Here is a 56,137-nt window from a genome sequence, read left to right as displayed (position 1 = left end):
GGGCGGGCCCGGGGCCCCCCCCCCGCCGCCCCCCCCCCACTCGTCCCGCCCGGCATGGACCTGCTGAAGGCTGATGTCTTTGAGGAGCTCGGCCCGCTGCTCTCCGCGGAGGCCGCCGCGGAGGCCCCGGGCACCGGAGTGGACGCGGCCGACCTGGAACAAGCCGTCTGGGTCAGGCTGCTGGAGGGAGGCCCCCGCGAACCGGACCCCGACGTCCGGGCGCGCTGGCTGCGCCGGGCGGTGCGCGCGGAGGCCCGGCTCGCCCGGCGCCGCGCCCGCCGCGAGATCCCGTACGGCGCGACCCCCGCGGACGGGGCCGGCGAACCGGAGGGTGCGCTCCTGCACGGCGAGGCGAACCGGGCCCTCCGGTCGGCGGTCGCCCGATTGCCCGGACGCTGCCCGGAGCTGATGAAGGCACTTCTTTCGCCAAGAGACCTCACTTACCGTGAAATCGCAGGGGAGTTGGGTATCTCACAAGGAAGTTTGGGGCCCGTCCGTTCCCGTTGCCTGGGATGTCTGCGCAGAATGCTGACTGCAGAGGTTGCGGCTCCTGGCTTGCGGGGAAAGGAGCGGTAGACCAACGGGCAACCAGGTGAGCGGGAGGCATGCGCACATGGGCATGAGCGTGACCATTTCGGCGGCGGCTGCCGAGGACGCTGAGCAGATCTTCAAGCTGCAGTACCTGGCCTTCCAGCGGGAGGCCGAGCTGTACGGCAACTACCTCATCCAGCCGCTCACCCAGTCCCTGGACTCCCTCAAGGGCGAACTGGCGACGGACACCGTGCTGGTGGCCCGGCTCGGCGACGAGGTCGTCGGCGCCGTGCGCGGCAGCGTCGACGAGGACGGCACCGGGAAGATCGCCAAGCTGTGCGTCCACCCCCGGATGCAGGGACACGGTCTCGGCGCGCGCCTGCTGCGCGCCGTCGAGGTCGCCCTCGCGGGCGACAGCGCCACCATCCGCTTCCGCCTCCACACGGGGCACAAGAGCGAGTCCAACCTGCGGCTCTACCGCAAGGCCGGCTACACCCAGGTCGGCGGCCGCACGGCCTCCGACGGCGTCCGGCTGGTGATCCTGGAGAAGGAAGCCAAGGACACCGACTTCGCGGTCAGCGCCTGACCCGCGCCTGACCCTTCTCGCGCAGCCAGAGCATCCCGGTGATCGGCAGGATCACCGGGATGAACAGGTAGCCCATCCCGAAGTCCGACCACACGGTCGCGTCGGGGAAGGCGTCGGGGCGCACCAGGGTCCAGGTGCCCACCGTCAGGACGCCGGCCAGCTCGGCGGCGCAGCAGACGAGCGCCGCCCTGCGGGCCGTCTCCCCGCCGCGCACCAGCGAGTACGTGATGAACGCGTAGACCAGCGCGGCCACGGCGGACAGCGAGTACGCCAGCGGCGCCCGGTCGAACTCGGTGGAGATCTGGTAGGCCGATCGCGAGACCGCGCCCACCACCATCACCCCGTACAGCCACACCAGGAGCAGCCCCGGCCCGGAGACGAGCCGCCTGCGTCCGGCGGGAGTGGCGGTCGTCGTGTCAGGCACCGGCGGTTCCCCAGATGTCGTAGAGCCGTACTTCGAGGACGGCGAGGACGACCGCGCCCGCGGCGACCGTCACCGAGCCCCACTTGGTCCGCTCGCTCAGCGAGAGCATCCCGGCGGCCGGTACCGCCGCGAAGGCGCCCACCAGGTAGGCCACGAAGATCACCGTGCCCTCGTCCGGCTTCTCGCCGCGGGCCAGCATGACCAGGCCGATCACCAGCTGGGCCAGGACCGGTACGGTCACCACGGCCATGCCGATGAAGTGCCAGTCCTTGGTCGGCTGGTCCCGCCATGCGGCGTGGCCGCACCAGGCGGCGAGGGCGAGTGCGGCCACGCCTATGGCGACCGTCAGGGCGTCGAGCATGCAGCGAGGGTATTACGGTCCGAAAGACCCGATGCGCGCACCCTCCCTCCCCGCTCCCCTCCCTCCCCGCTCCCCTCCCTCCCCGCTCCCCTTCCTCCCCGCTCCCCTTCCTCCGCGGGGCCGCACGCGGTGCGTCGTGGTCTTGACCACAGCACGCACCTCCGCCGGACGGCGTGCGGACCGGTCGCATGGGACCTGCCGGGCGTGTCCGTGCAGGTCGGAGCGGTCGGCCGGACGCTCGGGGCGGACGGCCGGGCCGGCCCCTGACGTCCGGCATGCGGTCGGTTCGCGTCCGCTATCCGGACAGCTTTGATCGATGAAGCGACATGTCTGCTTTACTGGGGCCCATGACCACGACGAGCAGCCGCACCCTTGCGACCGAGGCGACGATGACGCCCGGTGCTCGTTGTATGTGTCGAATGCGCGCCTTCTGAGGGCCCCTTCCCCAGCCTCGCGCCCCGAAGCGAGAACGGCCGAGCCCGTCCATCCGCTGTGGACCGCTCCTGCCCCGCGCCGCGCCGAGACCGCTGATTCATCCGGTTTCGACCCGTATCGCGCCCCCAGACATTTGCCTTTGCCCCGTGCCGGCACCGCTTTGCCGTGCACTCGACAGCGACGGAAATCCTGTGATCACCACATCGGGCCTCACGAAGGTCTACCAGTCCCGTGGCCGCGAGGTCACCGCCCTGGACGGCGTGGACCTCCACGTCCGCGAGGGCGAGGTCTACGGAGTCATCGGCCAGAGCGGCGCCGGCAAGTCCTCCCTGATCCGCTGCGTGAACCTGCTGGAGCGCCCCACCGCCGGCACCGTGAGCGTCGACGGCGTCGACCTCACCGCGCTGGCGGGCCGCGGCCGCCGCGCCGGCAAGGAGCTCCGCGAGGCCCGCAGCCGCATCGGCATGGTCTTCCAGCACTTCAACCTGCTGTCCTCGCGCACCGTGCAGGGCAACATCGAGCTGCCCCTGGAGATCCTCGGCGTCTCCGGCCGCGAGCGCTCCCGCAAGGCCCTGGAACTCCTCGACCTGGTCGGCCTCGCCGACAAGGCCAAGGCCTACCCCACCCAGCTCTCCGGCGGCCAGAAGCAGCGCGTCGGCATCGCCCGCGCCCTGGCCGGCGATCCCAAGGTGCTGCTGTCCGACGAGGCCACCAGCGCGCTGGACCCCGAGACCACCCGCTCCATCCTCCAGTTGCTGCGCGACCTTAACCAGCAGCTCGGCCTCACCGTGCTGCTCATCACGCACGAGATGGACGTGGTCAAGTCGGTCTGCGACTCGGCCGCCCTGATGAAGCGGGGCCGGATCGTCGAGTCCGGCACCGTCGCCGAACTGCTCGCCACCCCCGGCTCCGAGCTCGCCGGCGAACTCTTCCCCGTCACCGGCGCCGCCACCGGCCCCGACCGCACCGTCGTCGACGTCACCTTCCACGGTGACGCCGCCGCCCAGCCGGTCATCTCGCAGCTCTCGCGCACGTACAACATCGACATCTCGATCCTCGGCGCCGCGATGGACACCGTCGCGGGCCGCCAGATCGGCCGCATGCGCATCGAACTGCCCGGCCGCTACGAGGACAACGTCGTACCCGTGGGCTTCCTGCGCGAGCAGGGCCTCCAGGTCGACGTCGTCGACGGGACCGACGGGGTCGGCGCGACGGACGAGATGGACGACGAACTGGCCGCGCTGGTCAAGGATGGTGCGAAGTGACCTGGTCCGAAATGCAGCCCCTGCTCACCCAGGGCACCTACGACACCCTCTACATGGTGCTGTGGTCGACCCTGGTGACCGTCCTGGGCGGACTGCCGATCGGCATCCTGCTGGTCCTCACCGACAAGGGCGGCCTCCTCCAGAACCGGCCGCTCAACAAGGTCCTCGGCGTGATCGTGAACGTCGGCCGCTCACTGCCGTTCATCATCCTGCTGATCTTCCTGATCCCGGTCACCACCGCCGTCGTGGGCACCTTCATCGGCCCGACCGCCATGATCGTCCCGCTCGCCATCGGCGCCGTCCCCTTCTTCGCCCGGCTCGTCGAGACCGCCGTCCGCGAGGTGGACCACGGCCTGATCGAGGCCGTCGAGTCCATGGGCGGCGGCATCCCCACCCTCGTCGGCAAGGTGCTCCTCCCGCAGGCCCTGCCGTCCCTGGTCGCCGCGGTCACGACCACCGTCATCACGCTGGTCGGCTACTCCGCCATGGCCGGCGCGGTCGGCGGCGAAGGCCTCGGATCCAAGGCCATCACCTACGGCTTCCAGCGCTTCGAGACCGGCTTCATGGTCGCCACCGTCGTCGTCCTGGTCGCCATCGTCACGGTGATCCAGCTCCTCGGCGACGGCGTGGTGCGCCTCCTGGCCCGCCGCGGCCGGACCGCCTGAACAGCCCTCGGGCCGACCAGACCTCCCCCCTCAAGAAAGCCCGCACTTGTCGTGCTTGGGCCACCACCGTTACATGCAAGAAAGGCACTCTTCGTGCGTAAGAACGTCAAGCTCACCGCCCTCGCCGCCACCGCCACCGCGCTCGCCCTCGGCCTCACCGCCTGCGGCAGCTCCTCGGACCCGTCCTCCGCCAAGGCCGACGGCGGCAAGAGCGACGAGAGCAAGCCCCTGGTCATCGCGGCCTCCCCGAGCCCGCACGCCGACATCCTCAACTTCGTCAAGGACGAGCTCGCCGCCAAGGAAGGCCTCAAGCTGGAGGTCAAGGAGTTCACGGACTACGTCCTGCCGAACACCGCCACCCAGCAGGGCCAGGTCGACGGCAACTACTTCCAGCACAAGCCGTACCTCGACGACTTCAACAAGAAGAACAAGACGACCATCGTGCCCGTCGTCAACGTGCACCTGGAGCCCCTCGGCCTCTACTCCAAGAAGGCCAAGGCCATAGGCGACATCAAGGCCGGCCAGACCGTCGCCGTCCCCAACGACACGACCAACGAGGGCCGCGCGCTCCAGCTGCTCGCCGCGAACAACCTGATCACCCTCAAGGAGGGCGTCGGCACCAGCGCCAAGCTGTCCGACATCACCGACAAGAAGGGCCTGGAGTTCAAGGAGCTGGAGGCCGCCACGGTCCCGCGCGCCCTGAACGACGTGGACGCCGCCGTCATCAACGGCAACTACGCGATCGAGGCCGGCCTCTCGCCCGCCAAGGACGCGCTGATCGCGGAGAAGGCCGAGGGCAACCCGTACGCCAACTTCCTCGCGGTCAAGGACGGCAACCAGAACGACCCGCGGATCCAGAAGCTCGCCAAGCTCCTGAACTCCGACGAGGTCAAGAAGTTCATCGAGGAGAAGTACCAGGGCTCGGTCGTCCCGGCCTTCACCCCCCCGGCCTCCTGAGCCTCCGACCGGATCCGGCCACACCTTTCGGCCACCCCTTCCGGTCAGGCATTTCGGCCCCGCACGCCCCTGTCGGCGCGCGGGGCCGAGCGCTGCCCGCCCGCGGGCAACCCGGCCCTGCACATCCCCCGGTCGATGCTGCATGCTGTGGCCTACGACCCGCACAAACGGTCCCGCACCACGGTCTCAGGCATGGAGCTGCGCATGACTACCACCTTCCCGGACGTCACCATCAGCACGGACCGGCTGGTGCTGCGCCCCTTCGAGGAGGAGGACGTCACCGCGCTCACCGAGATGATGAACGACGAGAACGTCACGGCCTGGACGACCGTCCCGCACCCCTACACCCAGGCCGACGCGCACGGCTGGGCCACCCGGCAGTCCCACGCCGAACGCACCGAGGGCCGCGGCCTCGTCCTCGCCGTCACCGAGTTCCTCACCCACCGCCTCGTCGGCATCGTCCACCTCCAGAACACCAACTGGCGCACCCGCTCCACCGAGGTCGGCTACGTCACCGCCCCCTGGGCCCGGGGCGAGGGCTACGCCAGCGAGTCCGTGCTCGCCGTCGCCCAGTGGCTCTTCCGCGAGCAGGGCTTCGAACGCCTCGAACTGCGTACCCCCGCCGACAACACCGCCTCCCAGCAAGTGGCCCAGAAGATCGGCTGCATCAGCGAGGGCGTCCTGCGCAACGCGTGGATAGTGCGCACGCAGACGGCCGACGGCGGCTGGAGCGACACCCGCACCGACCTCATCGTCTGGAGCCTGGTCCCCGAGGACCTCGACGACGCGGAGGCGTACGGCGACTACGCGGACTACGGCGGCTACCGCGAGGGGTACGACGCCTACACGGCGGACACCGCCCGCGGGCAGCGGGCCGACGTCGCCGGCCACCCCGTCGGCGCCGACTGGAAGTGAACCGATGACCAGGTAGTCTCACCGTGCCCGAACCCGACAAACTGCGCCTCCCCCCACTCCAGGAGACTGACGACGATGGCCGACCGGGTCACGGTGATCGGCTGGGACGGCTCGCCCCTGACCGCGGCGGCCCGGTCCGCGCTCTCCGCCGCCACCCTCGTGGCCGGCGCGGCCCACCACCTCGCCCTCCCCGAGGTCCCGCCCACGGCCGAACGCATCCGCCTCGGCAGCCTCGGACTCGCCGCCCGCCGCATCGCCGGCCACCGCGGCACCGCCGTCGTCTTCGCCGACGGCGACCCCGGCTTCTTCGGCGTCGTACGCACCCTGCGCGCTCCCGAGCACGGCCTGGAGGTCGAGGTCGTCCCGGCCGTCTCCTCCGTCGCCGCCGCCTTCGCCCGCGCCGGCATGCCCTGGGACGACGCCCAGGTGGTCGTCGCCCACCCCCGCACCCTGCGCCGCGCCGTCAACGTCATCCGCGCCCACGGCAAGGTCGCCGTCCTCACCTCGCCCGGCGCCGGCCCCGCCGAACTCGCGCTGCTCCTCGACGGAGTCCACCGCACCTTCGTGATCTGCGAGGAACTCGGCACGGACAAGGAGCAGGTGAGCGTCCTCACCTCCGACCGGGCCGCCGACCACACCTGGCGCGACCCGAACGTCGTCATCGTCATCGGCGGCGGACAGGCCCTGGCCGCCGAACAGGCCTGGCTGCTCGGCCAGAGCCCCGCCCAGTCCCAGTCCGCCGGACGCGGCTGGGCCAGGCCCCAGGCCGACACGGGAGAAGGGGAGTCGGCCCAGCTGCGCGCCGCCCAGCTCGCCCGGCTCGGCCCCCGCACCGGCGACCTCGTCTGGGACATCGGCGCCGGTTCCGGGGGCGTCGCCGTGGACGCCGCCGTGCTCGGCGCCGCCGTCATCGCCGTGGACGCCGACCCGGACGCCTGTGAACGCATAACGGCCGCGGCCCGCAAGCGGGGCGTACAGCTCCAGGTCGTCGCCGGGCGCGCACCCCACGTCCTGGAGAACCTGCCCGAACCCGACGTCGTACGCGTCGGCGGCGGGGGAGCCCGGGTCGTCGCGGCCGTCGCCGACCGCCGCCCCGAACGGATCGTCAGCCACGCCTCGACGCGCGACGAAGCGGAGGCCATCGGCCGCACGCTCACCGAACACGGGTACGCGGTGGAGTGCGCGCTGCTGCAGTCCGTGGGCCTGGACACCCGCACCTGGGCCGAACAGGAGCGTTCGGTCGTCTTCCTCCTGGCAGCCGAACGCCCCGTGACCCGCTGAGGCGAGGGCCGGGGTAGGCTGGCCGATCGTCGTACCGCCCAGGACGATCCGGGCATCACGGCACCGGTCGACGCGCGACGTGGCGCAGTCCACAGTGGACCGTGGCGGTTATGGCCGCCACGGTGGCTAACGGGCGCGACAATGCTTAGTGGTTGTCGCGCAGGCGCACGTGAGGCGCTGGCGCCGCACGGCAACTCCGCACGGCGGGCTCGTGGCCGACCGGGCGATCGAAGAGGCAACACGATGGGCGAGGGGTACGCATGACTGACACCGGCCAGGTCCCGGGCGAGGGTCACCCGGACAACGCGGGCATGGTGGATCAGCAGGGCATCCCCGCTCAGGTCCAGCTGCCGCCGGTTCCCGCGGGCTACGCCTTCCAGGACCTCGTGGACGACCCGGCCGGGCCCGAGGACGAGGAACTGCTGCTGATGCCGAGCGGCCAGGGCGCGTGGAGCGACCCGCAGGTCGTCCCGTCGGCCCCCGCCTTCCCGGTCGAGAACGCGCCGGGCGAGGCGCAGGCGTACGGCGACGTGCCGTACGGCGCCGACCCTTCGTACCCCGGGGCTCCGGTGGCGTACGCGGAGCCCGCCGCGTACCCCGAGTACCCGTCCTACGGTGCCGACGCCCACGAGGCGGGCGGCCGCGATTCCGGCGCGCTCGACCTCGGCGGACTCGTCGCGCCTCCCCAGGACTCCGTCCGGGGGTACCCCCAGCCCGCTGCCCCCGCCCCTGCCGCCGCCCAGGCGGCTCCGGTCCGGCGGCCGCTGCACATGGGCCCGCCGATGCCCGAGGCCAACGGCGGAGTCGTACGGTCCCTCGCGGACCGCGGTCCGGCCGCCACGCCCGCTGCTCCGGCCGCCGCGGCTCCGGTCCCCCAGGCGGGGCCGCCGGCCACGGGCCTCGAATACCTGGACGTCCCGCGCGCCGAGGCCGCCGTCCCCGCGCCGCACTTCGGCGAGATCCCCCCGCAGGCCGGCGAGCCGTGGACCCCGGAGCCCGCGCCGGCGCCGGTGTCCGCCCCCGAGCCGGCGGCGGAGACCGTCCCCGAGCCTGCGGCGGAGACCGTCCCGGCGCCCGTGGCTCCCGAGCCCGGGCCCGTGCCCGCCCCGGAGCCGGCCGCCGAGGCTGCTCCTGAGCCGCAGCCCGAGCCGGTCGCCGTCGAGGCCGCCCCGGAGTCGGCGCCCGAGCCCGTACCGGCCCCCGTCGAGGTCGAGGCCGTCGCTCCTGAGCCGCAGCCGCAGTCTGAGCCGCAGCCGGAGGCCGTACCCGCCCCCGCCGAAGTGGTGACCCAGGCGCCGGAGCCCGAGCCCGCCGTGGAGCCCGAGCCGCAGCCCGTGCCCGAGCAGGCCGCTCCCGCAGCGGTCGAGCCGGTCGTCGAGCCCGTGCCCGAGCCCGTCACGGCCGGGCCCGTCACGGCCGGGCCCGAGCAGGCCGCCACGGAGCCGATCGCCACGGAGCCCGTACCGGCCGAGCCCCAGCCGGTCGCCACGGAGCCGGTCGCGCCCCAGCCGGTCGAGCCCCAGCCGGTCGCCGCCGAGCCCGTACCGGCCGAGCCCGTACCGGCCGAGCCCGTACCGGCCGAACCCCAGCCGGTCGCCGTCGAGCCCGCTCAGGCGGAGCCGGAGCCCGTCCCCGCCGAGGCGGAGCCGGTGGCGGCCGAGCCCGAGCCGGTGGCCGCCGAGGCGGAGCCGCAGGCCGAGCCCGCCGCCGCCGTCCCCGCAGAGCCCGCCGCGGGCGAGGCGGCTCCCGCCTACGACGACGCCGAGCGCGAGGCCGTCCTGCGCGTCATGCGCGAACGCCGTGACATCCGCAAGGGCTTCCGCACCGACCCGATCCCGCACGAGGTCCTCCTGCGCGTGCTGGAGGCGGCCCACACCGCGCCCAGCGTCGGACACTCCCAGCCCTGGGACTTCGTCGTCATCCGCTCCGCCGAGACCCGCCGGACGATGCACGAGCTGGCCCAGCGCCAGCGCGAGGCCTACGCGAACTCCCTGCCCAAGGCCCGCGCGAAGCAGTTCAAGGAACTCAAGATCGAGGCCATCCTCGACACCCCGGTGAACATCGTCGTCACCGCCGACCCCACCCGCGGCGGCCGCCACACCCTCGGCCGGCACACCCAGCCGCAGATGGCCCCGTATTCCTCGGCCCTCGCGGTGGAGAACCTCTGGCTCGCCGCGCGCGCCGAAGGCCTCGGCGTCGGCTGGGTCAGCTTCTTCGACGAGCGCGAGATGGTCCGCGAGCTCGGTCTCCCGGAGCACCTGGAGGTCGTCGCGTACCTGTGCGTCGGCTACGTCGACGAGTTCCCGGAGGAGCCCGAGCTGGCGCAGGCCGGCTGGTCCCGGCGCCGGCCGCTCTCGTGGGTCGTCCACGAGGAGACCTACGGGCGCCGCGCGCTGCCCGGCGAGGAGCCGCACGACCTGCTCTCGGAGACGGTGGCCAGCATCCGCCCGCTCGACGCGAAGGCGCTCGGCGAGGCCTGGGAGCGGCAGAAGCGCATGACCAAGCCCGCCGGGGCCCTGGGCATGCTCGAAATCATCTCGGCCCAGCTCAGCGGCCTCTCCCGGGTCTGCCCGCCGCCGATCCCGGAGCCCGCCGCCGTCGCGATCTTCGCCGGTGACCACGGCGTGCACGCCCAGGGCGTCACCCCGTGGCCCCAGGAGGTCACCACCCAGATGGTGGCCAATTTCCTGGGCGGCGGAGCGGTCTGCAACGCCTTCGCCAACCAGGTCGGCGCCGAGGTGTGCGTGATCGACGTCGGCGTCGCCGGCGACCTGCCCGCCACCCCCGGTCTCCTGCCCCGCAAGGTCCGCCCCGGCACGGCCGACCTGTCCGTCGGCCCCGCGATGACCCGCGAGGAAGCGGTCGCGGCGATCGAGGTGGGCATCGAGACCGCCCGCGACCTGGTCGCGGCGGGCAACAAGGCGCTGCTCACCGGTGAGATGGGCATCGCGAACACCACGGTGTCCGCCGCACTGATCTCGGTCTTCACCGGGGTGGACCCGGCGGAGGTCACCGGCCGCGGCACGGGCATCAACGACGAGACCCACGCCCGCAAGGTCGAGGTCGTCCGCCGCGCCCTGGAACTCCACCAGCCGGACCCGGCGGACCCGGTCGGCGTCCTCGCCGCCATCGGCGGCCTGGAGCACGCGGCGATCGTCGGCCTCCTCCTCGGCGGAGCCTCCCTGCGGACGCCGGTCATCCTGGACGGCGTCAGCGCCGGCGCGGCCGCCCTGGTCGCCCGGGCCATCGCCCCCGAATCCCTGTCGGCCTGCATCGCGGGCCACCGCAGTGCGGAGCCGGGGCACGTGGCGGCCCTGAACAAGCTCGGCCTGCGCCCCCTGGTCGACCTGGACCTCCGCCTCGGCGAGGGTACGGGCGCCCTGCTGGCCCTGCCCCTGGTGCAGAGCGCGGCCCGCGCGATGCACGAGGTCGCCACGTTCGACTCCGCCGGAGTCACCGAGAAGTAGCCCGCGCGGCGCCGCTGCCGGAGGCTCCGACCCCGCCCCCGGCCCCGCGCCTCGGGCTCTCCCGGCTGCCTCCGGGAGGCGCCCCGGGCGGGGCTGAAACGGCGCCGCGCTTCATCCGGCCGCGCCTGGCGCACGGGCGTGAGCCGAATCCGGCCCCGCCCGGAGCACCTGCCGAGGGGGTCCCCCGGACGGAGTCCGGGGGAGGCAGCCGGGGAGTTCGAGGCGCGGGGTGCGGGGCGGACCCCCGGAAGGCCCCGCGCAGCGGGCCCGGACCGGCCCGCGCCACCGCCCGGCCCGCGCCGTATGGTGGACCCGCACAAGAAACCGCACGTCAGTAGCCCGCCGCTCCAGCGCCGCAGCGGCACGCAAACGCATCGCCGCCCTCAGGAGCCGCACTGCCATGGCCGAACACCCCGCCTACCCCGTAGGACTCCGTCTGGCCGGCCGCCGCGTCGTCGTCATCGGCGGCGGACAGGTCGCCCAGCGCCGCCTCCCCGCGCTGATCGCGGCCGGCGCCGACGTCCTGCTCGTCTCGCCCTCCGCCACCCCCTCCGTGGACGCCATGGCCGAGACCGGTGAGATCCGCTGGGAGCGCCGCCGCTACCAGGACGGCGACCTCGCCGGCGCCTGGTACGCCCTCATCGCCACCCAGAACCGCGAGGCCAACGAGCGCGCCTCCGCCGAGGCCGAGCGCGAGCGGGTCTGGTGCGTGCGCGCCGACGACGCCTCCGCCGCCACCGCCTGGACCCCGGCCACCGGCCGCATCGAGGGCGTCACCGTCGCCGTGCTGACGGGCAACGACCCGCGCCGCTCCGCCGCGGTCCGCGACGCCGTCGTCGAGGGCCTGCGCGACGGCACCCTCGCCGCCCCCGGCCACCGGCACAAGTCCACCCCCGGCGTCTCCCTCGTCGGCGGCGGCCCCGGCGACCCCGACCTCATCACCGTGCGCGGCCGCCGCCTCCTCGCCGAGGCCGATGTCGTCATCGCCGACCGGCTCGGTCCCCGCGACCTGCTCGACGAGCTCCCCCCGCACGTCGAGGTCATCGACGCCGCGAAGATCCCGTACGGCCGGTACATGGCCCAGGAGGCCATCAACAACGCCCTGATCGAGCACGCCAAGGCCGGGAAGGCCGTGGTCCGGCTCAAGGGCGGCGACCCGTACGTCTTCGGCCGCGGCATGGAGGAGCTCCAGGCACTCGCCGAGGCCGGCATCCCCTGCACCGTCGTCCCCGGCATCTCCAGCTCCATCTCGGTTCCCGGCGCCGTCGGCATCCCGGTCACCCACCGGGGCGTGGCACACGAGTTCACCGTGGTCAGCGGCCACGTCGGCCCCGACGACCCGCGTTCGCTCGTGGACTGGGCCTCCCTCGCCCGGCTCACCGGAACCCTGGTCATCCTCATGGGCGTCGACAAGATCGGCCTGATCGCCGAGGCGCTCGTGCGCCACGGCCGCTCCGCCGACACCCCCGTGGCGGTGATCCAGGAGGGCACCACCGCCACCCAGCGCCGGGTGGACGCGACCCTCGCCACGGTCGGCGAGACCGTCCGCGCACAGGAGGTCCGCCCGCCCGCGGTCATCGTCATCGGCGAGGTCGTCCGCGTCGGCACCCCGAGCGCCCCCACCACCAGCGCCTGACAGGCCGTTGGCACCGCACCCAGGACAAGGCAGTATCACCCTGTGGCTGATCTCATCACCGTCGAGGACCCCGACGACCCGCGCCTGCGCGACTACACGGGCCTGACCGACGTCGAACTGCGGCGCAGGCGCGAGCCCGCCGAAGGGCTCTTCATCGCCGAGGGCGAGAAGGTCATCAGACGCGCCAAGGACGCCGGGTACGAGATGCGCTCGATGCTGCTCTCCGCCAAGTGGGTCGATGTCATGCGCGACGTGATCGACGAGCTCCCCGCCCCGGTCTACGCCGTCACCCCGGAGCTCGCCGAACGCGTCACCGGCTACCACGTGCACCGCGGCGCCCTCGCCTCGATGCAGCGCAAGCCGCTGCCCACGGCCCAGGACCTGCTCGCCACCACCCGTCGTGTGGTCGTCATGGAAGCGGTCAACGACCACACGAACATCGGGGCCATCTTCCGCAGCGCCGCCGCCCTCGGCATGGACGCGGTGCTGCTGTCGCCCGACTGCGCGGACCCGCTCTACCGCCGCTCGGTCAAGGTCTCCATGGGCGCGGTCTTCTCCGTCCCCTACGCCCGTCTGGACGCCTGGCCCAAGAGCCTGGACTCGGTCCGCGAGGCAGGCTTCAAGCTGCTCGCCCTGACCCCCCACCAGAAGGCCTCGCCGATCGACGTGGCAGCGCCGCAGTCCCTGGAGCGGGTGGCCCTGATGCTGGGTGCCGAAGGGGACGGCCTGTCCACCCAGGCGCTGGTGGCCGCCGACGAATGGGTGCGCATCCCCATGGCGCACGGCGTGGACTCACTGAACGTGGGCGCCGCCGCCGCGGTCGCCTTCTACGCCGTGGCCCAGGGCCGCGCATCCAGCTAGTGCGGTGACAGGCAAGGTCCACCGGCCACAGCACTAGTGCGGTGACCGGCAGGGTGCACCGGCCACAGCACCGGGCCGCGTCGTCGAAGCAGCGGGCCGGGCGCCGCCTCGACGACAGGACCGGGCCGGTCAGAGCTTCTGGGCGGCGGCGATGCCCAGGGCCACGATCAGCGTCACCACGACGAACACGATCAGCCGCTGCCGCATCAGCTTCGGGTCCGGCCGCGAAGGCCGCCGCCCCGCCCCCGTCGTACGGGGGGCCGGGCGGCGGCCCGTACGCCCCGCGGTCGGCCGGGAGGCCGGGCCCGCCGCAGCACGCGGGTTGCGCGAGGACGACGGCCGGGAGTGCGGTCCGCTCGGCGGCTCGCCCTGGGCCCGGGGCACGGTGCTGCCGCCCGTGCGGCGCTCCGTGCGCTCCGCGTACTCCTCGGGAAGCCGACCGGTGGGCTGCTCCATACGGGCGCGCTGCGCGGGCGGGCGCCCGTCGGACAGGCCCTGCGCCTCGCGCGACGCGATCTCCTTGAGCCGCATCGAAAGCTGGAGCGTGCTGGGCCGCTCCTCGGGATCCTTGGCCAGGCAGGCCCGTACGAGGGGCGCGAGCGCGTCCGGAACCCCGACGAGGTGGGGCTCCTCGTGCACCACGCGGTACAGCATGACCTCGGAACTGCCGTGCCCGAAGGGCGAGTCGGCCGACGCCGCGTAGGCGAGGGTGGCGCCGAGGGCGAACACGTCGGTGGCCGGGGTGACGGCGGCGCCGCGCACCTGCTCGGGCGCGAGGAACCCGGGGGAGCCGACGGCCGTCCCCACGTGGGTGAGGGTGCTCGCCCCCGTGGCCCAGGCGATCCCGAAGTCGATGATCCGGGGGCCCTTGGGGGAGAGCAGGATGTTCGAGGGCTTGAGGTCCCGGTGGACGACCCCCGCCTCGTGCACGGCGACCAGGCCCTCGGAGAGCGCGGCGCCGATGGCGGCGATCTGCGCGGCCGTCAGGGGGCCTTCCTCGGCCACCTTGTCGTGCAGGGAGGGTCCGGGGACGTACTGGGTGGCGAACCACGGCCGTTCGGCCTCCAGGTCCGCGGCCACCAGGCGGGCGGTGCACCCGCCGCGGATCCGCCGGGCGGCGGACACCTCGCGGGCGAAACGGGAGCGGAACTCCTGGTCCTCGGCCAGATCCGGCCGGATGACCTTGAGCGCGACGCGCTGCCCGCGCCGGTCGGACCCCAGGTAGACCACGCCCATACCGCCGGCTCCGAGCCGTCGGTGCAGCCTGAACGAGCCGACGACACGCGGGTCCTCGCGCCGGAGCCGCATCATCGCCATGTCCACCCCGCTGCCCGGTCGTCCTGTTGACGTGGCACAGCTTACGGACCATCCGCCATGCGCGCTCAGAGGCCGCGCCCTCGCCGGAGGATTCGATCGTCAGTGCGTCACAGCACACTTGAGGGAGCCTCAGAGAAACGGCCCGACCGGGGCGAGGAGCGAGTGCTGCGGTCCAAACGCCCTTTCGGGCAAGGGGATTGGGAGACCGGAGCCCGCTGCGCCCCGGCCGGCCGCGGTGGCCCGCGGGCCGCCCGTGAGTCGATCTTCGCCGCTCCTCGTCGGCGGACATGCACGAACAGGGAGTGACGGAAGTGAGCGAAGTCACTACGCTCCGGTGACCCCCTCCGGGAAGACCCCGACGCAGGGGAACCGGTCTCCACCCAGGGGAGTACGCAGGGGTGACCCCGTCATCCTCCTGGAGGCCCGGCAATGGGTACGAGGGCATGAGGCCAGGAGCCCTGCGCGCGCCTAGTGTTGAAGACAAGCGGCGGGTGCGCACTCGTCCCCCGAGGTCACGAGCCCGCCGCTGCCAAACGACAGGGAGAGGACCATGGCGGACGCCGCACGGCAGGGACGCAAGGCATTCGCGTTCAACGGCCATGAGTCCGGTACGCGCCACCCGCTGGTGGCCGCGGCGATGGTGCTCCCCCTGGCCGCCCTCCTGCTCTTCCTCTTCGGAGGCTTCGAACAGGTGGCGGCACAGGCGTCGTCCGTGGGCGCGATGCTGGGGCGCTGAGCGGCGCCCCAGGTCCGGGAGAGCGGCCCGGGCCGGGACATCCGCCTTGCCGCACCCCGTGGGGACGGGGGCGAGGCGACGGACGGCAGGTGAAGGGTGCTGCCGGTACGACTGGGGAGTCGTACCGGCAGCACCCTTTTTGCGTGCGTGCGTGCGTGCCTGGTCCGGAGACGGCCCGGAGGGGCCGGAGGAACGCGGAAGCCCCGGCCGTCGAGACGGCCGGGGCTTCCGGGTGGTGCGCGATACTGGGATTGAACCAGTGACCTCTTCCGTGTCAGGGAAGCGCTCTCCCGCTGAGCTAATCGCGCGGGCTCCGTGGCTCGAAAGCCGCAGGTCAAGCAGGTGATACAGAGTACTGCGTGCGCGATACTGGGATTGAACCAGTGACCTCTTCCGTGTCAGGGAAGCGCTCTCCCGCTGAGCTAATCGCGCGGGGATCCTTGCGGATCAGTGGACGATACTGGGATTGAACCAGTGACCTCTTCCGTGTCAGGGAAGCGCTCTCCCGCTGAGCTAATCGTCCTTGGAGGTGGAGACGGGATTTGAACCCGTGTAGACGGCTTTGCAGGCCGTTGCCTCGCCTCTCGGCCACTCCACCATGGAGCTGCAGGGGTTCTCGGGAAGAAATCCCCCACTTCGAGCGGACGACGAGACTCGAACTCGCGACATCCACCTTGGCAAGGTGGTGCTCTACCAACTGAGCTACGTCCGCAGGTCACCGTGCTCGCTCCGGGGCTTTCCCCTTCGCTCCCTGGCGACGTGTTGAACTCTAGCGGATTCCCGGGCCAGCTCAAAAACGCGTTTCCGCAGCGTGCTGCCGCTCGATCACCACCGGTCACCTGCCGCTCACCCCACCGGCGCCGCCGCGTCACCGGTCATAGACTCGCAGCCGTGCACGACCTGCCTCCTCTGGCCCGCTTCGGCGGCCTTCTCGCGACCGACCTCCGGGATGTCACCGGCGACCCCGCAGCCCTGGACTCCACCGGCTTCTGGGCGGTGGCCGCCGACTTCGAAGGGCGGCTCGTCTGCGCGCGCTTCGGGGACATACGCCCCGACCCCGTTCCCGCGCCCGCACCGGGCGCCTGGCGGGGTCCCGCCGCCGACGAGTGGTCCTCCTCGCTCGACCGGGCCGCGTACGTGGCCGGCGTCCGCCGCATCCGCGAGCACATCGCCGCCGGCGAGGTCTACCAGGCCAACCTCTGCCGGGTGATGTCCGCGCCGCTGCCCCACCCGGCCGGTGCCGACGTCGACGCGCTCACCGCGCTCCTCGCGCGCGGCAACCCCGCGCCCTATGCAGGAACGATTCGGCTCCCCGCGCACGGCGTCGAGATCGCCACCGCCTCCCCGGAGCTGTTCCTGCGCCGCACCGGCCGCCGCGTGGACTCCGGCCCCATCAAGGGGACCGGCCGCACCGTCGCCGACCTGCTCCCCAAGGACCACGCCGAGAACGTGATGATCGTGGACCTCGTACGCAACGACCTCGGCCGGGTCTGCGCCACGGGCTCCGTCACCGTCCCGGAACTGTGCGCCGTCGAGGAGCACCCGGGCCTGGTCCACCTCGTCTCCACGGTGAGCGGCGAACTCGCCGACGGCGTCGGCTGGCCCGAGCTGCTCGCCGCCACCTTCCCGCCCGGCTCCGTCACCGGGGCGCCCAAATCCTCCGCCCTGCGGATCATCGAGGCCCTGGAGACCGCCCCCCGCGGCCCCTACTGCGGCGGCATCGGCTGGGTCGACGCCGACCAGGGCACCGGCGAGCTCGCCGTCGGCATCCGCACCTTCTGGGTCGACCGCGAAGCCCCCGGCGGTCCCCGCCTGCTCTTCGGCACCGGCGCGGGCATCACCTGGGGCTCCGACCCCGACCGCGAGTGGGCCGAGACCGAACTGAAGGCCGCCCGCCTGCTGCGGGTAGCGTCGGGAACCCACGAGATCGGGACCACGAAAGGGGTCGTACGGTGAGAATCTGGCTCGACGGAGCGCTGCGGGACGTCGACGAGGCGAAGGTGTCCGTCTTCGACCACGGGCTGACCGTGGGTGACGGCGTCTTCGAGACCCTCAAGGCGGAGCGCGGCAAGGCCTTCGCGCTCACCCGCCACCTGGACCGGCTGACCCGCTCGGCCCGCGGACTGGGCCTGCCAGACCCCGACCACGACGAGGTGCGCCGGGCCTGCGCGGCGGTACTGGAAGCCAACCCGGTGCCGTTCGGGCGGCTGCGCGTCACGTACACCGGCGGCGTCTCCCCGCTCGGCTCCGACCGGGGAGACGCCGCGCCCACGCTGATCGCCGCCGTCGTGGAGTCCCCCCGCCGCCCGGACACCACGTCCGTCGTCACGGTGGACTGGGTCCGCAACGAGCGCTCCGCCGTGGCCGGCCTCAAGACCACCTCGTACGCCGAGAACGTCGTCGCGCTCGCGACCGCCGCCCGGGCCGGGGCCTCCGAGGCACTGCTCGCCAACACCGTCGGACGGCTCTGCGAGGGCACCGGCTCGAACGTCTTCGTCGTACTCGACGGGGAGCTGCACACCCCGCCCCTGGCCTCGGGTTGCCTGGCCGGCATCACCCGCGCCCTCGTCGTCGACTGGGCCGGGGCCAAGGAGACCGACCTGCCCTTCGAGGCGCTGCAGCAGGCCGAGGAGGTCTTCCTGACCTCCTCGCTGCGCGACGTCCAGGCGGTCGTGCGGATCGACGGCCGCGAGCTGGCCGCCGGCCCGGGACCGGTCACGGCCGAGGCCATGGGGATCTTCGACGCGAAGGCGGGCACGGAACTCGACCCGTAGGGCGCGCTGCGAAGGCGGTGCCGGGCGCCCGAGGAGTGCGCCCCACGGACGCCCGGCGCCGTGCATCGCGAGGCGGAGGGTTCCCCGGTCACCGGCCGTACTCGGGCGATCCGCCGGGCGATCCGACCACGCGGCGAGGTCCGGTGGCCGGACGCCGCCGACCGGGGGCGGGACTCTCGAAACGCGCCCCGGGCCCCGTCGGGCGCCTTTCGGACCGATAAAGACTGTCGCGGCTGCCGCGGGGCGGGTAGAACTCCACCAATGACCACCACCCTGCGGCCGTCCGGGCCGCTCCAGCAGACCACGGCGGGGGCGCGGACGCGCCCGTACGAGATCAGGGTCAACAGCAGGCGCGTCGGCGCCCTGTTGATCGCCTCCGACACCCCCTTCGGGCCGACCGTCGGCGAGATCCGCGACCTGAGCGTCGACGAGGGCGACCGGCGGCGGGGGAGGGCCACCGTGGCCGCCCTGGCCGCCGAGGAAGTGCTGCGGGGCTGGGGCTGTCACCGGGTCCGCGTATCGGTCCCGGCCGACTCGGCGGGCGGCCTGCGCATGGCCGGGGCCCTCGGGTACACCGAGTACAGCCGCAACATGCTCAAGGACCTGCCGGCCGAGCCGCCCGCCCTGCCCGGGGGAGTGCTCGGCCGCCTGATGACGGACGCCGAGTACGAGGCCTGGAACGCCGGCGCCATCGAGTCCTACGCCGCCGACTGGACCAGCCGCGGCATGTCCGCGCAGGCCGCACACGCGAAGTCGGTGGCCGACCACGAGACCCTGCTGCCCCAGGGGCCGGCCACCCCCGGAACCACCTTCGTCGTGCTGGAGGCGGACGGCGTGCCCGTCGGCCATGTCTGGCTCGCGCCCGGCGACGAGGGCTCGTACGTCTACGACGTCGAGGTCGGCGCCGAGTACCGGGGCCGGGGGTACGGCCGCAGCCTGATGCTGCTCGCCGAGCGCACGGCCCTCGCCGAGGGTCACCGCCTGCTGGGGCTCCACGTCTTCGCAGCCAACACCCCGGCCCTGCGCCTGTACGAGTCCCTCGGCTACCGCCCCACCAACTTCAACTACGCCAAGGACCTGATCTAGGGGGAGGCCAGCTGGCGGTCCGCGATCTCCTCGATCCGGGCGCGCAGGCCGTCCTGGCTCTTGCCACCGTCCAGGCGTTCGCCGCCGATCACGTACGTCGGGGTGCCGGTCACGCCGATCGCCTTGCCCTCCGCCTGGTCGGCGTCGACGATCAGGATGTGCCGCCCGTCGATCAGGGCGGTGTCGAACTCCTCGACGTCCAGACCCAGTTCACGTGCGACGTCCAGCAGCACCGGCTCGCCGCGCTCACCCAGCTCCGCGGTGCGCGCCAGCACGGCCTCCGCGTACGGCCAGCCCTGCCCCTGCTCCACGGCCTCCTCGGCGGCCTGCGCCGCGGCGAAGGCGTGCTTGTGCTTCTCCAGGGGGAAGTGGCGCAGCCGGATGTCCAGCCGGTCGCCGTAGCGGGCCCGCAGGGCGCGTACGTCGTCCAGCGCGCTGTGGCAGTCCGGGCACTGCAGTTCGCACCAGACTTCGAGGATCACGGAATCGGTCATACGGACAGTCTCCCAGGCCCGCACCCCCCCACCCACCGGTACCCGGGGAGGAGGCGCGACCCCGAGATGTCCCGGAGATCCGCGCGGCGGCACCCGTGGACCTGGCCCGGACGGTGGCCGCGGGGCAGGATGGATAGGGACAGACCGCCCACACCTGGAGGACCGCATGCTCGCCGAGACCATATGTGCCGCGGTATCCGCGGCGGGCCTGGGCATCGCCGCGCTGACCGCCTACCGCAGGCGCTTCCTGGCCGCGACGCGGATCGCCGCGTACGCGCTGGTGCCGGTCGCCCTCGTGATGACGGGCCTGGTGGAGTGGGTGGCCGGAATCGCCTTCAACCCGACCGTCTGGGCCGGCTTCGGGCTGCTGGGGCTCGCCTGGGTGCTCCTCGCCACCACCCGCGCCGTCGAGCGCCGCAGGCTCGCCGCCGCCGGGAATGCGGCCGGGGCGGCCAAGGGGAGCCCGGCCCGGGAGGCCGTCGCCCCGGCCGCTTCCGCGCCGTCCCTCGGCACCGGCAGCCGCCCCCAGCCCGCCGCGCGGCAGAACCCGCCGGCCGCCGCCCCCGCGGACGACTTCTCGGACATCGAGGCGATCCTCAAGAAGCACGGGATCTGACCCGCCGGGGCCGGGGGCGCCCGGGTCCACGAGATCGGGCGAAGTGCCGCGCGGATCTTGGCGTGTTGACGGACGGATGGCCCTGCGCTGCGCCATCATCGGCCCGACATGCTCGAGACATCGCAGAGTGAGCCCTCGGTGCCCGCGCCGGCACCCGCCCCCGTTGCCGAGGAGCCGAGAGGCTGCCTCTTCGCCCTTTCCCAGCCGCCCCTGATGATCTTCCTAGCCGTGATCGGCGTCCTGCTGCTGCTCGCCGCCGTGCACGATCTGTTCCTGCTCTGAGGGTTCCCGCTCCGCGGGGCCCGCGTCGGCCTCTTTGCGCCGGGCCCGGTACGCCGCCACGTGCAGCCGGTTCCCGCAGGTCCGGCTGTCGCAGTAGCGCCGCGAGCGGTTCCGGGACAGGTCCACGAAGGCGCGCCGGCAGTCCGGGGCCTCGCAGCGCCGCAGCCGTTCCTGCTCGCCGGAGACCACGATGAAGGCCAGCGCCATGCCGCCGTCGGCGGCCAGGTGGTCGCCCACCGAGGCGCCCGGCGCGAAATAGTGCACGTGCCAGTCGTAGCCGTCGTGGTCGGTCAGCTGCGGGGTGGTGCCGGCCGTCGCGACCAGCTCGTTGATCAGAACGGAGGCCGCGCGCGAGTTGGGCGCGGCGAAGACCTGGGCGAACTTGCCGCGCACCGTGCGGACCCCGGCCAGGTCGCGGGCGCCCAGCTCGCCGACGTCGCTGATCGCGTACTCCTGGACGAACTCGCGCAGGGCGCTGACGTCCGAGAGCCCGTCGGGCTGGTCCGCCTCGGCCGCGGTGTTCACCAGCGCGACGACGACGTCGAGCGCGCGACGGGTGTCGTGGGGGATCTGCACGGGGTCTCCCTCAAGGGCCGGGCCTGCGGCGACGGGCTGCTGCCGCCGCTGGGGGCCGACTCTAGCGGGTCGCTGCGGAAGGGGGTCTCCACGCACACCGGCGCCGTCCGCGCGGGTGGCTCCCACGTGAACAGCGCCGGCACTGCCGTATGTGGTTGTCCGACGCACACCGTCGCCCCGAGTCGGACGGTGTCGGTCGGCTGTAGGCCTGGCTCAGCTTTCGGCCAGGATGTGGGAGAGCTCCTTGTCGAGGTCGAAGTGCCGGTGCTCGGTCCCGGGTGGAACCGCGGCGTCCGTCCGCTTGAGGAACGATTCGAGTGCTCGGGCGGGTGCTTCGAGCAGCGCTTCTCCCTCCGGTGAGCTCAGGGCGATGCAGACGACGCCCTGACCGTGGCTGCGGGACGGCCAGACGCGGACGTCGCCGGTACCGGTGGGCCGGTGGAGGCCCTCCGCGAGGAGGTCGCGGGCGAACACCCATTCGACCGTTTCCTCGGCGCCGGTGTGGAAGGTGGCGTGCACGGCGTAGGGGTCGGCCGTGTCATACCGCAGGCCCGCGGGAACAGGCAGTGAGGACTCGCTCGACACAACGAGGCGCAGGTGCAGCTCGCAGCTGACCGTGGTGTTCATAAGCGCCAGGGCCTTTCGCTCAGTGTGCGCTCGGGGATTCGCACGTCGGCGAAATCGACATGCCACCTACGGTGCCGTTGTAAACCCCTCTGACCGTTTTGTGGACCTCTGGGTCCCTCGTACGGCGGATCCAAAGCATCATTCACGTGTGCTTCCGGCTCGGGTAGATTCGTCCCCATGAATACGGGGAGTGACCGCGAGACCAATGGGCCCGCAGCCGACGCGACGGCGGCCGGCGAGGCAGGCTCCGACGCGTCCGGCAAGGAGGCCGCGCCGGAGGCGCCGCACGTGTCGAAGGCGCCCGCCTTCATCAAGGCCCGCAGGACCCTGCACCTGAGCTGGCAGGTCGGCGTCTTCGTCGTCGGCCTCGCCATCATCGCCGCGGGCGTCGCCATGCTCGTCCTGCCCGGACCGGGCTGGGTGGCGATCTTCGCGGGCCTGGCGATCTGGGCCACCGAGTTCGCCTGGGCCCACCTCGTGCTGCACTGGACCAAGCGCAAGGTCACCGAAGCGGCGCAGAAGGCGCTCGACCCGAAGGTCCGCCGCCGCAACATCATCCTGACCAGCACGGGCCTCGTGATCGCGGGCGCGCTGATCGGCTTCTACCTGTGGAAGTACGGGCTCGTCCTGCCCTGGAACCTCAAGGACCAGTGACGGACCGGTGCTGGTCATGGAGCACCGCTGACATGCGGTAATGTTTGCGGTGCGTCCGGGCGATTAGCTCAGTGGGAGAGCACTTCGTTCACACCGAAGGGGTCACTGGTTCGAACCCAGTATCGCCCACCCGGACCAGAGGCCCGGAGACTTTCACCGTCTCCGGGCCTCTGGCGTTTCCCGGCTCCCGGGCCGTCCGAGCGGGTCAGCCGAGCCGGCCGATGACGTCCCGCAGCCTGCGGGCGTCGCGCAGCCGCTTCTCGTACGTGGCCCCGACCGCCAGCAGCAGCAGGCCCGCCAGCGCCGGCGGGACCCAGCGCGGGAGCGCCCCCGCGACCTGCACCACGTACGGGGCCAGCTCGTGCAGCGCCACCGCCGCGAGTACCGCGCCGCCCAGCAGGAGCGGGGCCTGGAGCCGGCGGTGGGCGCCCACCAGGGTCACCGCCAGCGCGGCCAGGCCCAGCAGCAGCGGCCGCAGCCAGTTCCCGGCTCCGGCCGGGGAGGCCCCCAGGGCGGCCAGCAGGCTCGGCAGCAGGGTCGCGGCCAGCCCCGGGCCGTACGCCGTCCAGGAGGACGCCTGCGGGTCCTCACGGCGCCGCAGGAAGCCCACCACGAGGGCGGGCGCCGTCACCGGCAGCGTGTACGCCTCCGGCACCGCGATCCCCGAGTCGGCCAGCCGGACCCAGGTCGCCGCCACGAACAGCGCCCCCGCCGCCCATCCGGCCGGCCCGCGCCGGTCCGCCCGTACCGCGGCCCCCGCACAGATCACCCCGGCCAGCGCCAGGACCAGGGCCAGCGTGCCGGCCCGGCCGGCCGACAGGGCCACCGCCACGGCGCACGCCGCGGCCGCCGCGCACTCCGCCGGCACCCGCACGGAGCCCAGCCGCGGCCCGAGCGCGGCCACCACCGCGGGCACCGCGAGCACCGGGAGCGCCCACCAGACCACCGCCAGGTCCGCCGCCGCGGCCGCCGCCCCCAGCACCCCCGCGGCGTAGACGACCGCGCACACCGCCGCCCCCGAGCGGACCGGGCGCGCAGCGGGCCCGTACGCCGCCCCGGCCGCGCAGCCCGCGCCCAGCAGCCCCCACACCGCGAAGGTGGCCACCCGGCCGTCCAGCGCGCCCAGGGACACGCTCGCGGCGCCGCCCAGCGCGCACGCGGCGGCCGCGAGGCCCACCCCGCGCGCCCGGGAGCGCAGGGCGAGGACGCCCGCCGCACCCGTCACCGCCGTCTGCCCGGCGAACACCGCCGCCACCGGGAGGCCGAGCAGCTCCGGGGCCGTGAACAGCCCCGCCCAGGCCAGGACCACGGCCGCCCCCGCCGGCTCCGGCCGGGACAGCGCCCGGGACAGCCGCCAGGCCGCCCCCGCCGTGATCAGCAGCGTCACCGGGACCGCCGCCCCCGGCACGTACGGATCCCGGGCCGGGCCCGTCACCGCCCACACCTCGTCCAGCACCCCGACCCGGGCCAGCAGGGTGGGCGCCACCGCGGACCAGCCCGCCAGCGCGGCCAGGGCGGCCACCAGCGCACCGGCCCCGACCAGCCCGCGCCGCACCGCCGCCGGGAGTGCGCGGACCCGTACCGCCGCGAGCAGCGGCAGCGCGACCAGCAGGTGCGCCACCACCTCCCACGCCGGCTCCAGCGTCGGCCGCGCCGCACCGCCCAGCGCCACCACGGCCGCGAGGGCGCCGACGAGCGCCGCGGCCAGGGCGCGCGGCTCGCGCCACGCCGCAGCCGTACCCAGGGCCGCGCCCGCCAGCAGCAGCCCCGCCGGGGCCACGGCGTCGGCCGCCGTCGCCGCCGTCCAGGACTGCGCCGCTCCGGTCAGCAGCGCACCCGCCCACAGCAGCGCCCCCGGGACGGCCGCCGCCCGGGCCCGCAGGGCCAGGGCCGCGTCCAGCGCGGCCGTCGCCAGCAGCGCCCAGCCGATCTCCAGCGGTCCCCCCTGCGCCGCCAGCGCGGCCAGCGGCAGCGGGAACTGCGCCGCCAGCACCGCCGCGGGCAGCGCGATCCGCAGCTTCGGCAGCGCCAGGCCGTATCCGGCCCACACCCCCGCCAGCACCGCCGCCGCCCCGGCCGTGTACGCGGTGCCGTCCGCGCCCGGCATGCCGACCGCGTACAGCGCGTACGCGTCGAGCACGGTCAGCAGCAGCCCCACCGCCGCCACCGACTCCGCCGTCGAGCCCAGACCGCGGCGCAGCAGGGGCACGGGAGCGGCCAGCGCCGCCGCCGTCACCGCGGCCAGCACCGCCGAACGCCCGGCGATCCCGAGGGACCCCCAGCTCAGCAGCGTGAAGGCCAGCGCCGCCACGGCAAGCAGCACCGAACCCAGGGCGAGCAGCACGTTCTGCGCGCTCGGGGCCGAAGCCTCCGCGGCGGGTGCGGGTGCGGGTGCGGGCCAGTGCCCGGGAGCCCCCGGGACGGCAGCGCCCGTCGACGGCTGGTGCAGCAGGCGCAGCAGCCAGTCCCGGCGGCCCAGCAAGTACAGCCGCCGGGCGTCCAGTCGGGCCAGTTCGCGGTCGATGAGCGCCAGCTCTTCGGCCGGCGGCAGAGGCGTGTTCATGGTCCGGAGTGTGGCGCCGGTCACGCGGTCGGGACATGGGTCCGCGTACTCAGATGTTCCCTGAGTACCTGCGAAGTACCTGCGGAGTACCTGCGGAGTACCTGCGAAGCGGGAGTACGCGCACCCCCGGCGGGCCAGACTGGATCCATGGACCACAGCCGCTGGGACCGATGGAGCCGCTACCGCTTCCGCAGTGTGTGGGACCTCGACGCCCCGCCCGCACGCGTCTACGCCGTACTGGAGGAGCCGGGGGAGTACCCGCACTGGTGGCCCCAGATCCGCCGCGTCGAACCCGTCGACGACCGCACCGGCACCGCGACCGTCCGCTCGGTCCTGCCGTACGCGCTGCGCGTCACCGCCTCCGAACTGCTGCGCGATCCCGCCCGCGGGGTCCTGGAGGTGTCACTGGCCGGCGACCTCGACGGCTGGGCGCGGTGGACCGTGCGACCGCGCGGCGGCGCCGGCGGCGCGGCGACCCGCGCACTGTACGAGCAGGAGGTCGAGGTACGGCGGCCCCTGATGCGGCGCCTCGCGCTGCCCGGGCGGCCGGTGTTCCGGCTCAACCACGCCCTCATGATGCGGGCCGGCCGGCGCGGTCTCGCGGCCCGGCTGGCCGCCCCGCCGCAAGCGGTTTGAACCAGCCCCAAGGCTTCTGTATTGTTCAGTGCGTTCCCGGGCGATTAGCTCAGCGGGAGAGCACTTCGTTCACACCGAAGGGGTCACTGGTTCGATCCCAGTATCGCCCACCGGGACAGGCCGGTCCGTCTCATGACGGACCGGCCTTCCGCATGCAAGGGCCGTGATTCACGCCGCCGTCGACAGGTCCGGCCGCAGCGGCCAGTGCGGATCCACCGCCTCGGGCGTCCCCTGGCGCGCGAACCACGCCTGCAGTCCCCGTGCCTGTGCCGCGTGCCACACCTGCTGCAGCGTGTGCAGTTCGGCCGGGGTCAGCCGCTCCAGCCGGGCCGCGAACCTGCGCCCCACCGCCCGTACGAGCTCCAGCGACGCCTGTGCGTCCGCCGCCGCGTCGTGCGCGCCCTCCAGCTCTATCCCGTAGTGCGCGCACAGGTCCGTCAGGGTCCGGCGGCCCTTGCGGTACCGGTCCAGATGCTTGTCCAGCACCCGCGGATCCAGCACGGTCAGCGGCCGGTTGTCCAGGTACCGCGCCAGCGACGACGCCCGGTGCCGGCGCAACTCCCGGTCCAGCAGCGTCAGATCGAACGGCGCGTTCATCACCACCACCGGCCGGCCGGCCAGCTGCTGCTCACCGAGCGCGCGGGCTATCTCCTCCACCACCGGCGCCGGCCAGCGCCCGTGGAGCTGGAGGTGCTCGTCGGTCAGGCCGTGCACTTCCGTGGCGCCCGCGGGCACCGGGATGCCGGGATTGACCAGCCAGCGCGTGGTGCGGACCCGCCCGCCCGCACACTCCTGCACGATGAGCGCGGCGGACACGATCCGGTCCTGCTCGACGTCCACCCCGGTGGTCTCCGTGTCGAATGCGGCCAGCGGGCCCTCATACCAGCGTGTCATGGCGAACTCCTCGTTCCCGGTCGGCAGATGGGGCGCACTCGGGCACCGCTGCCTCGAGAGCCCGCCACCTTCGCCCGCATCGGTGATACCCGTGCTGTTTGCCGCGTACGCCGTTTGCGGGGACCCCTGTGCGGAGACAACACCCAAGGGGGGCCGTACACATGACCGGTCGTCACCCCACCCACCACCCTCGGCAGAGCCCGGAAGGCATGGGGAGCCGGCCATGGCGCTCGCGCAGCCCGAACCGGGCGGGGTGCTGGCGGGGCAGATCGGTCCGCGCACCGGCACGCCGGGCGGGGCGCGGACCGGACCGCTGCGCGGCACACTCGCCACCACCGCCTGCATGGAGACCCTTCAGGTGGGCTACCTGCACGCCGTCGCCGCCGCGGCCGGCTGCTCGCTCTCCCAGCCCTTTCCGGACAACGGCATCGACTGGCACGTCAGCCACGGAGCCGCCGAGCACGTCGTCGACGACGAGGTCACCATCAAGGTGCAGTTGAAGGCGACCTATCAGACACCGCCGCGGCCGGCCGGGCCCACCTTCGCCTTCACCCTCGACAACGAGCACCTGGTGAAGCTGGCCCGCACCCCGGTCGCCGTTCACAAGATCCTCGTCGTGATGCTCGTCCCGCGGGAGCGCGACCAGTGGCTCGCCGCCGGGCACGACCGGCTCGACCTGCGGCACTGCTGCTACTGGACCAATCTCGCCGGACACCCCGTGACCGGCCGGCGCCGGACGACCGTACGGATCCCGACCTCGCGGATCTTCGACGACCGGGCGCTGTGCGAGATCATGACCCGGGTCGGGTCGGGAGGGACACCCTGATGGACCGGCACCCGCCGCACCTCGAACCGCCGTCGTCCCCGCAGTTCGCCCCGGGAACGCCCGACCCCGCTCACGTGGACCCGGCGGTGCTCGGCGCGCTGCTGCACCGGCACGGCTGGCTGCGGCGCGGCGGGGCCGCCGGCCGGTACGGGCGCTGGACCCCGCCCGCGAACCACCCGGCGGCCGGCGGCGGGACGAGCCTGCTCGTCCCCGAGAGCCGCGCCTTCCCCGACTGCTCCGACCTGCTGGAGGAGGCACTGACCGCGCTCGCGCGCAGCGCCGTGCCGTCGGCGCGGGAGGTGCTGTACGGGCTCGGCGTGCCGAGCGACGAGGTCCGCTGGGAGCGGGAGTTCCCCGAAGGGGCGTACGGGATCCAGGGCGAGGCCGACTGGACGGTGCAGGAACGGCTGCGCTCGGCCGCCCGGCAGTTCCTGCTGGCCGGGGCGCTGGCCGCGCGCGCGAGGGCGGGGTACTACGGGGCCCGGCACCGGGCGCAGGCCGAACGGGCGCTGGACGGGATCCTGGTGGGGCCCGCCCCCGGCGGGCGCCGGCTGACCGCGTACGTCCCCGTGGACGGGGGCCGGGGCACCGTGACGCAGCTGCACCACGCGCTGCACGCCGCCCGCGAGGCGGTGGACTACCGGCGGGCCACGGGCGGCATGGAGGCGTTCGACACCGCGGTGCAGGCCGGGGTCAGCCGGGAGCTGGCCGACGCGCTGATCGCGCTGGTGCGGGGTTCGGAGGGGGCGCGGATCGCCCTGGCCTGGGCGCCGGCGGCGGGAGTCCCTGCGGGGTGCGCGGCCCGGCCGGAGCCGGTGGAGTTCTCGCCCGGTGACCTGCCCGTCCTGCGCGAGGCGGCGGCGCGGTACACCCGGGACGAGCCGGCGGTGCCGGTGCGGATCGCGGGGGCGGTCGTGCGGATGCGGCGTTCCGCGGCGGGGGGCGGGGGCACGGTACGGGTACGGGTCCTCGCCGGGGCGGAGATCCCGTACGTCCGGGTCGCGCTCGACGAGGAGGCGTACCGGGTGGCGGGCCACGCCCACCTGGTGGGCCTGCCGGTGCGGATCAGCGGGCGGCTGCAGCGGCGCGGCGGCTTCCGGCGGCTCACCGACGTCACGGACGTGACGCCGGTGCCGCTGGACGAGGTCGACCGGGACCGTCTGATGAAGTCGCTCGACGACCCCTTCGACCCGCAGGACGTACTGCCGTCGGACGACTGAGGGCCCTCCCGTGATCCCCGGGGGCCGGCGCACGGGGCAGGGGCGCACGGCAAGGGGTGCGGTGCGTCACACGGCGGAGGGGCGCCTCCGTACCGGGCGTATGCGGGCGTTCCGGCGACGCGGCGAGGTGCCGCGACCGCCGTCGTGCGCCCGCCGGGGATCACGGGACGGCCCTCGGGCCCTGTGCGGGCGGGGCCCGGGCGCCAACCGTTTAGCGGCGCGGCCACTCGGCTCGGTACGATTCAGGCGCGCAGTGTTCGCTCGCGCACCCCCTGAGTCAGGAGAGACCGGTGTCAGACGTCCGTGTGATCATCCAACGCGATTCCGAGCGGGACGAGCGCGTGGTGGCCACGGGCACTACGGCGGCCGAGCTCTTCGCCGGCGAGCGCACCATCGTCGCCGCGCGCGTCGCGGGCGAGCTCAAGGACCTCTCGTACGAGGTCAAGGACGGCGAGAGCGTCGAGCCGGTGGAGATCTCCTCCGAGGACGGCCTGAACATCCTGCGCCACTCGACCGCGCACGTCATGGCGCAGGCCGTGCAGGAGCTCTTCCCCGAGGCCAAGCTGGGCATCGGTCCGCCGGTCCAGAACGGCTTCTACTACGACTTCGACGTCGCCAGGCCCTTCACCCCCGATGACCTCAAGGCCATCGAGAAGAAGATGCAGGAGATCCAGAAGCGCGGGCAGAGGTTCGCCCGCCGCGTGGTCACCGACGAGGCGGCCCGCGAGGAGCTCGCCGACGAGCCCTACAAGCTGGAGCTCATCGGCATCAAGGGCGCCGCGTCGACCGACGACGGGGCGAACGTCGAGGTGGGCGGCGGCGAGCTGACCATCTACGACAACCTGGACGCCAAGACCGGCGAGCTGTGCTGGAAGGACCTCTGCCGAGGTCCCCACCTGCCCACCACCCGCAACATCCCGGCGTTCAAGCTCATGCGCAACGCCGCCGCCTACTGGCGCGGCAGCGAGAAGAACCCGATGCTCCAGCGCATCTACGGCACCGCGTGGCCGTCGAAGGAGGAGCTGAAGGCCCACCTCGACTTCCTCGCCGAGGCCGAGAAGCGCGACCACCGCAAGCTCGGCAACGAGCTCGACCTCTTCTCCATCCCGGACGAGATCGGCTCCGGCCTCGCCGTCTTCCACCCGCGCGGCGGCATCATCCGCCGCACCATGGAGGACTACTCGCGCCGCCGGCACGAGGAGGAGGGCTACGAGTTCGTCTACTCCCCGCACGCCACCAAGGGCGCCCTCTTCGAGAAGAGCGGCCACCTGGACTGGTACGCGGAGGGCATGTACCCCCCCATGCAGCTCGACGGTGGTACCGACTACTACCTCAAGCCCATGAACTGCCCGATGCACAACCTGATCTTCGACGCGCGCGGGCGTTCGTACCGCGAACTGCCGCTGCGCCTGTTCGAGTTCGGCACCGTGTACCGGTACGAGAAGTCGGGCGTCGTGCACGGCCTGACCCGCGCCCGGGGCTTCACCCAGGACGACGCGCACATCTACTGCACCCGTGAGCAGATGGCGGAGGAGCTCGACCGCACGCTCACCTTCGTGCTGAACCTGCTGCGCGACTACGGTCTGACCGACTTCTACCTGGAGCTGTCCACCAAGGACCCGGAGAAGTTCGTCGGCTCGGACGAGGTCTGGGAGGAGGCCACCGCGGTCCTCCAGCGGGTCGCCGAGAAGCAGGGCCTCCCGCTGACCCCCGACCCGGGCGGCGCGGCCTTCTACGGCCCGAAGATCTCCGTGCAGGCACGGGACGCCATCGGCCGTACCTGGCAGATGTCGACCGTCCAGCTCGACTTCAACCTGCCGGAGCGGTTCAACCTGGAGTACACCGCCCCGGACGGCTCGCGCCAGCGCCCGGTCATGATCCACCGCGCGCTGTTCGGCTCCATCGAGCGGTTCTTCGCCGTGCTGCTGGAGCACTACGCGGGCGCCATGCCGCCGTGGCTGGCCCCGGTCCAGGCGGTCGGCATCCCGATCGGCGACGGGCACGTCGAGTACCTGCAGGAGTTCGCCGCCGAGGCGAAGAAGAAGGGCCTGCGGGTCGAGGTGGACGCCTCTTCCGACCGCATGCAGAAGAAGATCCGCAACCACCAGAAGCTCAAGGTCCCGTTCATGATCATCGTCGGTGACGAGGACATGGCCGCGGGCACGGTCTCCTTCCGCTACCGCGACGGTTCGCAGGAGAACGGCATCCCGAAGGACGAGGCACTGGCCAAGCTGGCCAAGGTGGTCGCGGACCGCGTCCAGGTCTGATCCGCTCCGATCGGCTCCGGTCCGTCGCCGGAAGGCCCCTGGGAAGTGATCACTTTCCGGGGGCCTTCCTCGTACCCGAAGACGAGGTCATATGCTTGCCGCCATGACGACTGAGCCGGAGCAGCAGATCGGTGTGGGCACGCAGGACGCGTTCCAGCGTCTGTGGACGCCCCACCGGATGGCCTACATCCAGGGGGAGAACAAGCCGACCGGCCCCGACGCCGGGGACGGCTGCCCCTTCTGCGGGATTCCGGAGATGTCCGACCAGGACGGGCTGATCGTGGCCCGCGGCAAGCACGTCTACGCCGTGCTGAACCTCTACCCGTACAACGGCGGCCACCTGATGGTCGTCCCGTACCGGCACGTCGCCGACTACACGGAGCTCGACGGTCCCGAGACGGCCGAGCTCGCCGATCTCACCAAGCGGGCGATGGCGGCGCTGCGCAAGGCGTCCGGTGCGCACGGTTTCAACATCGGCATGAACCAGGGCGCGGCCGCCGGGGCCGGCATCGCCGCGCACCTGCACCAGCACATCGTGCCCCGCTGGGGCGGGGACACGAACTTCATGCCGGTCGTCGGGCACACCAAGGTGCTGCCCCAACTCCTCGCGGACACCCGCCAGATGCTCGCGGACGCCTGGCCCGTCGGCTGATCAGGACGGGCGGCTCTCCCGCCACGTCCGCAGCACGTCCTCGACGTCGAACTCGGTGAGGCCCAGGGGCGGGCCCGGCGGCGGCATGCGCAGGGCCGCGCGGATCTTCTCGTTGATCTCCGTGAGGACGGCCCGCACCTGACGCTCGGAGCGGGCCGCGCGGGCGGCCTCCAGAGCGTCCTCGGCCTCCTTGCGCAGCGCGAGCGACGGCGGCAGGGCGGAGAAGCCCTCGCGGTGCATCTTCTGCTTGATCCACCACATCTCGTCGTACGGAGCGTCGAGCGAGGCCAGCGGTCTGCCCCAGCCCGGCAGGTTCTCGAAGTCGCCGCGGTCGGCGGCCTCTCTGATCTGCCGGTCCACCCAGGACTCGATGTCCACGCCGGGCGGTTTGCGCTCGGTCATCATCTCTCCTTGGCCCTCGCGGGTCACCTCGGTACCTCGAGCCTACCTACGCGTCGTACACGTCCGCCTTGCGCGGCGCCGGCTCCTGGATCAGGCCGCTCATGATCGAGGAGCGGTTGGTGAAGCGGTCGGTGTCGACGCCGTTCTCCTCCAGCACGCGGAAGGTGGCGGCGTGCACCGCGCGCAGGACCGGTGTCACGGTGCGCAGCGCGTCGTCCGCCATGAAGCGGTGGCGCCACATCGAGCCGGCCCACACGTGCCGCAGGCCGAAGGGCTCGGGCAGGACCAGCTTGCCGCCGAAGAAGTCGAGGACCGGCGGGAACCAGCTCAGTGGGGCCCGTACGGCGAGGCGTACGACCTCCTGGGCGTCCACCAGCGGCAGCGGGCGCTCCACGGTCTCCCAGAAGCGGACGCTCTTGGGCACCTCCACCACCGGGGCCGCGGACTTCGTCGTGAACAGGCCGTGCACGGGGCCCAGGGCGTGCGCGGTGACGTCCACGCGCAGCGTCTTGTAGAGCACGGTGACGGTGACCAGCATGTTGATGACGAGCTGGCCGTCCCAAAGCGGGTACTGGATGCCCAGGTAGTGCCGGTTGCCGGCGCTGAACTGCTGCTCGTTGCAGATCCGGGTGATCTCGTGCGGCTTGATCAGGAAGTTGTCGGTGTTCTCGCCGGTGGGGCGGGCCACCTCGGCGGCGCCCTCGCCGATCGGGGTGACGATCCAGTGCTGGATGGCGGCCGCCGGGAAGCCGCCGGTGTGCAGGGGGCCGCGCTCCAGTTTGCGCAGCTGGGCGTCGATCGCGCGTACCACGTCCCAGCTGCGGAACGGGTGGATCTCGGCGCCCTCGGTCTTGGGGACGAGCTCTTCGGCCATCTGCCAGCTGCCCCACCGGGTGCCCATGCCGAGTATGCCCTTGGGGCCCGCGTAGAAGACGTGGTTGCTGCGGTCCTCCGCGGTCAGCTTGGCGAGCTGGTGGCGCAGGTCCTCGCGGGCCTTCTCGTCCGGATTGCCGGGTACCGCCTCCGGGATCTTGGCGCCGATCCCGTCGCCGGCCAGCAGCCCGTCCCAGCGGGCGCGCAGGTCGGCGGCGGTGGACTCGCAGATCCGGCGGGCGAGCAGCCAGCCCAGGGCCGGGGCGATGATCATGCCGCGCAGGTAGAGGCCGAGGAAACCGGTGAACGGCAGCCTGAACATCAGGACGGCGACGACGAGGGCGATGCCGACCAGCATCGCCGTGCCGAGCCAGGACGCCTGCTTCTTCTCCGCGGCGGCCAGGCTCTTGCGGAGCTGGAACAGGCCCAGCCACAGCAGCAGGCCGGGGAGGAACACCACACCGCAGACGAGCATGATCAGGCGGAGCTTGCCGTCACGCTCCTTGCGGATGCGGGAGGCGGCCAGGCAGTGCTCCACGACGGTCTGCGGGTCGGCGCCGAAGGACTGGATGAGCGGCTTGCGGCCGGAGCCGAGGGTGCGGGCCTCGACGGCGCGGCAGAAGGCCTCGCCGAGGCTGGGTTCGAAGAGGGAGATCTTCGGGGGCTTGACCGTGGCGGGGTGGTTCTCGCTGTTGGCGTCGAGGATCTTCGCCAGTTTGGTGTCTTTCCCGCCGTCGCGGTACGCGGCCGAGGCGAGGGCGTTGGTCGCCGCCGTCTGCCCCCCGCCGCCCTGGAGCGGGATCTGTGCTCCGGGCCTGAAATCGAATCCGTCGTCCGCCACCGCTGCCCCCATCGCTGCGCGTTCGTGCCCTTTGGTGCGCCGACGAGCCTATCGACGCATCTCGCCCCATGGTCATGGGACAGGGAAATGCCGCCCACCGCAAGCTGCTTGGGTGGGCGGCGTCTCCCGACACCTTGCCAGTTACGTTCCCTGCCCGGCCTGTTCGCGCACCTTGTCCGCCACTTGAGGTGGCATGGGTTCGTGGCGGGCGTAGGCCCGGGCATAGCGGCCCGTGCCGTGCGAGACGGAGCGCAGCTCGACGGCGTAGCGGCCGATCTCGATCTCGGGGATCTCGGCGCGGATCCGGGTGCGTCCGGCGCCCGCCTGCTCGGTGCCGACGACGCGGCCGCGGCGGCCGGCGAGGTCGCTCATGACCGGGCCGACGTACTCGTCGGGGACGACGACGGCGACCTCCGCGACGGGTTCGAGGAGCTCGATGCGGGCCTCGGCGGCGGCCTCGCGCAGGGCCAGCGCTCCGGCGGTCTGGAAGGCGGCGTCGGAGGAGTCCACCGAGTGCGCCTTGCCGTCGAGGAGGGTGACGCGCACGTCGACCAGGGGATAGCCGGCCGAGACCCCGCGCGCGGCCTGGGTGCGCACGCCCTTCTCCACGGACGGGATGAACTGGCGGGGCACGGCGCCGCCGACGACCTTGTCGACGAACTCGATGCCGCTGCCGGGCGGGAGCGGCTCGACCTCGATCTCGCAGATCGCGAACTGGCCGTGGCCGCCGGACTGTTTGACGTGCCGACCGCGCCCAGCCGCCTTGGCGCCGAAGGTCTCGCGCAGGCTCACCTTGTGGGGCACGGGATCGACCTGGACGCCGTAGCGGTTGCGCAGCCGCTCCAGCGCGACGTCCTGGTGGGCCTCCCCGAGGCACCACAGGACGACCTGGTGGGTGTGCGGGTTCTGCTCCAGCCTCATCGTGGGGTCCTCGGCGACGAGGCGGGCCAAGCCCTGCGAGAGCTTGTCCTCGTCGGCCTTGCTGTGGGCCTCGATGGCGATGGGGAGGAGGGGGTCGGGCATGGCCCAGGGCTCCATGAGGAGCGGATCGTCCTTGGCGGAGAGGGTGTCGCCGGTCTCGGCGCGGGTGAGTTTGGCCACGCAGGCGAGGTCGCCCGCGATGCCCCGGTCCAGGACGCGCTGCTGTTTGCCGAAGGGGGAGGTCAGGCTGCCGATCTTTTCGTCCACGTCGTGGTCCTCGTGGCCCCGGTCGGTCAGGCCGTGCCCGCTGACGTGGACGGTCTGCTCGGGGCGCAGGGTGCCGGAGAAGACGCGGACGAGGGAGACGCGCCCCACGTAGGGGTCGGAGGAGGTCTTGACGACCTCGGCGAGGAGGGGGCCGTCGGGATCGCAGGTGACGGCGGGGCGGCCGGCGCCGTCGGGGGCGGTGACGGTGACGGGGCCGCGTTCCAGTGGGGTGGGGAAGCCGCCGGTGATCAGTTCGAGGAGTTCCACGGTGCCGAGGCCCTGCCTGGCGCCGTCGGCGGCCGGGGCGGCCATCAGGACGGGGTGGAAGGTGCCGCGGGCGACGGCGCGCTCAAGGTCGTCGACGAGGGTCTTGACGTCGATGTCCTCGCCGCCGAGGTAGCGGTCCATGAGGCTCTCGTCCTCGCTCTCGGCGATGATCCCCTCGATGAGGCGGGACCGGGCGCCGGAGATGAGGGCGACCTCCGCGGGGTCCGGATCACGTTCGGTGCGCTCGCCGGAGGCGTAGTCGTAGACGCGCTGCGAGAGCAGGCCGAGGAGTCCGGTGACCGGGGCGTGCCCGTCGGGTCCCGCGGGGCCGTGCAGGGGGAGGTAGAGCGGGATGACGGCGTCGGGGTCGTCGGCCCCGAAGATCTGGCCGCAGACGTCGGACATCTGTGCGTAGTCGGCGCGGGCGGCCTCCAGGTGCGTGACGACGATGGCGCGGGGCATGCCCACGGCCTCGCACTCGTCCCAGACCATGCGGGTGGCTCCGTCGATCCCGTCCGAGGCCGAGACGACGAAGAGGGCCGCGTCCGCGGCTCGCAGACCGGCCCTGAGCTCTCCGACGAAGTCGGCGTATCCGGGGGTGTCCAGGATGTTGATCTTGATTCCGCCCCATTCGACGGGGACGAGGGACAGCTGGACGGAGCGCTGCCGGCGGTGCTCGATCTCGTCGTAGTCGGAGACGGTGGCGCCGTCCTCGACCCGCCCGGCCCGGTTGACCGCTCCGGCGGTCAGGGCCAGGGCTTCGACCAGCGTGGTCTTGCCGGATCCGCTGTGGCCGACCAGCACGACGTTCCGTACGGAAGAGGGGCGGTCGGCCGTCAGTGCCCTGCCGGCGGCTCCGGCTTGGTGTGATGTGGCTCCCATGATGCTCGTGCCTCCCGATGGTGACGGAGGAAGAAACGGGGTCCTTCGAGCTTTGCACTGGTGTCACACGGCGTCCATACGTCGTACCAGGGGGGTACCGGCGGCGGTCCGTGACGTGAAGTACGTCTTGCGCGGCCCGAACCGGTGGGTGCGCGGCGTCCGGGGGGCGGCGTGCTGGCTACGATGGGCCAGCCGGTGGCCGTTGTGGCCGTGCGGCCCAGCGACCCTCCGGGAAGGCCATGCTGAACAAGTACGCGCGTGCATTCTTCACGCGTGTTCTCACGCCATTCGCCGCATTTCTGCTCCGGCGGGGGGTGAGCCCGGACGCGGTCACCCTGATCGGCACGGCCGGAGTGGTGGCGGGAGCGCTGGGCTTCTTTCCCCGGGGCGAGTTCTTCTGGGGCACGATCACCATCACGCTCTTCGTCTTCTCCGACCTGGTGGACGGGAACATGGCCCGCCAGGCCGGCGTCTCCAGCCGGTGGGGCGCCTTCCTCGACTCCACCCTGGACCGGGTGGCGGACGCGGCGATCTTCGGCGGTCTCGCGCTCTGGTACGCGGGCTCCGGCAACGACAACGCACTGTGCGCGGTGGCCATCTTCTGCCTGGCCAGCGGCCAGGTGGTCTCGTACACCAAGGCGCGCGGCGAGTCGATCGGGCTGCCGGTGGCCGTCAACGGGCTCATCGAGCGGGCCGAGCGGCTGGTGATCACACTGGTCGCGGCCGGTCTGTCCGGGCTGCAGACCTTCGGGGTGCCGTCCTGGATCGGCGTGGTGCTCCCGATCGCGCTGTGGATCGTGGCGGTGGGCTCCCTCGTCACGCTGATCCAGCGCGTGGTCACCGTACGCCGGGAGTCGGCCGAGGCCGACGCGGCGGCCGCCTCGGCCGAGGGCGGTGCGGCCTGATGGGCGCGGCGCAGGACAAGCTGGTCGACGGGCTGTACGGGCTCGGCTGGGCCGGGGTCAAGAAGCTTCCCGAACCGGCAGCGGTGGCCCTCGGCCGCCGGATAGCGGACTTCGCGTGGAAGCGGCGCGGCAAGAGCGTGCTGCGGCTGGAGTCGAATCTGGCACGCGTGGTGCCCGAGGCGGGCCCGGAGCGGCTGCGCGAGCTGTCCCAGGCCGGCATGCGCTCGTACATGCGGTACTGGATGGAGTCCTTCCGGCTGCCCACCATGGACCCGGAGCGGTTCAGCACCGACGTCGAGTTCCGGGACGAGCACGTCCTGCGCGAGGCCATCGCCTCCGGACGCGGGGTCATCGTCGCACTGCCGCACCTGGCCAACTGGGACCTCGCCGGGGCCTGGGCCATCGGCCACATCGGCGTGCCGTTCACCACGGTCGCCGAGCGGCTCAAGCCCGAGAGCCTCTACGACCGCTTCGTGGCCTACCGGGAGAGCCTCGGCATGGAGGTCCTGCCCCACAACGGCGGCGCCGCCTTCGGCACCCTCGCCCGGCGGCTGCGCTCCGGCGGCCTGGTCTGCCTGGTCGCGGACCGGGACCTGTCGGCCTCCGGGGTCGAGGTGGACTTCTTCGGCTCCACCGCGCGCATGCCGGCCGGGCCGGCGCTGCTGGCGCAGCAGACGGGGGCGGTGCTGCTCCCGGCGACCCTGCACTACGGGGACACGCCGAAGCTGTACGGCCGGATCCACCCCGAGGTGCAGGTCCCGAAGACCGGCACCCGGGAGGAGAAGACCGCCGCCATGACGCAGGCCGTGGCGGACGCCTTCGCGTGGGGCATCGCCGAGCACCCGGAGGACTGGCACATGCTGCAGCGTTTGTGGCTCGACGATCTGACCGACCAGGGGGAGCGCCCGTAGTGAAGATCGGCATCGTGTGCCCGTACTCGTGGGACGTACCCGGCGGCGTCCAGTTCCACATCCGGGACCTGGCGGAGCACCTGATCCGCCTCGGCCACGAGGTGTCGGTCCTGGCCCCGGCGGACGACGAGACCCCGCTCCCGCCGTACGTGGTCTCCGCCGGGCGGGCGGTGCCGGTGCCGTACAACGGTTCCGTGGCCCGGCTGAACTTCGGCTTCCTGTCGGCGGCCCGGGTGCGGCGCTGGCTGCACGAAGGCACCTTCGACGTGATCCACATCCACGAGCCGGCCTCGCCCTCGCTGGGGCTGCTGTCCTGCTGGGCGGCACAGGGACCGATCGTGGCGACGTTCCACACCTCGAACCCGCGGTCGCGGGCGATGATCGCGGCCTACCCGATCCTGCAGCCGGCGCTGGAGAAGATCAGCGCGCGGATCGCGGTGAGCGAGTACGCGCGGCGCACGCTGGTGGAGCACCTGGGCGGGGACGCGGTGGTGATCCCGAACGGCGTCGACGTGGACTTCTTCGCCAAGGCCGAGCCGAATCCGGCGTGGAGCGGCCAGACCCTCGGGTTCATCGGCCGCATCGACGAGCCGCGCAAGGGCCTGCCGGTGCTGATGGCGGCCTTCCCGCGGATCGTGGAGGCCTGCCCGGACGTACGGCTGCTCGTCGCGGGCCGCGGTGACGAGGAGGAGGCGGTGGCCACGCTGCCCGCGGAGCTGCGCTCCCGGGTGGAGTTCCTCGGCATGGTCTCGGACGAGGACAAGGCGCGGCTGCTGCGCAGCGTCGACGTGTACGTGGCCCCGAACACGGGCGGCGAGAGCTTCGGCATCATCCTCGTGGAGGCCCTGTCGGCGGGCGCGGCGGTCCTGGCCTCGGACCTGGACGCCTTCGCGCAGGTCCTGGACCAGGGCGGCGCCGGCGACCTCTTCACGAACGAGAGCCCGGACGCGCTGGCCGCCGGGGCGATCGCCCTGCTGCGGGACCCGGCCCGCCGGGAGGAGCTCAGCGCGCGCGGCTCCGCGCACGTGCGGCGCTTCGACTGGTCCACGGTCGGCGCGGACATCCTGGCGGTCTACGAGACGGTCACGGACGGCGCCGCGGCGGTCGCCACGGACGAACGCGTCCCGCTCCGCACCCGCCTGGGGTTCTCGCGGGACCCGTCGTCCTGACGGGCCGGTAGAGTCGCGGCCCGTGATCGAAACCCTTGTCTGGATTGCCCTGGCTCTCGGTGTCATCGGGGTCTACCTCAGCTGGACCGCCGGCCGGCTGGACCGCTTGCACTCGCGGATGGACGCCGCGCGCGCCGCGCTCGACGCGCAGCTCGTGCGGCGGGCCTCCGTGGTGCTGGAGGTGGCCACCTCCGGGGTGCTCGACCCCGCGTCCTCCCTGGTCCTGTACGAGGCCGCGCACGCCGCCCGGCAGGCCGAGGAGGAGCACCGCGAGGTCGCGGAGAGCGAGCTGAGCCAGGCGCTGCGGGCGGTCTTCGACGCCGACCAGGTCGAGGTGCTGAAGGCGGCCCCGGGAGGGGCGGAGGCCACCGAGGACCTGGCCGCGGCCGTCCGCCGGGTGCCCATGGCGCGGCGGTTCCACAACGACGCCGTACGGGCGGCCCGGGCCCTGCGCAGGCACCGCAAGGTCCGCTGGTTCCGGCTGGCCGGGCACGCCCCCTTCCCGCTCGCCTTCGAAATGGACGATGAGCCTCCGGCGGATCTGGCCGAGCGGCCGGTATAGAGGGCCGGTAGGGCCGCAGGGGACAAGTGAAGAGGCCACAGGCTCCACATTGGCCCTTGTAGTGGACTGGTCGGTGGGGTTTCCTCGGCCGAGTAGTCCCGTAGGCCCCGTCTTCCGTTCGAGTTCCTTTCGAGTGAGGTCAATCCGTGAGCACGCTTCCCACCTCCCCCCAGTCCGCTGAGTCGGCCATCGGCACCTCGCGCGTCAAGCGCGGCATGGCCGAGCAGCTCAAGGGCGGCGTGATCATGGACGTGGTCAACGCCGAGCAGGCGAAGATCGCCGAGGACGCCGGCGCCGTCGCCGTCATGGCCCTGGAGCGGGTCCCGGCCGACATCCGCAAGGACGGCGGGGTCGCCCGCATGTCCGACCCGAACATGATCGAAGAGATCATCGAGGCCGTCTCGATCCCGGTCATGGCCAAGTCCCGCATCGGGCACTTCGTCGAGGCCCAGGTCCTGCAGTCCCTCGGCGTCGACTACATCGACGAGTCCGAGGTCCTGACCCCGGCCGACGAGGTCAACCACTCCGACAAGTGGGCGTTCACCACCCCCTTCGTCTGCGGCGCCACCAACCTGGGCGAGGCCCTGCGCCGCATCGCCGAGGGTGCGGCCATGATCCGCTCCAAGGGCGAGGCCGGCACCGGCAACGTCGTCGAGGCCGTCCGCCACCTGCGCCAGATCAAGAACGAGATCGCCAAGCTGCGCGGCTTCGACAACAACGAGCTGTACGCCGCCGCCAAGGAGCTGCGCGCCCCGTACGAGCTCGTCAAGGAGGTCGCCGAGCTCGGCAAGCTCCCCGTCGTCCTGTTCTCCGCCGGTGGCGTCGCCACCCCGGCCGACGCCGCCCTGATGCGCCAGCTCGGCGCCGAGGGCGTCTTCGTCGGCTCCGGCATCTTCAAGTCCGGCGACCCGGCCAAGCGGGCCGCCGCCATCGTGAAGGCCACCACCTTCTACGACGACCCGAAGATCATCGCGGACGCCTCCCGCAACCTGGGCGAGGCCATGGTCGGCATCAACTGCGACACCCTCCCCGAGGCCGAGCGCTACGCCAACCGCGGCTGGTAGCACCGACATGACCCACACCCCCGTGATCGGTGTCCTGGCTCTCCAGGGCGACGTACGGGAGCACCTGATCGCCCTGGCCGCGGCGGACGCCGTGGCCAGGCCGGTCCGGCGTCCCGAGGAGCTCGCCGAGGTCGACGCGCTGGTGATCCCCGGCGGCGAGTCCACGACCATGTCGAAGCTCGCCGTGCTGTTCGGCATGCTGGAGCCGCTGCGCGAGCGCGTGCGCGCCGGGATGCCCGTGTACGGCACCTGCGCCGGCATGATCATGCTGGCCGACAAGCTGCTGGACGGCCGTGAGGACCAGGAGACCCTGGGCGGCATCGACATGATCGTCCGCCGCAACGCCTTCGGTCGCCAGAACGAGTCCTTCGAGGCGAAGATCGATTTCGCCGGCATAGCGGACGGCCCGGTCGAGGGCGTCTTCATCCGCGCCCCGTGGGTCGAGTCCGTCGGCGCCGCCGCCGAGGTGCTCGCCACGTACGACGGCCACACGGTCGCCGTGCGTCAGGGCAACGTCCTCGCCACCTCGTTCCACCCCGAACTGACCGGCGACGACCGGGTCCACGCGTACTTCGTCGACATGGTGCGCGCGGGGCTGTAACCAGGTCCCGGTAGGATCGGAGACGAACACTGTTGGTTACGCGAAGGAGACAGGCGGATGTCCGGCCACTCTAAATGGGCTACGACGAAGCACAAGAAGGCCGTGATCGATGCCAAGCGCGGCAAGCTCTTCGCGAAGCTGATCAAGAACATCGAGGTCGCGGCCCGTATGGGCGGCGCTGACATCGACGGCAACCCGACGCTCTTCGACGCCATTCAGAAGGCCAAGAAGAGCTCGGTCCCGAACAAGAACATCGACTCCGCGGTCAAGCGCGGCGGTGGTCTCGAGGCCGGCGGCGCCGACTACGAGACGATCATGTACGAGGGCTACGGTCCGAACGGTGTCGCGGTGCTCATCGAGTGCCTCACCGACAACCGCAACCGCGCCGCGTCCGACGTACGGGTCGCCATGACCCGCAACGGCGGCTCGATGGCCGACCCGGGCTCGGTCTCGTACCTGTTCAACCGCAAGGGCGTCATCATCCTGGCCAAGGGCGAGCTGTCCGAGGACGACGTGCTCGGCGCGGTGCTCGAAGCGGGCGCCGAAGAGGTCAACGACAACGGCGACACGTTCGAGATCATCAGCGAGGCCACCGACCTGGTCGCGGTCCGCACCGCCCTCCAGGAGGCCGGTATCGACTACGACTCGGCCGAGGCCAGCTTCGTCCCCTCGATGCAGGTCGAGCTGGACGAAGAGGGTGCGCGCAAGATCTTCAAGCTGATCGACGCGCTGGAGGACAGCGACGACGTGCAGAACGTCTTCGCCAACTTCGACGTCTCGGACGAGGTCATGGAGAAGGTCGACGCCTGACCGGCGTGCGACCGCTCACCTCTCGAACGGCGGGCCGACGGGGACACACCCCGGCGGCCCGCCGTCGTTTTGCGCCGATGTCGGTGGGGCCGGATAGCCTGCACGGACGGACAGTCGAACGGCAGGGGGCAGGGTGCGAGTTCTCGGTGTGGACCCGGGGCTGACGCGGTGCGGCGTCGGCGTCGTCGAGGGTGTCGCCGGGCGTCCCCTGACCATGCTCGGTGTGGGGGTCGTACGGACGCCCGCGGATGCCGAGTTGGGCCACCGGCTCGTCGCCGTCGAGCAGGGAATCGAGGAATGGCTCGATACCCACCGGCCCGAAGTCGTGGCCGTGGAGCGGGTGTTCAGCCAGCACAACGTCAGCACCGTGATGGGCACCGCCCAGGCGAGTGCCGTCGCCATGCTCTGCGCCGCCCGGCGCGGGATACCGGTCGCCCTGCACACGCCGAGTGAGGTCAAGGCCGCCGTCACCGGCACCGGCCGGGCCGACAAGGCCCAGGTCGGGGCCATGGTGACCCGGCTGCTGCGGCTGGACGCACCGCCGAAGCCGGCCGACGCCGCCGACGCGCTCGCCCTGGCCATCTGTCACATCTGGCGGGCCCCCGCCCACAACCGCCTCCAGCAGGCGGTCGCCCTGCACGCCTCGAAAGGCCGTACCCGATGATCGCCTTCGTCAGCGGCCCGGTCGCCGCGCTCGCCCCCAACCTGGCCGTGATCGAGGTCGGGGGAGTGGGCATGGCCGTGCAGTGCACGCCGAACACCGTCGCCGGCCTGAGGGTCGGCGAGCCCGCCCGGCTGGCCACCTCCCTCGTCGTACGGGAGGACTCGCTCACGCTGTACGGCTTCGCCGACGACGACGAGCGGCAGGTCTTCGAACTGCTGCAGACCGCGAGCGGGGTCGGGCCGAGGCTCGCCCAGGCGATGCTCGGGGTGCACAGCCCGGACGCACTGCGGCTGGCGGTGTCCACGGGGGACGAGAAGGCGCTGATGGCCGTGCCGGGCATCGGCAAGAAGGGCGCGCAGAAGCTCTTGCTGGAGCTGAAGGACAAGCTGGGCGCCCCGCTGGGGTCGAGTGGCCTGGTGGGGGCGCAGCGCGCCGCCGCGCAGGGGCCGGCCCCGTGGTCGGAGCAGCTCTCGGCAGCGCTGATCGGCCTCGGCTACGCGTCCCGGGACGCGGAGGAGGCCGTCTCGGCGGTGACGCCGCAGGCCGAGGCCGCCATCGCCGCGGGCGGGTCGGCCCCCGTGCCGCAGCTCCTGCGCGCCGCCCTGCAGTCCCTGAACCGTGCCCGCTGACCGTGCCCCCGCGGCGCCGCAGCCGGGGGCTCCGTCCCCGGACCCCTCCGCCGCGAACGTCGGCGGGGCCGGATTCGGCTGATGCCGTCCGGCCCCCGGCTCCCCCGGCCCCCGGCCGGCTCGGCAGGATTGCCCGGAGCGCGATCTCGGCCTCGCCGACGCCTGAGGCGCGGGTCCGGGCAGGTGGGGAGAGCCCCGCTGGGACGGGCCCGCACCCCGCAGACCACCGTACGAACCGAGAAGGCAGACTGACACCGTGAACTGGGACGACGAGACCGACGCGGAGACCGAGCGGCTGGTGGCGGCCGCGGCCGACGGCGAGGACACCGCCGTCGAGGCGGCCCTGCGCCCCAAGGACCTCGGCGAGTTCGTCGGCCAGGAGAAGGTCCGCCAGCAGCTGGACCTCGTCCTCAAGGCGGCCCGCCAGCGCGGCGCCACCGCCGACCACGTCCTGCTCTCCGGCGCCCCCGGACTCGGCAAGACCACCCTGTCGATGATCATCGCGGCGGAGATGGGCGCGCCCATCCGCATCACCTCCGGCCCCGCCATCCAGCACGCCGGTGACCTCGCGGCGATCCTCTCCTCCCTCCAGGAGGGCGAGGTCCTCTTCCTTGACGAGATCCACCGCATGTCCCGGCCCGCCGAGGAGATGCTGTACATGGCCATGGAGGACTTCCGCGTCGACGTGATCGTCGGCAAGGGGCCCGGCGCGACCGCGATCCCGCTCGAACTGCCGCCCTTCACGCTCGTCGGGGCGACGACACGGGCCGGACTGCTGCCGCCCCCGCTGCGCGACCGCTTCGGCTTCACCGGGCACATGGAGTTCTACGCCCCCGAGGAGCTGGAACGCGTCATCCACCGCTCCGCCCGCCTCCTCGACGTCGAGATCGACACCGCCGGCGCCGCCGAGATCGCCGACCGCTCCCGCGGCACCCCGCGCATCGCCAACCGCCTCCTGCGCCGTGTCCGCGACTACGCGCAGGTCCGGGCCGACGGCGTGATCAACCGTGAGGTGGCCGGTACCGCCCTCCAGGTCTACGAGGTGGACGCGCGCGGGCTCGACCGGCTGGACCGGGCCGTCCTGGAGGCGCTGCTCAAACTCTTCGGCGGCGGCCCCGTCGGCCTGTCAACCCTCGCCGTCGCCGTCGGCGAGGAGCGGGAGACCGTGGAGGAGGTCGCAGAGCCCTTCCTCGTCCGCGAGGGGCTGCTCGCCCGCACTCCCAGGGGGCGCGTGGCGACCCCTGCCGCCTGGGCTCACCTGGGACTCGTACCGCCCCAGCAGCACGGGAGTGGATCAAGCGGACAACAGGGCTTGTTCGGGGCCTGACGGCGCGGAGGTTCGCCCCCTCAGGAACTGCGGTGCCATGCTGGGCGTTGTTCCATCGGTGCGGACTCGCCTAGACTCCGCCGATGCCGACCCTTCAGGTCGGTATGCCCACCCCCCGTAAAAAGGCCGCCGTCCGCGTGCGGTCGTGCGAAGGATCTCCGTCCCGTGAATCTCGTGACACTCCTCCCGTTCATCGTGCTCATCGGGGCGATGTTCCTGATGACCCGTTCCGCGAAGAAGAAGCAGCAGGCGGCCGCGCAGATGCGCGACCACATGACGCCCGGCACCGGAGTCCGCACCATCGGCGGCATGTACGCCACGGTGAAGGAGATCGGCGACGACACCGTCACTCTTGAGGTGGCTCCCGGCGTCCACGCGATCTACGCGAAGAACGCCATCGGCGCCGTTCTCGAGGACGCGGAGTACAACCGCATCGTGCACGGCATCAGCGACGACGCGCCGCACGACGCGCCGGTCGTCCCGGACGACGCTTCGTCCCTGACCGAGGCCCCGAAGACGGACCTCACCAAGGGCAAGGACGAGGACGAGGCTCCCAAGCCCGACCTGGGCAAGAAGGACGGCTCCGTCGGTGACGCCGACGGCGAAGAGCCCAAGGACGGCAAGACCGACGGCGAGGCCGACGCGAAGTAGCGCGCGGGCCGGGGACCGCGGGGGCGCCTGACCGGCGGCCGTCGCGGTCCCGGTCAGTGACCCACTTCTGCGGGGGGCAGGGGTCCCCACCACACATTTTCGTGGCCGTCCGCGCGCTGACCCGGCGCGGGGCGGTTGGACAGGGAGAAACGACAAGGTGGCAGCACCGAAGAAGGGCCGGCGGCCCACGGGGGCTCAGGGGAGGCCGGGGCGCGCCCTGGCGATCATCCTGATCGCGATGGTGGCGCTCACCGCGGGGATGTTCCTCTCGAAGCAGACGACTCCCCGGCTCGGCATCGACCTCGCCGGCGGTACGAGCATCACGCTCAAGGCCAAGAGCGAGCCCGGCAAGCCGGACGCGATCAACGAGACCAACATGAACACGGCGGTCGGCATCATCGAGCGCCGCGTCAACGGTCTCGGCGTGTCGGAGGCCGAGGTCCAGACGCAGGGCCGCGACCACATCATCGTGAACATCCCCAAGGGGACGAACGAGCAGCAGGCGCGCGAGCAGGTCGGCACCACCGCCCAGCTGTACTTCCGTCCGGTCCTCGCCTTCGCCGACGGCTCTCCGGCCGCACCCGAGGGCACCCAGAGCCCGAGCCCCTCCGCGAGCGGCTCCGGCGCCCCCAAGGCCGGGGACGGCAAGTCCTCCCCGTCGGCCACCCCGTCGTCCAGCGCCACTTCCCAGGGCCGTGCGCTCAGTGAGGCCCTCAAGGCCCCGAACGCCCCCTCTCCCTCGCCCTCGGCGAGCGAGTCGAAGAAGGCAGACGACAAGGCTCCGACCCCCTCGGGCTCCGCGTCGGCCACGCCGCCGTCGGCCGATGAGCAGGCCGCCAAGACCCTGCAGGACGACTTCGCGAAGCTGGACTGCACCAACGAGGAGCAGCGCGCGGCCGCGGGCAAGGGCGCCAAGCCCGAGGACCCGATGCTCGCCTGCGGTCAGCGCGGCACCGCCTGGGGCAAGTGGGTCCTCGGCCCGGCCCAGGTCAACGGCCAGGACGTGAAGGACGCCAAGGGAGTCATCGACCCCCAGCGCGGCGCCTGGATCGTCACGATGCAGTTCACCGACAAGGGTGCCGACAAGTTCGCCAAGATCACCGGCGAGCTGGCCACCAAGCAGGCGCCGCAGAACCAGTTCGCGATCGTCCTCGACGGCCAGGTCATCTCCGACCCGTCCGTGAGCCAGGCGCTGACCGGCGGCAACGCGGAGATCTCCGGCGGTTTCACCCAGCAGTCCGCTCAGGACCTGGGCAACATGCTCTCCTACGGCGCCCTGCCGCTCTCCTTCAGCGAGGACAGCGTCACCACCGTCACCGCCGCGCTCGGCGGTGAGCAGCTGAAGGCCGGTCTGATCGCCGGTGCCATCGGTCTGCTCCTCGTGGTGATCTACCTGCTGGTCTACTACCGGGGCCTGGCGTTCGTCGCCATCGTCAGCCTCCTCGTCTCCGCGATCCTCACCTACACGATCATGGCGCTGCTCGGAAAGGGCATCGGCTTCGCGCTGAACCTGCCCGCCGTCTGCGGTGCGATCGTGGCCATCGGCATCACGGCGGACTCGTTCATCGTGTACTTCGAGCGCATCCGGGACGAGATCCGCGAGGGCCGCACCCTGCGGCCGGCCGTCGAGCGCGCCTGGCCGCGCGCCCGGCGCACCATCCTGGTCTCCGACTTCGTGTCGTTCCTGGCCGCCGCGGTGCTGTTCATCGTCACCGTCGGCAAGGTGCAGGGCTTCGCGTTCACGCTGGGTCTGACCACCCTGCTCGACGTGGTCGTGGTGTTCCTCTTCACCAAGCCCGTCATGACGCTGCTGGCACGCACGAAGTTCTTCGCCAGCGGTCACCCGTGGTCCGGGCTGGACCCGAAGCGGCTCGGCGCCAAGCCCCCGCTGCGCCGGTCCCGTCGTACCGGTTCCGCCCCCGCCCCCGTCGACGCAAAGGAGGCGTGAGAGATGTCGAAGCTGGGAGATCTCGGCGCCAGGCTGTACCGCGGTGAGGTCGGATACGACTTCGTCGGCAAGCGCTTTCTCTGGTACGGCGTTTCCATCCTGATCACCATCACGGCGATCGTGGCCCTGGCCGTTCAGGGCCTCAACATGGGCATCGAGTTCAAGGGCGGTGCCGTCTTCACCACCCCGAAGACGGCCGTCTCCGTCGCCAGGGCGACCGAGGACGCGGAGAAGGCCTCGGGCCACGACGCGATCGTCCAGGAGCTCGGCACCGGCGGGCTGCGCATCCAGATCTCGGGTCTGGACACCGACTCGGCGACCGACGTGAAGAAGCAGCTCGCGACCGACCTCAAGGTCACCGAGGCGGACATCAACGCGGACCTGGTCGGCCCCAGCTGGGGTGAGCAGATCGCGAACAAGGCCTGGACCGGCCTCGGCATCTTCATGGTCCTCGTGGTGATCTACCTCGCCATCGCCTTCGAGTGGCGGATGGCGGTCGCGGCACTGATCGCCCTGATCCACGACCTCACGATCACCGTCGGCGTGTACGCGCTGGTCGGCTTCGAGGTCACCCCGGGTACGGTCATCGGTCTGCTGACGATCCTCGGCTACTCCCTCTACGACACCGTCGTCGTCTTCGACGGTCTGAAGGAGGGCTCGAAGGACATCACGAAGCAGACCCGCTTCACGTACAGCGAGATCGCCAACCGCAGCATCAACGGCACGCTGGTCCGCTCGATCAACACCACGGTCGTGGCGCTGCTGCCGGTCGGCGCCCTGCTCTTCATCGGCGGCGGCTTCCTCGGCGCCGGCATGCTGAACGACATCTCGCTGTCGCTGTTCGTCGGCCTCGCGGCCGGTGCGTACTCCTCGATCTTCATCGCGACCCCGCTGGTCGTGGACCTCAAGGAGCGCGAGCCGGCGATGAAGGCCCTGAGGAAGCGGGTTCTCGCGAAGCGGGAGGCCGCGGCGGCCAGGGGCGAGTCCGCGGGCGAGGGCTACGGGTCCGAGGACGAGCCGCAGGTCGTGGCGCAGGGCCGCGCGGGGCGGCGCCGGTGACCGGGTTCCTGTCCGATGACGTGCGCGAGCTGCTGCTCAGCCGGATCAAGGACGTACCGGACTACCCGAAGCCGGGCGTGATGTTCAAGGACATCACCCCGCTGCTGGCGGACCCGGAGGCGTTCGCCGCGCTGACGGGCGTGCTGGTGGAGCTGGCCGGGCGGTACGGCGCGACGAAGATCGTCGGCCTGGAGGCGCGCGGGTTCATCCTGGCGGCTCCGGTGGCCGTGGCCGCCGGGATCGGCTTCGTGCCGGTGCGCAAGGCCGGGAAGCTGCCGGGCGCGACGCTGGCGCAGTCGTACGAGCTGGAGTACGGGACCGCGGAGATCGAGGTCCACGCGGAGGATCTGGCGGCCGGTGACCGGGTCATGGTCATCGACGACGTGCTGGCCACCGGTGGCACCGCCGAAGCCTCGCTCTCGCTGATCCGGCGGGCCGGGGCCGAGGTCGCCGGTGTGGCGGTCCTGATGGAACTGTCGTTCCTGCCGGGGCGGGCCAAGCTGGCCGGTGCGCTCGACGCGGCCCCGCTGGATGCGCTGATCGTGGTCTGACCACCCGAATGCCGCGAGCGGCGGGTACCCGGGACGCCCCGGGTACCCGCCGCTTCTGCGTGCGGCGCCGCTGCCGCGGGCCGGCCCCCGGCCCCCCTCGCACTCCCGGCTCCGGCCGGGCGGGACCCCGGGCGGAGCCGGCGCCGCCCCGCCGGGGCGGATCGCCGGGGGCGGACGCGCGCCGGACCGGCCGGGGCCGAGGCTCGGGGGAACGACCGGGCGCAACCCTCGCTACGATGGGTTATCCGGACCGGACACGGGCACCGGATCCTCCCCCAGGCTCCGTCCGGGGGGACCCCCGTGAGGAGCGCTCTTGCCAGACGAGGTCCAGCCAATCTCCGCCGCGCAGCCCGACCCGCAGGCCGAGCAGGCCGCGGCACCCGCCGCCACGCCCCCGCCGGCCCCGCCGGTCAAGCCCGCGCCGGCGAAGTCGGCCGGGTCCTCCAACCGGGTGCGCGCCCGGCTCGCCCGCCTCGGCGTCCAGCGTTCGACCGCGTACAACCCGGTACTGGAGCCCCTGCTCCGCATAGTCCGCAGCAACGATCCGAAGATCGAGACCTCGACGCTGCGCCAGCTGGAGCAGGCCTACCAGGTCGCCGAGCGCTGGCACCGCGGCCAGAAGCGCAAGAGCGGCGACCCGTACATCACGCACCCGCTCGCGGTGACGACCATCCTCGCCGAGCTCGGCATGGACCCGGCCACCCTGATGGCCGGCCTGCTCCACGACACCGTCGAGGACACCGAGTACGGCCTCGAAGACCTGCGCCGCGACTTCGGCGACGCCGTGGCCCTGCTCGTCGACGGTGTCACCAAGCTCGACCGGGTCAAGTTCGGCGAGGCCGCCCAGGCCGAGACCGTCCGCAAGATGGTCGTCGCCATGGCCAAGGACCCGCGCGTCCTGGTCATCAAGCTCGCCGACCGTCTGCACAACATGCGCACCATGCGCTACCTCAAGCGGGAGAAGCAGGAGAAGAAGGCCCGCGAGACCCTTGAGATCTATGCCCCGCTGGCGCACCGGCTGGGCATGAACACCATCAAGTGGGAGCTCGAAGACCTCGCCTTCGCGATCCTCTACCCGAAGATGTACGACGAGATCGTCCGGCTGGTCGCCGAGCGGGCGCCCAAGCGCGACGAGTACCTCGCCGTCGTCACGGACGAGGTGATGGTCGACCTCAGAGCCGCGCGGATCAAGGCCACCGTGACGGGCCGCCCGAAGCACTACTACAGCGTCTACCAGAAGATGATCGTCCGCGGGCGTGACTTCGCGGAGATCTACGACCTGGTCGGCATCCGGGTGCTGGTGGACACCGTTCGGGACTGCTACGCCGCCCTCGGCACCGTGCACGCGCGCTGGAACCCGGTCCCCGGCCGGTTCAAGGACTACATCGCGATGCCCAAGTTCAACATGTACCAGTCGCTCCACACGACGGTCATCGGGCCCAGCGGCAAGCCGGTCGAACTCCAGATCCGCACCTTCGACATGCACCGCCGTGCCGAGTACGGCATCGCCGCGCACTGGAAGTACAAGCAGCAGACCGTCGCCGGCACCTCCAAGGTCCGGACCGACGTCCCGCAGGCCGCCAAGGGCAGCGCCGGACAGGACACGGTCAACGACATGGCCTGGCTGCGCCAGCTGCTGGACTGGCAGAAGGAGACCGAGGACCCGGGCGAGTTCCTCGACTCGCTGCGCTTCGACCTCTCCCGCAACGAGGTCTTCGTCTTCACCCCCAAGGGCGACGTCATAGCGCTGCCCGCCGGTGCCACCCCCGTGGACTTCGCGTACGCCGTCCACACGGAGGTCGGCCACCGCACCATAGGGGCACGCGTCAACGGACGCCTCGTCCCGCTGGAGTCCACGCTCGACAACGGCGACCTGGTCGAGGTCTTCACCTCCAAGGCCGAGGGCGCCGGCCCCTCCCGTGACTGGCTGGGCTTCGTCAAGTCCCCGCGGGCCCGCAACAAGATCCGCGCCTGGTTCTCCAAGGAGCGCCGCGACGAGGCCATCGAGCACGGCAAGGACGCCATCGCGCGGGCCATGCGCAAGCAGAACCTGCCGATCCAGCGCATCCTGACCGGCGACTCGCTCGTCACCCTCGCGCACGAGATGCGCTACCCGGACATCTCCTCCCTGTACGCGGCGATCGGCGAGGGCCACGTGGCCGCGCAGGGCGTCGTGCAGAAGCTGGTGGCGGCCCTCGGCGGCGAGGAGGCGGCCAACGAGGACATCGAGGAGAGCATCCCGCCGGCACGCGGCCGCAAGCGGCGCGGCAGCGCCGACCCGGGTGTCGTCGTCAAGGGCGTCGACGACGTGTGGGTCAAGCTGGCCCGCTGCTGCACCCCGGTGCCGGGCGACCCGATCATCGGGTTCGTCACGCGCGGCAGTGGCGTATCGGTTCACCGCGCGGACTGCGTCAACGTCGACTCGCTCTCCCAGCAGCCCGAGCGGATGCTGGAGGTCGAGTGGGCGCCCACCCAGTCCTCGGTCTTCCTCGTCGCCATCCAGGTCGAGGCGCTGGACCGGTCCCGGCTCCTGTCGGACGTCACGCGGGTCCTGTCGGACCAGCACGTGAACATCCTCTCGGCCGCCGTGCAGACCTCCCGCGACCGGGTGGCCACCTCGCGGTTCACCTTCGAGATGGGCGACCCCAAGCACCTGGGGCACGTCCTGAAGGCCGTACGCGGCGTGGAGGGCGTCTACGACGTCTACCGCGTGACCTCGGCCCGCCGGCCGTAACCGCCCCGCCCGGACGTGACGGTGGGCGCCACCCCCAGGGGTGGCGCCCACCGTCACGTCACGGCGTACGGGGCCCGTCAGCCGCCGAACTCCTCCAGGCCCTTCAGCGCCTGGTCCAGCAGGGCCTGGCGGCCCTCCAGCTCCCGGGACAGCTTGTCGGCCTTCGCGTTGTTGCCCGCCGCACGCGCCGCGTCGATCTGCTCACGCAGCTTGTCGACCGCTGCCTGGAGCTGGCCCGTCAGGCCGGCCGCACGCGCCCGCGCCTCCGGGTTCGTACGACGCCACTCGCCCTCCTCGGCCTCCTGGATGGCCCGCTCGACCGCGTGCATCCGGCCCTCGACCTTCGGCCGGGCATCCCGCGGCACGTGGCCGACGGCCTCCCAGCGCTCGTTGAGGGAGCGGAACGCGGCACGGGCCGCCTTCAGGTCGGTGATCGGGACGAGCTTCTCGGCCTCCGTGGCCAGCTCCTCCTTCAGCTTCAGGTTCTCCACCTGCTCGGCGTCGCGCTCCGCGAACACCTCGCTGCGCGCCGCGAAGAACACGTCCTGGGCCCCGCGGAACCGGTTCCACAGATCGTCCTCGGCCTCGCGCTGCGCCCGGCCCGCCGCCTTCCAGTCGGCCATCAGCTCGCGGTAGCGGGCGGCCGTCGGACCCCAGTCGGTCGACTTCGACAGCGACTCGGCCTCCGCGACCAGCTTCTCCTTGACCTTGCGGGCGTCCTCGCGCTGCGCGTCCAGCGAGGCGAAGTGCGCCTTGCGGCGCTTGGAGAAGGCGGAGCGGGCGTGAGAGAAGCGGTGCCACAGCTCGTCGTCCGACTTGCGGTCCAGTCGCGGCAGACCCTTCCAGATGTCCACCAGGGCGCGCAGCCGCTCGCCCGCGCTGCGCCACTGGTCGCTCTGCGCCAGTTCCTCGGCCTCGACCACCAGGGCGTCCTTGGCCGCGCGGGCCTCGTCCGTCTGCTTGGCCTTCTGCGCCTTGCGCTCCTCGCGCCGTGACTCCACGGTCGCGACCAGCTTGTCCAGCCGTACGCGAAGAGCGTCCAGGTCGCCCACGGCATGGTGCTCGTCGACCTGCGTGCGCAGGTGGTCGATCGCCGTCTGCGCGTCCTTGGCGGACAGATCGGTGGTCCGCACCCGCTTTTCGAGGAGGCCGATCTCGACCACCAGGCCCTCGTACTTGCGCTCGAAATAGGCCAGGGCCTCCTCAGGGGTGCCCGCCTGCCACGAGCCGACGACCTGCTCGCCATCGGCAGTACGCACGTACACGGTGCCCGTCTCGTCGACTCGGCCCCACGGGTCGCTGCTCACAGCGCCTCCTCCACCTGATGCCTTGCGAGGGGTTCACCCCCTGGGCATCGTCCACAGTTTCCTGGGGCGGGCAGCGCCCGCCCTGCACAACGCCAACATAGGCGACCGCCGGGCCGCCTGTCCGCATCCCGCACGACGGAATATCGACGTAGGCGCGGGACGCGGACGCGGGCCCGGGGGTTGGCCTGCTTCCGGTCAGTTCTGGGTGACGGTGCCCTTCTCGATCTTGACTTCCTTCTTCGGGGCCCCGTCCTGGCCGCCGTCGGCCGTACCGGCCTTGGCGACCTCTTCCAGGACCTTCAGCCCGGCGGCGTCGATCTTGCCGAACGGGGTGTACGAGGGCGCCAGCGGGCTGTCCTTGTAGACCAGGAAGAACTGGCTGCCGCCCGAGCCTGGCCGGCCGGTGTTGGCCATCGCGACCGTGCCGGCCGGGTAGATCACCTGGCCCTGGTCGTTCGCCTTGCCGAGGGAGTCCAGGTTCTCGTCCGGGATCGTGTAGCCGGGGCCGCCCATGCCGGTGCCCTCGGGGTCGCCGCACTGGAGCACGAAGATCCCGCCGCTCGTCAGCCGGTGGCACTTCGTGTTGTCGAAGTAGCCCTTGTCGGCGAGCGACTTGAAGGAGTTCACGGTCTGCGGGGTCTTGGCCGCGTCCATCGCGAAGGTGACATCGCCCGCGCTGGTCTTCAGGGCGAAGGTGTACGTGGCCTTCTGGTCGATGGCCATCTCGGGCGACGGGGACTGCTTGGGCGTCGGCGCTGCCGAGGGGGTGGCGGACGGGTCCGCCGCCTGGTCCTTCTTGTCCGAGTCGAAGACGCCGCCCACGATGAGGCCGACCAGCGTCGCGACCACCACGGCCACCGCGGCGCCGATGATCGCCGTGCGCTGGCGCGTCTTGCGCCGGGCCTCGGCCCGGCGCTTCTGCTGCCGCTCGTACTTCTCCCTGGCGAGCTGTCGCCGTCGCTGATCGCTCGTGACCACCGGGTCGTCTCCTTGTGCGTGTCTGGTACTGCTGTCCGGGCTGGGCTAGGCCGTACCGTATATGGGTTCGCTGTGTGATGAGGGGCGCCGGTAGGCTCTGAGCAGCAGCATTCCGAACTGCAGCCTCCCGCCGGACGACGATTGAGGACGAACGTGCTGATTGCCGGGTTCCCCGCCGGGGCCTGGGGGACCAACTGTTACGTGGTCGCCCCCGCCGCCGGTGAGGAGTGCGTCATCATCGACCCGGGCCACCAAGCCGCCCAGGGTGTCGAGGAGACGCTGAAGAAGCATCGGCTCAAGCCCGTCGCGGTCGTGCTGACCCATGGCCACATCGATCATGTGGCCTCCGTGGTCCCGGTGTGCGGAGCACACGACGTACCGGCCTGGATCCACCCCGAGGACCGCTACATGATGAGCGACCCGGAGAAGGCCCTCGGCCGCTCCATCGGGATGCCGCTCATGGGCGAGCTGACCGTGGGCGAGCCGGACGACGTCCGTGAGCTGACCGACGGCGCCCGCCTGAAACTGGCCGGAATGGACTTCTCCGTGGCGCACGCGCCGGGGCATACCAAGGGGTCGGTGACCTTCCGGATGCCCGAGCTGGCCGACATTCCGCCGGTCTTCTTCTCGGGCGACCTGCTCTTCGCCGGCTCCATCGGACGCACCGACCTGCCCGGTGGCTCCCACGCCGAGATCCTCGAGTCGCTGGCCCGCGTGTGCCTGCCGCTCGACGACTCGACCGTGGTGCTGTCCGGCCACGGTCCCCAGACCACCATCGGCCGCGAGCGCGCGACCAACCCGTACCTGCGGGAGGTCGCCGCCGGCCTGGGAGCGGACCCCAGGGTTGCCGCTCCCGCCCCACGACGAGGAATGTGACGAGAGCTTCCGTGGCTACTTTTCAGGCCCCCAAGGGCACGTACGACCTGATCCCGCCGGTCTCCGTGAAGTACCTGGCGGTGCGCGAGGCCATCTCCGCCCCGCTGCGGAACTCCGGCTACGGCTACATCGAGACGCCCGGCTTCGAGGACGTCGGTCTCTTCGCCCGCGGCGTGGGCGAGTCCACCGACATCGTCTCCAAGGAGATGTACGCCTTCGAGACCAAGGGCGGCGACCAGCTGGCCCTGCGTCCCGAGGGCACGGCCTCGGTGCTGCGCGCGGCGCTGGAGGCGAGCCTGCACAAGAAGGGCAACCTGCCGGTCAAGCTCTGGTACTCGGGCTCGTACTACCGCTACGAGAAGCCGCAGAAGGGCCGCTACCGCCACTTCTCGCAGGTCGGTGCCGAGGCCATCGGCGCCGAGGACCCGGCGCTGGACGCCGAGCTGATCATCCTGGCCGACCAGGCGTACCGCTCGCTGGGCCTGCGCAACTTCCGGATCCTGCTGAACTCGCTGGGCGACAAGGAGTGCCGCCCGGTCTACCGGGAGGCGCTGCAGTCGTTCCTGCGCGGGCTGGACCTCGACGAGGAGACCGTCCGCCGGGCCGAGATCAACCCGCTGCGCGTCCTCGACGACAAGCGCACGGACGTGCAGAAGCAGCTGGTCGGCGCGCCCATGCTGCGGGACTACCTGTGCGACGCGTGCAAGGCGTACCACGAGGAGGTGCGGTCGCTGATCACGGCGGCCGGGGTCGCCTTCGAGGACGACGAGAAGCTGGTGCGCGGGCTGGACTACTACACCCGCACCACCTTCGAGTTCGTCCACGACGGTCTGGGCTCGCAGTCGGCGGTCGGCGGCGGCGGCCGTTACGACGGTCTGTCCGAGATGATCGGCGGACCGGCGCTGCCCTCCGTGGGCTGGGCGCTGGGAGTGGACCGTACGGTGCTCGCGCTCGAGGCCGAGGGCGTGGAGCTGGACATTCCCGCGTCGACCTCGGTCTTCGCCGTCGCGCTCGGCGACGAGGCCCGGCGGGTGCTGTTCGGGAAGATCACCGAGCTCCGCAAGGCCGGGATCGCGGCCGACTTCTCGTACGGCGGCAAGGGCCTCAAGGGGGCGATGAAGGACGCGAACCGGTCGGGCGCGCGCCTCGCCGTCGTCGCCGGTGAGCGCGACCTGGCCGAGGGCCTGGTCCAGCTGAAGGACATGGAGTCCGGCGAGCAGTCCCCGGTGGCCCTGGCCGATCTGGTCGCCACCGTCCAGGCCCGCCTGGCCTGATCCGCCCGCCTGGCCACCGGCGCCCCCGCCGAGGACCTCGTCGACACCCTGCTGATCCTC

The 56,137-nt window shown here is 72.3% G+C and carries 51 protein-coding genes and 7 tRNA genes; 40 read left to right on the top strand and 18 right to left on the bottom strand.

Features of this window, described 5'->3' with window-relative positions; genetic code table 11:
- The first annotated feature begins 54 nt into the window (after positions 1–54).
- Both ACFCZ1_RS32725 and ACFCZ1_RS32720 read left to right on the top strand, forming a co-directional pair.
- Positions 55–576, top strand: coding sequence for a sigma-70 family RNA polymerase sigma factor (locus ACFCZ1_RS32725; protein WP_376681908.1), 522 nt, complete (start codon positions 55–57; stop codon positions 574–576).
- Between the two features lie 37 nt (positions 577–613).
- The gene (locus ACFCZ1_RS32720; protein ID WP_376681907.1) at positions 614–1,117 is read left to right on the top strand and encodes a GNAT family N-acetyltransferase; all 504 of its coding nucleotides are present in this window, start codon (positions 614–616) and stop codon (positions 1,115–1,117) included.
- Here the strand turns inward: ACFCZ1_RS32720 and ACFCZ1_RS32715 are convergent.
- Entirely contained in the window at positions 1,107–1,541 is a 435-nt protein-coding gene (locus ACFCZ1_RS32715; RefSeq protein WP_376681906.1) for a hypothetical protein, read from the bottom strand. The two genes, ACFCZ1_RS32720 and ACFCZ1_RS32715, sit on opposite strands and share 11 nt — an antisense overlap.
- Positions 1,534–1,902: a hypothetical protein gene (locus tag ACFCZ1_RS32710; RefSeq protein WP_376681905.1), complete on the bottom strand. Its 369-nt coding sequence runs from the start codon at positions 1,900–1,902 to the stop codon at positions 1,534–1,536. Before ACFCZ1_RS32710 ends, ACFCZ1_RS32715 begins: the two co-directional genes overlap by 8 nt.
- 626 nt (positions 1,903–2,528) lie before the next feature.
- Here ACFCZ1_RS32710 and ACFCZ1_RS32705 point away from each other — a divergent pair.
- The 8 genes from ACFCZ1_RS32705 to ACFCZ1_RS32670 all read left to right on the top strand — a co-directional run bounded on the left by ACFCZ1_RS32705 (position 2,529) and on the right by ACFCZ1_RS32670 (position 13,384).
- Positions 2,529–3,602 (top strand): methionine ABC transporter ATP-binding protein, encoded by a 1,074-nt coding sequence (locus ACFCZ1_RS32705; protein ID WP_376681904.1) that lies wholly within the window; start codon positions 2,529–2,531, stop codon positions 3,600–3,602.
- On the top strand, positions 3,599–4,267 hold the full coding sequence (locus ACFCZ1_RS32700; protein WP_376681903.1) for a methionine ABC transporter permease: 669 nt from the start codon (positions 3,599–3,601) through the stop codon (positions 4,265–4,267). The genes ACFCZ1_RS32705 and ACFCZ1_RS32700 overlap by 4 nt, the downstream gene beginning before the upstream one ends.
- Before the next feature lie 93 nt (positions 4,268–4,360).
- Positions 4,361–5,224: a MetQ/NlpA family ABC transporter substrate-binding protein gene (locus ACFCZ1_RS32695; RefSeq protein ID WP_376681902.1), complete on the top strand. Its 864-nt coding sequence runs from the start codon at positions 4,361–4,363 to the stop codon at positions 5,222–5,224.
- Positions 5,225–5,428: 204 nt separating this feature from the next.
- A complete protein-coding gene (locus tag ACFCZ1_RS32690; RefSeq protein WP_376681901.1) occupies positions 5,429–6,139 on the top strand; it encodes a GNAT family N-acetyltransferase in 711 nt (236 codons plus the stop codon).
- Between the two features lie 75 nt (positions 6,140–6,214).
- Entirely contained in the window at positions 6,215–7,420 is a 1,206-nt protein-coding gene (cbiE, locus tag ACFCZ1_RS32685; protein WP_376681900.1) for a precorrin-6y C5,15-methyltransferase (decarboxylating) subunit CbiE, read from the top strand.
- 260 nt (positions 7,421–7,680) lie between these two features.
- Complete coding sequence (gene cobT / locus ACFCZ1_RS32680) at positions 7,681–10,887, top strand: nicotinate-nucleotide--dimethylbenzimidazole phosphoribosyltransferase (RefSeq protein ID WP_376681899.1); 3,207 nt, start codon at positions 7,681–7,683, stop codon at positions 10,885–10,887.
- 400 nt (positions 10,888–11,287) lie between these two features.
- A complete protein-coding gene (cobA, locus tag ACFCZ1_RS32675; RefSeq protein ID WP_376681898.1) occupies positions 11,288–12,523 on the top strand; it encodes a uroporphyrinogen-III C-methyltransferase in 1,236 nt (411 codons plus the stop codon).
- A gap of 42 nt (positions 12,524–12,565) precedes the next feature.
- On the top strand, positions 12,566–13,384 hold the full coding sequence (locus ACFCZ1_RS32670) for a TrmH family RNA methyltransferase (protein ID WP_376681897.1): 819 nt from the start codon (positions 12,566–12,568) through the stop codon (positions 13,382–13,384).
- A gap of 129 nt (positions 13,385–13,513) precedes the next feature.
- On the opposite strand, the gene ACFCZ1_RS32665 is transcribed toward ACFCZ1_RS32670, so the two are convergent.
- Positions 13,514–14,701: a protein kinase gene (locus ACFCZ1_RS32665; protein WP_376681896.1), complete on the bottom strand. Its 1,188-nt coding sequence runs from the start codon at positions 14,699–14,701 to the stop codon at positions 13,514–13,516.
- Between the two features lie 550 nt (positions 14,702–15,251).
- On the opposite strand from ACFCZ1_RS32665, the gene ACFCZ1_RS32660 reads away from it, so the two are divergent.
- A complete protein-coding gene (locus tag ACFCZ1_RS32660; RefSeq protein WP_376681895.1) occupies positions 15,252–15,437 on the top strand; it encodes a hypothetical protein in 186 nt (61 codons plus the stop codon).
- A gap of 233 nt (positions 15,438–15,670) precedes the next feature.
- Here ACFCZ1_RS32660 and ACFCZ1_RS32655 read toward each other — a convergent pair.
- The 5 genes from ACFCZ1_RS32655 to ACFCZ1_RS32635 all read right to left on the bottom strand — a co-directional run bounded on the left by ACFCZ1_RS32655 (position 15,671) and on the right by ACFCZ1_RS32635 (position 16,149).
- Positions 15,671–15,745, bottom strand: a tRNA-Val gene (locus ACFCZ1_RS32655).
- A gap of 52 nt (positions 15,746–15,797) precedes the next feature.
- Positions 15,798–15,869: transfer RNA gene (locus ACFCZ1_RS32650), tRNA-Val, on the bottom strand.
- Between the two features lie 19 nt (positions 15,870–15,888).
- Positions 15,889–15,960: transfer RNA gene (locus ACFCZ1_RS32645), tRNA-Val, on the bottom strand.
- Between the two features lies 1 nt (position 15,961).
- Positions 15,962–16,035, bottom strand: a tRNA-Cys gene (locus tag ACFCZ1_RS32640).
- A 41-nt stretch (positions 16,036–16,076) separates the two neighbouring features.
- Positions 16,077–16,149: transfer RNA gene (locus ACFCZ1_RS32635), tRNA-Gly, on the bottom strand.
- A 179-nt stretch (positions 16,150–16,328) separates the two neighbouring features.
- On the opposite strand from ACFCZ1_RS32635, the gene ACFCZ1_RS32630 reads away from it, so the two are divergent.
- The 3 genes from ACFCZ1_RS32630 to ACFCZ1_RS32620 all read left to right on the top strand — a co-directional run bounded on the left by ACFCZ1_RS32630 (position 16,329) and on the right by ACFCZ1_RS32620 (position 19,297).
- Positions 16,329–17,393 (top strand): chorismate-binding protein, encoded by a 1,065-nt coding sequence (locus ACFCZ1_RS32630; RefSeq protein WP_376681894.1) that lies wholly within the window; start codon positions 16,329–16,331, stop codon positions 17,391–17,393.
- Positions 17,390–18,211 carry an aminotransferase class IV gene (locus tag ACFCZ1_RS32625; protein ID WP_376681893.1) on the top strand — a complete coding sequence of 274 codons (822 nt, stop codon included), beginning with the start codon at positions 17,390–17,392 and terminating at the stop codon, positions 18,209–18,211. Before ACFCZ1_RS32630 ends, ACFCZ1_RS32625 begins: the two co-directional genes overlap by 4 nt.
- A gap of 261 nt (positions 18,212–18,472) precedes the next feature.
- Positions 18,473–19,297 (top strand): GNAT family N-acetyltransferase, encoded by an 825-nt coding sequence (locus ACFCZ1_RS32620; protein WP_376681892.1) that lies wholly within the window; start codon positions 18,473–18,475, stop codon positions 19,295–19,297.
- Here ACFCZ1_RS32620 and ACFCZ1_RS32615 read toward each other — a convergent pair.
- Positions 19,294–19,791, bottom strand: a complete 498-nt coding sequence (locus ACFCZ1_RS32615) for a DsbA family protein (RefSeq protein ID WP_376681891.1) — start codon at positions 19,789–19,791, stop codon at positions 19,294–19,296. The genes ACFCZ1_RS32620 and ACFCZ1_RS32615 overlap by 4 nt on opposite strands.
- A gap of 166 nt (positions 19,792–19,957) precedes the next feature.
- Between ACFCZ1_RS32615 and ACFCZ1_RS32610 the strand changes: the two genes are divergently transcribed.
- Positions 19,958–20,407 (top strand): hypothetical protein, encoded by a 450-nt coding sequence (locus ACFCZ1_RS32610; RefSeq protein WP_376681890.1) that lies wholly within the window; start codon positions 19,958–19,960, stop codon positions 20,405–20,407.
- 222 nt (positions 20,408–20,629) lie between these two features.
- Here ACFCZ1_RS32610 and ACFCZ1_RS32605 read toward each other — a convergent pair whose 3' ends face one another.
- Complete coding sequence (locus ACFCZ1_RS32605) at positions 20,630–21,265, bottom strand: CGNR zinc finger domain-containing protein (protein WP_376681889.1); 636 nt, start codon at positions 21,263–21,265, stop codon at positions 20,630–20,632.
- A 213-nt stretch (positions 21,266–21,478) separates the two neighbouring features.
- On the bottom strand, positions 21,479–21,892 hold the full coding sequence (locus ACFCZ1_RS32600) for an SsgA family sporulation/cell division regulator (protein ID WP_030011909.1): 414 nt from the start codon (positions 21,890–21,892) through the stop codon (positions 21,479–21,481).
- A 177-nt stretch (positions 21,893–22,069) separates the two neighbouring features.
- Here ACFCZ1_RS32600 and ACFCZ1_RS32595 point away from each other — a divergent pair, with 177 nt between their 5' ends.
- Positions 22,070–22,546 carry a TIGR02611 family protein gene (locus tag ACFCZ1_RS32595; protein WP_376681888.1) on the top strand — a complete coding sequence of 159 codons (477 nt, stop codon included), beginning with the start codon at positions 22,070–22,072 and terminating at the stop codon, positions 22,544–22,546.
- A 57-nt stretch (positions 22,547–22,603) separates the two neighbouring features.
- Positions 22,604–22,675 (top strand) — tRNA-Val (locus ACFCZ1_RS32590).
- Positions 22,676–22,751: 76 nt separating this feature from the next.
- On the opposite strand, the gene ACFCZ1_RS32585 is transcribed toward ACFCZ1_RS32590, so the two are convergent.
- Positions 22,752–25,109 carry an SCO7613 C-terminal domain-containing membrane protein gene (locus tag ACFCZ1_RS32585; protein ID WP_376681887.1) on the bottom strand — a complete coding sequence of 786 codons (2,358 nt, stop codon included), beginning with the start codon at positions 25,107–25,109 and terminating at the stop codon, positions 22,752–22,754.
- Between the two features lie 147 nt (positions 25,110–25,256).
- Here ACFCZ1_RS32585 and ACFCZ1_RS32580 point away from each other — a divergent pair, with 147 nt between their 5' ends.
- Together ACFCZ1_RS32580 and ACFCZ1_RS32575 are read left to right on the top strand one after the other, a co-directional pair.
- Positions 25,257–25,745: an SRPBCC family protein gene (locus ACFCZ1_RS32580; RefSeq protein ID WP_376681886.1), complete on the top strand. Its 489-nt coding sequence runs from the start codon at positions 25,257–25,259 to the stop codon at positions 25,743–25,745.
- A 38-nt stretch (positions 25,746–25,783) separates the two neighbouring features.
- Positions 25,784–25,855 (top strand) — tRNA-Val (locus ACFCZ1_RS32575).
- 58 nt (positions 25,856–25,913) lie between these two features.
- On the opposite strand, the gene ACFCZ1_RS32570 is transcribed toward ACFCZ1_RS32575, so the two are convergent.
- Positions 25,914–26,639, bottom strand: a complete 726-nt coding sequence (locus ACFCZ1_RS32570) for a 3'-5' exonuclease (RefSeq protein WP_376681885.1) — start codon at positions 26,637–26,639, stop codon at positions 25,914–25,916.
- 223 nt (positions 26,640–26,862) lie between these two features.
- Here ACFCZ1_RS32570 and ACFCZ1_RS32565 point away from each other — a divergent pair, with 223 nt between their 5' ends.
- From ACFCZ1_RS32565 to ACFCZ1_RS32550, 4 genes are all read left to right on the top strand, one after another.
- Positions 26,863–27,465, top strand: a complete 603-nt coding sequence (locus ACFCZ1_RS32565; RefSeq protein WP_376681884.1) for a DUF4365 domain-containing protein — start codon at positions 26,863–26,865, stop codon at positions 27,463–27,465.
- A complete protein-coding gene (locus ACFCZ1_RS32560; RefSeq protein ID WP_376681883.1) occupies positions 27,465–28,685 on the top strand; it encodes a hypothetical protein in 1,221 nt (406 codons plus the stop codon). Before ACFCZ1_RS32565 ends, ACFCZ1_RS32560 begins: the two co-directional genes overlap by 1 nt.
- Positions 28,686–28,975: 290 nt before the next feature.
- A complete protein-coding gene (gene thrS / locus ACFCZ1_RS32555) occupies positions 28,976–30,952 on the top strand; it encodes a threonine--tRNA ligase (protein ID WP_376681882.1) in 1,977 nt (658 codons plus the stop codon).
- Positions 30,953–31,043: 91 nt separating this feature from the next.
- A complete protein-coding gene (locus ACFCZ1_RS32550) occupies positions 31,044–31,604 on the top strand; it encodes an HIT domain-containing protein (protein ID WP_376681881.1) in 561 nt (186 codons plus the stop codon).
- Here the strand turns inward: ACFCZ1_RS32550 and ACFCZ1_RS32545 are convergent, their stop codons facing one another.
- From ACFCZ1_RS32545 to ACFCZ1_RS32535, 3 genes are all read right to left on the bottom strand, one after another.
- A complete protein-coding gene (locus ACFCZ1_RS32545) occupies positions 31,605–32,006 on the bottom strand; it encodes a DUF1992 domain-containing protein (protein ID WP_376681880.1) in 402 nt (133 codons plus the stop codon).
- A gap of 46 nt (positions 32,007–32,052) precedes the next feature.
- The gene (locus tag ACFCZ1_RS32540; RefSeq protein ID WP_376681879.1) at positions 32,053–33,720 is read right to left on the bottom strand and encodes a hypothetical protein; all 1,668 of its coding nucleotides are present in this window, start codon (positions 33,718–33,720) and stop codon (positions 32,053–32,055) included.
- A gap of 141 nt (positions 33,721–33,861) precedes the next feature.
- Complete coding sequence (locus ACFCZ1_RS32535; RefSeq protein WP_376681878.1) at positions 33,862–36,057, bottom strand: elongation factor G-like protein EF-G2; 2,196 nt, start codon at positions 36,055–36,057, stop codon at positions 33,862–33,864.
- A gap of 239 nt (positions 36,058–36,296) precedes the next feature.
- On the opposite strand from ACFCZ1_RS32535, the gene pgsA reads away from it, so the two are divergent.
- The 15 genes from pgsA (at position 36,297) to ACFCZ1_RS32460 (ending at position 51,642) form a co-directional block, all read left to right on the top strand.
- Positions 36,297–36,962, top strand: coding sequence for a phosphatidylinositol phosphate synthase (gene pgsA / locus ACFCZ1_RS32530; protein ID WP_376681877.1), 666 nt, complete (start codon positions 36,297–36,299; stop codon positions 36,960–36,962).
- Positions 36,962–37,873, top strand: coding sequence for a phosphatidylinositol mannoside acyltransferase (locus ACFCZ1_RS32525; protein WP_376681876.1), 912 nt, complete (start codon positions 36,962–36,964; stop codon positions 37,871–37,873). The genes pgsA and ACFCZ1_RS32525 overlap by 1 nt, the downstream gene beginning before the upstream one ends.
- Complete coding sequence (locus ACFCZ1_RS32520) at positions 37,873–39,042, top strand: glycosyltransferase family 4 protein (RefSeq protein WP_376681875.1); 1,170 nt, start codon at positions 37,873–37,875, stop codon at positions 39,040–39,042. Before ACFCZ1_RS32525 ends, ACFCZ1_RS32520 begins: the two co-directional genes overlap by 1 nt.
- A 22-nt stretch (positions 39,043–39,064) precedes the next feature.
- Positions 39,065–39,604, top strand: a complete 540-nt coding sequence (locus ACFCZ1_RS32515; protein ID WP_376681874.1) for a hypothetical protein — start codon at positions 39,065–39,067, stop codon at positions 39,602–39,604.
- Between the two features lie 146 nt (positions 39,605–39,750).
- Positions 39,751–40,668 carry a pyridoxal 5'-phosphate synthase lyase subunit PdxS gene (pdxS, locus tag ACFCZ1_RS32510; protein ID WP_215018835.1) on the top strand — a complete coding sequence of 306 codons (918 nt, stop codon included), beginning with the start codon at positions 39,751–39,753 and terminating at the stop codon, positions 40,666–40,668.
- Positions 40,669–40,675: 7 nt separating this feature from the next.
- Positions 40,676–41,269: a pyridoxal 5'-phosphate synthase glutaminase subunit PdxT gene (gene pdxT / locus ACFCZ1_RS32505; protein ID WP_376681873.1), complete on the top strand. Its 594-nt coding sequence runs from the start codon at positions 40,676–40,678 to the stop codon at positions 41,267–41,269.
- Positions 41,270–41,326: 57 nt separating this feature from the next.
- On the top strand, positions 41,327–42,079 hold the full coding sequence (locus ACFCZ1_RS32500; protein WP_376681872.1) for a YebC/PmpR family DNA-binding transcriptional regulator: 753 nt from the start codon (positions 41,327–41,329) through the stop codon (positions 42,077–42,079).
- Positions 42,080–42,212: 133 nt separating this feature from the next.
- The gene (ruvC, locus tag ACFCZ1_RS32495; protein WP_376681871.1) at positions 42,213–42,743 is read left to right on the top strand and encodes a crossover junction endodeoxyribonuclease RuvC; all 531 of its coding nucleotides are present in this window, start codon (positions 42,213–42,215) and stop codon (positions 42,741–42,743) included.
- Positions 42,740–43,372: a Holliday junction branch migration protein RuvA gene (gene ruvA, locus ACFCZ1_RS32490; protein WP_376681870.1), complete on the top strand. Its 633-nt coding sequence runs from the start codon at positions 42,740–42,742 to the stop codon at positions 43,370–43,372. Before ruvC ends, ruvA begins: the two co-directional genes overlap by 4 nt.
- Positions 43,373–43,628: 256 nt before the next feature.
- Positions 43,629–44,699 carry a Holliday junction branch migration DNA helicase RuvB gene (ruvB, locus tag ACFCZ1_RS32485; RefSeq protein WP_376681869.1) on the top strand — a complete coding sequence of 357 codons (1,071 nt, stop codon included), beginning with the start codon at positions 43,629–43,631 and terminating at the stop codon, positions 44,697–44,699.
- Positions 44,700–44,864: 165 nt separating this feature from the next.
- Entirely contained in the window at positions 44,865–45,350 is a 486-nt protein-coding gene (yajC, locus tag ACFCZ1_RS32480) for a preprotein translocase subunit YajC (RefSeq protein WP_376681868.1), read from the top strand.
- Positions 45,351–45,507: 157 nt separating this feature from the next.
- The gene (gene secD, locus ACFCZ1_RS32475) at positions 45,508–47,298 is read left to right on the top strand and encodes a protein translocase subunit SecD (RefSeq protein ID WP_376681867.1); all 1,791 of its coding nucleotides are present in this window, start codon (positions 45,508–45,510) and stop codon (positions 47,296–47,298) included.
- A gap of 3 nt (positions 47,299–47,301) precedes the next feature.
- Positions 47,302–48,357 carry a protein translocase subunit SecF gene (gene secF, locus ACFCZ1_RS32470; RefSeq protein WP_376681866.1) on the top strand — a complete coding sequence of 352 codons (1,056 nt, stop codon included), beginning with the start codon at positions 47,302–47,304 and terminating at the stop codon, positions 48,355–48,357.
- On the top strand, positions 48,354–48,908 hold the full coding sequence (locus ACFCZ1_RS32465) for an adenine phosphoribosyltransferase (RefSeq protein WP_376681865.1): 555 nt from the start codon (positions 48,354–48,356) through the stop codon (positions 48,906–48,908). The genes secF and ACFCZ1_RS32465 overlap by 4 nt, the downstream gene beginning before the upstream one ends.
- A 313-nt stretch (positions 48,909–49,221) precedes the next feature.
- Positions 49,222–51,642, top strand: a complete 2,421-nt coding sequence (locus tag ACFCZ1_RS32460) for a bifunctional (p)ppGpp synthetase/guanosine-3',5'-bis(diphosphate) 3'-pyrophosphohydrolase (protein WP_362397099.1) — start codon at positions 49,222–49,224, stop codon at positions 51,640–51,642.
- A 77-nt stretch (positions 51,643–51,719) separates the two neighbouring features.
- Here the strand turns inward: ACFCZ1_RS32460 and ACFCZ1_RS32455 are convergent, their stop codons facing one another.
- Positions 51,720–52,949, bottom strand: coding sequence for a DUF349 domain-containing protein (locus ACFCZ1_RS32455; RefSeq protein ID WP_376681864.1), 1,230 nt, complete (start codon positions 52,947–52,949; stop codon positions 51,720–51,722).
- A gap of 195 nt (positions 52,950–53,144) precedes the next feature.
- Positions 53,145–53,927: a peptidylprolyl isomerase gene (locus tag ACFCZ1_RS32450; protein WP_376681863.1), complete on the bottom strand. Its 783-nt coding sequence runs from the start codon at positions 53,925–53,927 to the stop codon at positions 53,145–53,147.
- 153 nt (positions 53,928–54,080) lie between these two features.
- Between ACFCZ1_RS32450 and ACFCZ1_RS32445 the strand changes: the two genes are divergently transcribed.
- Both ACFCZ1_RS32445 and hisS read left to right on the top strand, forming a co-directional pair.
- Positions 54,081–54,803 carry an MBL fold metallo-hydrolase gene (locus ACFCZ1_RS32445; protein WP_376681862.1) on the top strand — a complete coding sequence of 241 codons (723 nt, stop codon included), beginning with the start codon at positions 54,081–54,083 and terminating at the stop codon, positions 54,801–54,803.
- Between the two features lie 11 nt (positions 54,804–54,814).
- Entirely contained in the window at positions 54,815–56,077 is a 1,263-nt protein-coding gene (gene hisS, locus ACFCZ1_RS32440) for a histidine--tRNA ligase (RefSeq protein ID WP_376681861.1), read from the top strand.
- Positions 56,078–56,137 lie beyond the last annotated feature (60 nt).

This window comes from Streptomyces sp. NPDC056224 (assembly GCF_042267665.1).
Classification (GTDB): domain Bacteria; phylum Actinomycetota; class Actinomycetes; order Streptomycetales; family Streptomycetaceae; genus Streptomyces.
Note: the sequence above shows the minus strand (reverse complement) of the source record. Positions and strands in the feature narration are given on the sequence as shown.

Excerpts from the sequence above, each read along its gene's own strand:
- pdxT (WP_376681873.1), top strand. The coding sequence starts at position 40,676 with ATGACCCACACCCCCGTGATCGGTGTCCTGGCTCTCCAGGGCGACGTA.
- pgsA (WP_376681877.1), top strand. The coding sequence starts at position 36,297 with ATGCTGAACAAGTACGCGCGTGCATTCTTCACGCGTGTTCTCACGCCA.
- ruvA (WP_376681870.1), top strand. The coding sequence starts at position 42,740 with ATGATCGCCTTCGTCAGCGGCCCGGTCGCCGCGCTCGCCCCCAACCTG.
- ACFCZ1_RS32570 (WP_376681885.1), bottom strand. The coding sequence starts at position 26,639 with ATGACACGCTGGTATGAGGGCCCGCTGGCCGCATTCGACACGGAGACC.
- ACFCZ1_RS32560 (WP_376681883.1), top strand. The coding sequence starts at position 27,465 with ATGGACCGGCACCCGCCGCACCTCGAACCGCCGTCGTCCCCGCAGTTC.
- cbiE (WP_376681900.1), top strand. The coding sequence starts at position 6,215 with ATGGCCGACCGGGTCACGGTGATCGGCTGGGACGGCTCGCCCCTGACC.
- ACFCZ1_RS32525 (WP_376681876.1), top strand. The coding sequence starts at position 36,962 with ATGGGCGCGGCGCAGGACAAGCTGGTCGACGGGCTGTACGGGCTCGGC.
- ACFCZ1_RS32720 (WP_376681907.1), top strand. The coding sequence starts at position 614 with ATGGGCATGAGCGTGACCATTTCGGCGGCGGCTGCCGAGGACGCTGAG.
- ACFCZ1_RS32565 (WP_376681884.1), top strand. The coding sequence starts at position 26,863 with ATGGCGCTCGCGCAGCCCGAACCGGGCGGGGTGCTGGCGGGGCAGATC.
- ACFCZ1_RS32500 (WP_376681872.1), top strand. The coding sequence starts at position 41,327 with ATGTCCGGCCACTCTAAATGGGCTACGACGAAGCACAAGAAGGCCGTG.
- ACFCZ1_RS32535 (WP_376681878.1), bottom strand. The coding sequence starts at position 36,057 with ATGGGAGCCACATCACACCAAGCCGGAGCCGCCGGCAGGGCACTGACG.
- secF (WP_376681866.1), top strand. The coding sequence starts at position 47,302 with ATGTCGAAGCTGGGAGATCTCGGCGCCAGGCTGTACCGCGGTGAGGTC.
- ACFCZ1_RS32665 (WP_376681896.1), bottom strand. The coding sequence starts at position 14,701 with ATGGCGATGATGCGGCTCCGGCGCGAGGACCCGCGTGTCGTCGGCTCG.
- ACFCZ1_RS32690 (WP_376681901.1), top strand. The coding sequence starts at position 5,429 with ATGACTACCACCTTCCCGGACGTCACCATCAGCACGGACCGGCTGGTG.
- ACFCZ1_RS32610 (WP_376681890.1), top strand. The coding sequence starts at position 19,958 with ATGCTCGCCGAGACCATATGTGCCGCGGTATCCGCGGCGGGCCTGGGC.
- ACFCZ1_RS32615 (WP_376681891.1), bottom strand. The coding sequence starts at position 19,791 with ATGACCGATTCCGTGATCCTCGAAGTCTGGTGCGAACTGCAGTGCCCG.
- ACFCZ1_RS32725 (WP_376681908.1), top strand. The coding sequence starts at position 55 with ATGGACCTGCTGAAGGCTGATGTCTTTGAGGAGCTCGGCCCGCTGCTC.
- ACFCZ1_RS32585 (WP_376681887.1), bottom strand. The coding sequence starts at position 25,109 with ATGAACACGCCTCTGCCGCCGGCCGAAGAGCTGGCGCTCATCGACCGC.
- ACFCZ1_RS32595 (WP_376681888.1), top strand. The coding sequence starts at position 22,070 with ATGAATACGGGGAGTGACCGCGAGACCAATGGGCCCGCAGCCGACGCG.
- ACFCZ1_RS32620 (WP_376681892.1), top strand. The coding sequence starts at position 18,473 with ATGACCACCACCCTGCGGCCGTCCGGGCCGCTCCAGCAGACCACGGCG.
- ACFCZ1_RS32545 (WP_376681880.1), bottom strand. The coding sequence starts at position 32,006 with ATGACCGAGCGCAAACCGCCCGGCGTGGACATCGAGTCCTGGGTGGAC.
- ACFCZ1_RS32550 (WP_376681881.1), top strand. The coding sequence starts at position 31,044 with ATGCTTGCCGCCATGACGACTGAGCCGGAGCAGCAGATCGGTGTGGGC.
- ACFCZ1_RS32660 (WP_376681895.1), top strand. The coding sequence starts at position 15,252 with ATGGCGGACGCCGCACGGCAGGGACGCAAGGCATTCGCGTTCAACGGC.
- ACFCZ1_RS32710 (WP_376681905.1), bottom strand. The coding sequence starts at position 1,902 with ATGCTCGACGCCCTGACGGTCGCCATAGGCGTGGCCGCACTCGCCCTC.
- ACFCZ1_RS32580 (WP_376681886.1), top strand. The coding sequence starts at position 25,257 with ATGGACCACAGCCGCTGGGACCGATGGAGCCGCTACCGCTTCCGCAGT.
- cobT (WP_376681899.1), top strand. The coding sequence starts at position 7,681 with ATGACTGACACCGGCCAGGTCCCGGGCGAGGGTCACCCGGACAACGCG.
- cobA (WP_376681898.1), top strand. The coding sequence starts at position 11,288 with ATGGCCGAACACCCCGCCTACCCCGTAGGACTCCGTCTGGCCGGCCGC.
- ACFCZ1_RS32600 (WP_030011909.1), bottom strand. The coding sequence starts at position 21,892 with ATGAACACCACGGTCAGCTGCGAGCTGCACCTGCGCCTCGTTGTGTCG.